The organism is Lentzea sp. (assembly GCF_035525475.1).
In the GTDB taxonomy this organism is placed as follows: Bacteria; Actinomycetota; Actinomycetes; order Mycobacteriales; family Pseudonocardiaceae; genus Lentzea.
Genome location: NZ_DATLEC010000084.1, coordinates 1 through 56113 on the forward strand (window position 1 = coordinate 1; position 56113 = coordinate 56113).

Sequence of the window (56113 nt, forward strand, 5' to 3'; positions counted from 1 at the left end):
GGTCGTGGCGGCGCAGCTCGAAGCGGGCCCGCTGGCCGGTTTCGAGCCGGCGCACCAGCCGGGCCCGCGCCAACGCCGTCAGCACGTCGTAGAGCGCCTGCGTGGACACGGATCCGAGCTCCTCGCGGACGATCCGCCCCACCTGGTCGACGTCGGCGTGCGGGTGCAGCTCCAGGGCCGCCAGCACGGCGACCCGCTGCTTGGTGACCCTCAGCGAGGCGCCGCGCAGGGCGGCGACCGCGTCGTCGGCGGGCAAGTGGGCCTCCGGGGAGCTTCGGGATCAGATAGTTAGGACTCCTAGCTAGACTGTGACATGCTGGGCGCGCTCAGGGCAAGTAGTCCGGACCGGTTCAAGAAAACGAGGTCTCTCCGTGCGCTCGGTGGTCGTCCAGCACGTTCCGTTCGAAGGGCCGGGGCTCATCGCCCCGGCGTTGTTCGCCGTGGGGAGCACGGTGTCCGTGGTCCGCGCCGACCTCGGAGACGCGCTGCCCACCGCCTCGCAGCTCGACGTGCTCGTCGTGATGGGCGGGCCGATGGGGGCGCTCGACGACCACGAGCACCCGCACCTGGCGCAGGTGCGGAGCCTGATCGCGGACTGCGTCCTGCTCGGCAAACCGGTCCTCGGCGTCTGCCTCGGCGCGCAGCTGCTCGCCGCCGCGCTGGGAGCGACCGTGCGCCGCGGCCCGGTCGCGGAGATCGGCGCCGGCGTGGTGGAGATCGCCTCGGCCGACGACCCGGTCCTCTCACCTTCGGGATCGCGGATTCCCGTGGTGCACTGGCACGAGGACACGTTCGACCTGCCGGAGGGGGCGGAGCTGCTCGCGCGCTCCGGCCTCTACGCGCACCAGGCGTTCCGGGTGGGAACGGCGTACGGGCTGCAGTTCCACGTCGAGATCGGCTCCCAGGAGCTGTGGGAGATCACGCCGCACCTGCCCGCCGACAAGAAGATCGCGCTCGCCGAGATCGACGTGGTCGAGTCCGTGGGCGTGCGGGTGCTCGAACGGTGGGCGGCTTTCGCCGCCGCCGTGGTGAAGGAGGCTCGATGAGCGACGCGCGCGTGGTCACCGTGTCCACCGGTGCCGTGCGACAGCTTCCGTGGCGTGGGCGCGCGGTGTCCACGGCGATCGCGAAGACGCCCGTGCTGGGACGCGTGGACGTCGGGGTGCTCGGGCTGGCCGGGGACGAGCGGGGCGACCGCGTGCACCACGGCGGTCCGGACAAGGCGGTCCTGCTCTACCCTGGCGAGCACTACGCGGCCTGGGCGCAGGAGGTCGGTGAGCTCGCCACGCCCGCGTTCGGCGAGAACCTCACCACGTCGGGGCTGCTGGAGAGCGATGTCCTGATCGGCGCCGTCTACGCCGTGGGAACGGTGCTGCTGCAGGTGAGCCAGCCGCGCCGGCCCTGCTTCAAGCTCGCCGCCCACCACGACGTCGAGGACATGGCCGTGCGGGCCCAGCGGACCGGCCGCACGGGGATCTACTGCCGCGTGCTGAAACCGGGACGCCTCGGTGCGGGCGACCCGCTCGTCCTCGCCCGCAAGCCCCTGCACGGGATCACCGCGGCCGAGGTGCACCGGGTCGTGAACATCGACCGCGACGACACCGCCGCCGCACGGCACCTGGTGCGGCACGCGGACGTGCTTCCCGAGTCGTGGGTGAAGCTGCTGCGCCGCCGCTCCGACGGGCATCTCGAGGACCAGGCCGCACGCCTGCGCGGCTGAGCGGCCTCACACGGCGGGCGTGCGCTTCCGCCTGCCCGCCGGCGCGTCCGCCGGTTCGTGCTCGGGGCAGTCGGTCCTCAGGCCCGCCAACGGCAACGGCGTGCGCAGCAGGTGGCAGTGGTGCGGCACCGCCGGGTCGGGGTGCTCGTCGCGGCCGAAGAAGCGGCACGTCGTGCACATGTGGGTCACGCTCACGACGCCCGAGCGGTGCAGGTCCGCGATCACCCGCAGGAGGGTGTGCAGCGTCGTCGCGCGGTCGGTCTCGGAGATCCCGGCGAGCGCGGTCGTCAGCGGATCGTCCCACGAGGACAGTCCACGTGCGACTTCTGCTCCCGTGACGGTCAGCGACAGCACTCGCCGACGGCCGTCCGTGCCGGGGGAGCGCGTCACGAGTCCTTTGCGCTCCAACGCCGTCACGGCGTCGGACATCGTCGGCGTGGTCACGTCGAACTCCGCGGCGAGCGCCGCCACCTCGTGGCGGGCCTGCGGGTGCTGCGCCAGGGCCAGCACCGCCTGCTGCTGCAACGGCGACAGCCCGTGCTCCCGCGCTGTGCGCTGTGCCAGCGACCGCATGCCGTGCCCGAGCCGCTCGAGCGCGTCGGCCAGCCGCCGGTCGAGACCGGCCGTGCCGTCGGTGTCAGTCATGCGATCCGCCTCGCCAGTAAGGACTTCCCACGGTGATGGTACGTGCTTCCGCGGCTGAGACGTGGGTCACCCGGAGTAAAAGTTGGTAGGAGTCCTACCTGGTTTGTGGCAGACTGGTGCTCACCTCGCCGAGGAGATCCACCGGCGGCCCGACAGTCCTCTCCGATCGCGAAAGAAGCGACATGACGTCTCCCGAACAGCCACCACCCGGCTACACCCACGACGACCCGGACCTCGCGCCGTCCCCGGTCACCCGCGACGACCTCGACGGACTGCTGGCGAGCGTCCTCTTCGGACCGGCGGACCAGGAGGCGTTGCGCGCGGCCGGTGAGGTCCTGAATGGACAGATCGACCAGATCCTCGACGTCTGGTACGGCTTCGTCGGCTCGCACCCGCACCTCGTGGCCTACTTCTCCACCCCGGACGGCCAGCCGATCGGCGACTACCTCGCACGGGTCCGCGCCCGCTTCGGCCGGTGGATCGTCGACACGTGCACCCGCCCGTACGACGAGCGCTGGCTGGCCTACCAGCACGAGATCGCACTGCGGCACACCGAGCCGAAGAAGAACCAGACCGACCACGCCGACTCGGTGCCGCACATCCCGTTGCGCCACATCATCGCGTTCATCTACCCGATCACCGCGACGATCCGCCCGTTCCTGGCCGCGGGAGGGCACGACGAGGAGCAGGTCGACGCCATGCACCAGGCCTGGTTCAAGGCGGTCACCCTCCAGGTCGCGCTGTGGTCGCAGCCCTACGCCGGACGGGCGTGGTGACGTCGTGACCCTGCTCATGTCCCCGTCGAGCGGGCTGCTGTCGCCCGCTATGCCCTGGGAGACAACGGCCTGGTTCAACAGCGACCCGCTGAACCTGGCCCAGCTGCACGGCCGCGTGGTGGTGCTGGAGGCGTTCCAGATGCTGTGCCCCAGCTGCGTGAGCCACGCCCTGCCGCAGGCCGTGCGCCTGTCCCAGACCTTCGGCGACGAGCTCGCCGTCGTCGGCCTCCACACGGTCTTCGAGCACCACAAGGCGATGACCCCGGTGAGCCTCAAGGCGTTCCTGCACGAGTACCGCATCACCTTCCCGGTCGGCGTCGACGCGGTGCGCAGCGCGCACCCGGCCCCGGTCACGTTCAGCCGCTACCGCATGCAGGGCACGCCCACCACGGTGCTCATCGACCGCGACGGCATGCTGCGCGCCCAGAAGCTCGGCCCCGTCGACGACATGACGCTGGCCTCGGCCGTGACGAAGCTGCTCGACGGCGCGGTGCCGCCGTCCGTCTGCGCGATCGACGGCACCTGCACCTGATCCACGCACCATCGCGCGGCCACTCGCCGCCGCCGGCCGCCGAGGCGGTCGGCATCCCCTGATCCGACACACCCATCACCATCAAGGAGCAGAACAGCCATGTCCCGCATCGAGCTCACCAACCCCGACCAGATCACCGACGAGCGCGCCGAGACCCTCGCGCAGATCAAGGGCGCCTTCGGCCTGGTGCCGAACATGTTCAAGGCCGTCGCCCACTCGCCGGCCGCGCTGAAGAGCATGTGGGCGCAGTTCGGCGCGCTCGGCGACGGCACGCTCGGCGCCAGGACCGGTGAGATGATCGCGGTGGCCGTCGCCGACCGGAACCGGTGCGACTACTGCCTCTCCGCGCACACCATGCTCGGCAAGAAGGCCGGTGCCACGGCCGAGGAGATGAGCGACGCGCAGAGCGGCAAGTCGGACGACCCGCGCACGGCCGCCGTGCTGACGTTCGCCACCGCCCTGATCGAGAAGCGCGGTCAGATCGCCGACTCCGACCTGCAGGCCGCGCGCGACGCCGGGCTGACGCAGGAGGAGATCGTCGAGACGGTCGCGCACGTCGCGTTGAACGTGTTCACCAACTACATCAACGTGGCGCTCGACGTGCCGGTCGACTTCACCCGCGTGTCGCTCACCCGGTGAGCCGTCCGGACGAGGGGCCCGGCATGCTGGCGGTCGGACGCCACCGCCGCAACCGGGCTCTCGTCCGAAAGTACGAGATGCGCTCGAAGGCTTTCCCACCTGCTCTGACCAGGGCCTACGGTCGTGATCATGACTACAGCAACGGGTAGGACCTTGCCGCCGAGCACTGTGAACGCCGCGTTCGCGGGGTTCCTCGTGTCGTGCGTCTTCGCGGTGACGTCCATCGGTGTCCTGGTGGGCACGCACGACGACCTGGTGAACGCGTTGAGGGCGTCGGGCACGCAGATGACCGAGGAGCAGCTGCAGAGCGCCGCCACCTTCACCCAGGTGACGTTCGCGAGCATCGCGCTGGTGATCGCGCTGGTGCAGCTGTGGCTCGCGTTCAAGCTCCGGTCGGGGCGCAACTGGGCCAGGATCCTGCTGACCGTGTTCACCGTGGTCCAGGTGGCGAGCCTGTTCATCGGTGAGGGAACGGCGACGCTGCCCGCGTACGGCGGCGCCCTGGTGGCCGCGCTGGCGGTGGTGGCGAGCTGGCTCCCGGCCTCCAACGCGTACTTCGAGACCGTCAAGCAGGCGCGGTAGCGGAGAATGCCGGCATGACCGCAGGAGGAACGCCGGCGCGCCGCAGCGTGTTCGTGGCCGAGATCGCCGTCCTCCTCGTGGCGATCGCGGTGGACGCGGTGCTCGCCACCCGCGCGGAGCGCCCGCAGGGCGTGCTGACGCCGTTGCTCACGATGGTCGTGCCGTACTCGGGCGAGGCGGCGGCGGTGCTCGCGGTGCTGCGCCGCAGGTTCCCCCGCCGGATCGAGCTGCTCGGCGGCGCGGTCATCACCCTGTCCCTGCTCGGCACGGCCGCCGCCGGGCTCGTGGACAGGGTGCCCGCGCAACCGCCGGTGACGGAGGTGCTGGCGGCGCTGCTGGTGGCCGCCGCGGGATGCCGCCGGCTCCCTCCGGCGCGGGCGGCGGTGCTCGCCATCGCCGCCTGCGTCACCGTCGTGCTCGCGCCGATCGTGCGGTACGGGCTGGAGCTCCCGGCCGCGTTGTTCCCCGTGGCCGCCGCGCTGGCGTGGGGTGCGGCGGTGGCCCTGGGCCTGATCCTGCGCGACGCGGACGCCCGGCACCGGCGCGAGCTGGAACGCATCCGCACCGAGGACAGGCTGCAGCTCGCACGGGACCTGCACGACCTGGTGGCGCACCACGTCACCGGGATCGTGGTGCGGACCCGCGCTGCCCAGGCGCTGGCCGGGAACCCCGCGGCACCGCCCCAGGACCCCCTCGACTTCTACGACCAGATCGAACAGGCGGCGGCGGAGGCCCTGACGGCCACCCGTGGACTCGTCGGCGTGCTGCGCAGCGACGACCCCCTGCCGTCACCGAGCCTCGTCCTGGGCGACGTGGTGCGCGCGGCGGTGGGGGACCAGGCGTCGGTGCGGATGACCGACGACGTCGACGACCTCCTGCTACCGGCGCAGGTTTCCGTTGCGCTGCACCGGGTTCTGCTGGAGGCCCTGACCAACACCCGCCGTCACGCGCAGGCCACCGACGTGCGCGTCACGGCCCGGTCCGACGGGGACGAGCTCGTTCTGGAGATCGACAACGACGGTGTGCCGGCCGGCACACCGCCGGAAGGCGGGCACGGCATCATCGGCATGACGGAGCGGATGGACGCGTTGGGTGGAGAGCTGACCGCCGGACCGCACGGGAAAGACGGCTGGCGCGTCACCGCGAGGCTGCCGCTGGACTTCGACGCACTGCCGAGAGGGATCTGATGACGATCCGCGTGCTGATCGCCGACGACCAGACCCTCGTCCGCACCGGCTTCCGGCTGATCCTCGACGCCGAACCGGGCATCACGGTGATCAGCGAGGCCGCGGACGGGGAGTCGGCCGTGCGCCTGGCCCGGCAGCTGCGCCCCGACGTGACGCTGATGGACATCCGCATGCCGAAGCTCGACGGCCTGCGGGCGACCGAGATGCTGGCCGGGCCGGGCGTCGAGGACCCGTTGCGGGTGCTCGTGGTCACCACCTACGACGTCGACGAGAACGTCTACGCCGCGCTGCTCGCCGGTGCGTGCGGGTTCCTGCTCAAGGACGCCCGGCCGAGGTTGCTGGTGGAGGCGGTGCACGCGGCGGTCAGGGGAGAGGCGCTGGTCTCGCCCGCCGTCACGGTGCGGCTGCTCGCGCACTTCACCGGCGGCAACGGGCGCGAGCAGCCGGACAGCCCGCTGACCGGCCGCGAGCTCGACGTGGTGCTGGCGGTGGGACGCGGCTGGACCAACGCGGAGATCGCCGACCGCCTGCGCGTCTCGTTGTCGACGGTGAAGTCGCACTTGGCGCACGTGCAGGAGAAGATCGGCGCGCGCAACCGCACCGAGACCGCGATCTGGGCGTGGCGCAACGGTCTGCTCAGGTGACGCGCCGCACGACCACGGTGCCGGCGACCATGTCCCCGAGCCGCTGGTTGCGCGGCGTCACGGCGATCAGCACGGCGCCGACCAGTCCCAGCAGCAGCCCGTCCACGACCATCAGCAGCCAGCGCACGAAGTAGGCGCGCAACGACGGCTCCCCGCCGCGCAGCGTGGTGATGCGGATGCCCAGCCACCGCATCGCCGGTGTCGAGCCGCCGTGCCGGTACGGGTACCAGATCTCGATCCACAGCACTCCCAGCACCGCCACCACCGGCATCCCGCTGGCGGCCACGATCGCGAAGTGCTCCGGCGGCATGCCGAGCTTGACGAGCAGCAACGACACCAGCAGGCCGGGGACCAGGCCGAGCGTGGTGGCGACCACCAGCAGTGCGGACTCGATGACGTGCTGCGAATAACGGCGGAGAACGATCGACCGGGTGTCGGCGTCATGGGCCACACGCACATCCTGGTGGTGCATCCATCGGATTGTCCAATGGGCGGTTCGGCGGGCGTTCAGGTGAAACTCCATTCGGAACCGATGTGGAATCGCTTCCGGGCTCACCTGTTCCGCCCTGCCGGATTGGTCTGATGCGGCAGACCTCGTGTGCACGCGGGTGAGGGGGCGTGCCGCTTTCTGGCGGCATATCTAACGTCGACGCTCTGTTCCCGAACCCCACCACCGAAGGGACCCGATCATGCGAAGACGCTTGCCGGCAATGGCGCTGGCGGCCGTGCTCGCGGGCAGCGCACTCACCGCTGCCCCCGTGGCCGCCCAGCCACCCGTTTCCACTCTCACCAAGTCCGTGCAGGGCGTGTCCGACCCCGCCTCCCACGGAGACACGGCCACCTGGGTCGTGTCGTACTCCAGCGGTGTCGACGGCGCCGCCACCATCACCGACACCGTCGGCGCGGGCCAGGCGCTGGTGCCCGGTTCGCTGCAGGTGCCACCGGGCTGGACCGGCACCGAGGGCCCGACGCTCACCGCGACGAACCCGAACGTGAGCAACGGCGGCACCGCCCGCGCCAACCTGCTCACCCCTCCCGTCCAGGCCAGCGCGAGCTCCACCGGAGGTGACGGCTTCACCCCGGTCCTGCACCGCACGCCGGACGGGCGCCTGCAGTCGTGGAACGTCTACCACCACGCGACCGCCGCGGCCGCGAAGCTGGTGTGCACCGACGTCACGTCGAACTCGCTGTGCGCGGGCGGCCCGTGGCCGAAACCGCTCAACACGACCCCCGGCCCGTTCGGCACGGGCAACACCGGCGACATCGCGAGCCCGCTCGAACCGCAGTACGTCCGCGACGCGGCGAACCCGGCCCGCGTCTACTACTCGGCGACCACCGCGACGTCGATCGGCGTCGGCTGCCTCGACCTCGCCGCCCCCGGCAACTGCGGCTACTGGCCGCTGATGAACCGCACCGCGCAGACGTTCGAGATGGCCGGGCTCGTCCAGATCGGCGACAACGTCTACGGCGTCGCGACTTCCGGCCACGTGCTGTGCTGGACGCCCTCCACGCAGAGCGCGTGCGCGAACCAGCCCTACGCGCCGATCGTGCCGCTCACCAACAACGGCGGCTACTACCTCGGCGCGCTGACCGTCGCCGCGGGCAAGCTGTTCGCGTCGTCGTCCATGCCCGGTGGCAGCGTTCCGGTCCTCGGCTGCTTCGACCCCGCCACCGCGAGCGCGTGCGCCGGCTGGGCCACCGCCAAGCCCGTCGGACCGCTCGGCAACTACACCTACAACGCCTACACCGCTTACGGCACAACGGGTGCGGAGACCGGCGCGTGCGTCAGCACGACCGGCGGCATGAACGTCACCACCTGCTTCGCGCCCGACGGCTCGTCCCTGCCCACCCCGTCGTCCCCGGCCGGGCTGGAGGGCGGTGTCCTGGTGTTCACCCCGGAGGTGGTCCGCACCGGCGACCGCGTCCGCAGCTACTTCGCGATCTGGGGCGGCCCGTACGCGGGCGCGGCGGTGTGCCACGACTGGAGCACCGGGGCGTCGTGCGCCGGCCTGCCGTCGCGCGTCACGCACCCGAACGTCAACAACGGCGCGACACGGGACTACGGTTACGCCTACGACCCGCCCACCGGCTGCCTGATCGGACTGGGCGACGCCGGCGTGCTGTTCTCGATGGATCCTGACACGGGGGCGTCGCCGTGCGTACGCGGCGGCGCCTCCGTGTCGCTCACCCCCGCGCAGTTCTACTGCGACGGCAAACCGCACGCCGTCACGTACGACAAGGCGCGCCTCACGGGTTTGACAATGGCGAACGTGAACCTCGGCGCGTCGACCGTCTCGGTCGTCGACCAGGGCGGAAACCCCGTCGCCACACCGGGTTTCGCCCCTGACGGCACGGTCGACCTGAGCGGAGCCTCGTCCGCGTCGCTGACCGTGACGGCTACGCTCGTGCTGAACAACGCGTCCGACTTCGGCGGCGGCAACCAGCCGTCGCTGGTCGTGGAGTTCAACGGCGACGCACCGCAGATGTGCTTCCGCACCACGATCTCCGCGGACTGCCAGGTCAGCTCGATCGCCAACACCGCGGGCGCGACGGACCCGACGGGCACCATCACGTCCAACACCGTGACGCGACAGGTGGCGCCGGGCTCGGCCTGCCTGCCGAACGTGGTGGTGAACAAGGAGATCTGCGGCTCGCACACACCGTCGCACTGCAAGGCTGGTGGCGCCGGACCGTGGGTGAAGCAGGCCCCCGTGGGCGTCCTGGGCCTGCTGAACGCGACGGCGTACTGGCGCGTCACCGTCACCAACAACGGCCCGATCGCGATCACGGACGCGTACGTGGTCGACGACGTCGAACCGGCCTGCCAGACCGGGCCGTTCACGTTGCAGCCCGGTGAGTCGAAGGTGGTGCACTGCTCGACGTACGCGTTGCTGGCGCTCTTCCCCTTGACCAACAAGGCGAAGGCGAAGTACACGCCGGTGGGCGCCAGCCGGATGTACACCGACTGGTCGTCCGCGAAGGCCTGTTCACTGCTCTGCGTGCTGAACTGACCCGAACGCGGCTGGGCCGGCACACCCCGGCTCAGCCGCGTTCTTCCCTGTTGCTTCAGTGTTGGGTAAAAGCTGTCCCCGGCGGAATCCGCCGCCTGCGTGATCACAGGACACCTACGCTGAGAAGGTGGGGGACACCGACGATCGCAGCACGTCCGATCGCGACTTCGGCCGCTACCTGAACGCGAGGGTGCTGTCCGTCCTCGGCGCGGTGGTGTCCGCGGTGACGCTGCCCGTCCTCGTCTACCAGCTGACAGGGTCGGCGGGGTGGACGGCGGCCGTGACGGCGGCGGAAGCGTTGCCCTACCTGGTGTTCGGTCTGCTGGCGGGCGCGCTGGCCGACCGGCTCGACCGCCAGAGGATGATGGTCGCCCTGGACCTCGCCGTCGCCGCCGTGTTGGCGACCGTGCCACTGACGTGGCTGGCGGGCGCGTTGACGGCACCGCACGTCGTGGTGGTGGCGTTCGTGACGCAGACGGCGTTCGTCTTCTTCGACGCCGCCAACTTCGGTGCGTTGCCCACGCTGGTCGGCAAAGAACGGCTGACCGTTGCCTACGCGGCGCTCTACGGGCGTACGACCGTGGTCGAGCTAGTCGTGCCCGGCCTCACGGGACTGCTCGTGGCGATCGTCTCCCCGGCGGCGTTGCTGGCGGTGAACGCGCTGACCGGTGTGGGGTCGGCGTTGTTGTTGCGCGCGATCACGAGCAGCCTGGCGAACCCGCGGCCGATGCGAGGAGCCGGCGAGCTCGTCGCGGACGTGCGGGAAGGCCTGCGGTTCCTGTGGGGCGAGCCGGTGATCCGCACGTTGACGCTCGTCGGCGCGACGCACTCGGTGGCGAGCGGGGCGTGGGTGGCGGTGCTGGTGCCGTTCGCCGACGAGGTGCTGGGGATCGCGCCGCGCGGGGACGTCCGGCTGGCCGCGCTCTTCAGCTGCTGGGGTGTGGGCGCGATCATCGCGTCCAGGGTGCTGCCGCGGCTGACCCAGCGGTGGGGCAACGCTCGGGTGGCGCTGCGGGCGTTGCCGTTGTCGCTGCTCGGCGTCGTGCTGGTGCTGGTGGGCGAGCACTGGCTGCTGGTGTGCGCGGCGGCGGTGTTCTGGGGTGTCGCCGGTGCGGTCGTGGTCATCAACGGCATCTCCTACCGCCAGCAGGTCTGTCCCGAGGAGCTGCAGTCGCGGGTGAACACGACGGGCAGGATGGTGGCCTGGGGTCTCGGTCAGCCGCTGGGCGCGGCGCTCGCGGGGGCGGTGTCGGTGTGGGCCGGTGATCCGCGGGCCGGGCTCGCCGCCGGTGTGGTGGTGCTGTTCTCCGGCGTGGTGATGGCGTGGGTGTCGCCCGTTTTGCGCGAGGCGGCCGGACGGCACGGGTAGCCCGGCTGTCACGAAAAGACCCGCGGGCTCGTCCACGGGGCATGAAACTGCTTCTGGACCGGATCAGCCTCGTCGTCATCGGGTTGACGTCGGTGTACGTGGGGGTCTTCGCCTACTTCGCCACCGAGGCCTGGTACGCGACCTTCCCGGGGTTCGGGTTGCGGTGGCTGCCGCAGCTCGGCCCCTACAACGAGCACCTGGCCAAGGACGCCGGTGCCGCCTACCTGTCGTTCGCCGTGCTGAGCCTGGTCGCGCTGGCGTATGTGCGCAGCCAGGTGGTGGTGCGGCTGGTGGGTGCGGCGCTGCTGACGTTCAACCTCCTGCACTTCGTCTACCACCTGACGATGCTGCACATGTACGAGCCGCGTGACCAGGTGCTGAACGTGCTGGTGCTGGGGCTGACCGTCGTGCTGTCGGTCGTGCTGGTGGTCCCGTCGCGGCAGGCGGCGGGCTGAGCGCGGCCCCGCACCGCCCCGATCGCGCGGCGACCTACGCTGGCACCCGTCGCAACGCTCGATGGGACTTGGGGAAGTACTGGTGGAACAAGGTTTTCACGCCTCGGCGGAAAGTCCGTTGCGAGTGCGGGTCGTGGTGTTCGACGGGGTCGAGGAACTGGACTTCGTCGCACCCGTCGAGGTGCTGGGGCAGGCGGGAAGGGCGTCCGGCGGCGCCATCGAGACCACGGTGGTGACGACCGGTGAGCCGGGCAGGATCCGGTGCGCCTTCGGCACGGAGCTGGACGTCGCGCACGGCTGGTCCCCGCACGGCGCCGACGTCGTCGTGATGCCCGGCGGCGGCTACAACCGCGGTGGCGGGTCCGGCGTGCGGAAGGTGATGGAGGACGCGGACTTCCTGGCCGGGCTGGCCGCCGCGGAGGCGCTGCCCGTCGGCATCTGCACCGGGACGATGGCGTTGTCCGCCGCGGGGATCACGAAGGGCCGCAACGCGACCACGCACCACGCCGCGAAGGCCGATCTCGCCGCGCAGGGTGCGACGGTGGTCGACGCGCGCGTGGTCGACGACGGCGATCTGATCACCGGTGGCGGGATCACGTCCGGGCTGGACGTCGCGTTGTGGCTCGTCGAGCGGTTCATCGGGGTCGAGATCGCCCACCGGGTCGAGTCGCAGATGGAGTACGAGCGCCGCGGAACCGTGTGGCGCAGGTGATGGGCTGAGTGGCCGGGGGACGGCTGTACCGCGCTGCGTAGTACAGTCGCGCTCGTCCGGTCGGACGAGTGGCCTGCTCCATCTGCTGGTCTCCACTCCGGCGTCATCCCTGCTCGCTGCTGCGGACGGGTGAACTGTGCTCCAGTCGGCCTGCGCGTCTCATATGGTCGTTTGACCATTGACGGTGTTGTAGCAACACAGACCGTGCGCGGGGGCACATTTCCGGTCGGGGGCGACTGGAGAGGAGACAGGCCGTCGATGGAGCGGCTCGACGACGTGCAGGCCAGGGATCTGACGCTGGCCGCGATAGGCGCCGTGAACCGGCGCGACCACCCGTGGGCCGCCGGGGCCGCGCGGAGGCTCGCCTCGGACGAGCAGGCGCGGATGGTCGCGATCGACACGTGCGCGGCGATCCTGCTGCGGGGCATTCCCTGCGGCTCGCTCGACCCGTCCGTGCGCATCCCGGTGACCGTCGCGGACACGCCGCCCGACGAGCGCGCGGCCGCCGCGGCCTCGGAGCTGCTGAGCGGCATGGCCTGCGCCGACAACCTGCGGGTCGCGTCCGTGCTGAAGGCGCTGGCGCTGGGGCAGGCGTTCGACGTGCTGCACGTGCTGGTGCGCGCCGCGGCGGCGTGGGTCGACGCGTTCGTGGGCATCGACGGCGACACCGTCGACTCCTACTACGCGATCTCGAAGGGGGAGGTCGTCTGATGGTGACCTCGTGATCCACGGTGGCAGTCCTGCCGGGGTCTCGGGGAACCCGCTCGCCGTCGTGCGAACTCGCCGCGCCGCCCCTACGGTCCTTCCGGGAGGTCGGTGACGCGAAGCCGGTGGTAGAGGAGATCCGTTCTTCGTCGCCATCCCGATCTGCGCGGTGCTGACGTAGGAGGATGGCGTGTTGTCGCTGTGGGAACGGGGAAGGCTCGCACGTGAACAAGCTTGAGGTACCGGGGAAGTTCGACAGGGCCGCCCGCGGCTACGACTTCCTCGTCGGGCTCAACCCCGGCTACCACCAGGCGTTGCGCCGCTCGGCAGGGGCGTTGCGCCTCCAGCCCGGCATGCGGGTGCTCGACCTGGGGTGTGGCACGGGAGCGTCCACCGCGGCGCTGGTCGCGGCCGCGCCCGGTGTGGAGATCGTCGCCGTCGACGCCTCGGAGGGCATGCTCGCCAGGGCGCGGCAGAAGCGGTGGCCCCCTGGCGTGAGGTTCGTGCACAGCCGTGCCGAGGACGTGGACGAGGGGCGGTTCGACGCGGTGTTCGCCGCCTACCTGGTGCGCAACCTGCCCGATCCGGACCCGACCCTCAGCAGGGTCCGGGACTTCCTCAGGCCCGGCGGCAGGCTGGTGCTGCACGAGTACTCGGTGCGCGACTCGCTCGTGAGCACGGCGGTGTGGACGGCGCTGTGCGGGTTCATCGTGCCGGCGGGGTGGCTGGCGACGGGTGACCGGTCGCTCTACACCTACCTGTGGCGCAGCGTGATGGACTTCGACGGCGCGACGGCCCTGCGCGACCGGTTGCGGCGCAACGGTTTCGTCGGTGTGCGCAGCGCCCCGGTGCCGGGTCTGCAGCTCGGGGTCGTGCACACCTTCCTCGGTCACGCGCCGGAGGAGCAGCGGTGAGGGATCGCAAGGCCGTGCGGATCCCGGCTCCGGCCGGGCGTGCGCACTTCGACCGGGACGCGCCGGTGGTCGCCGTGGTCGGCGGTGGCATCGCCGGACTCTCCGCGGCGACGCTGCTCGCCGAGCGCGGGGCGCGGGTCGTGCTGTGCGAGCGGGAGAAGTACCTCGGCGGCCGGGTCGGCGGCTGGAGCACCCGGCTCGCCGACGGCAGCGAGGCCACGATGACCCGCGGCTTCCACGCGTTCTTCCGGCAGTACTACAACCTGCGGTCGTTGCTGAAGCGCGTCGACCCCGCGGGCCGCGCCCTGGTCGCGCTGCCGGACTACCCGCTGCAGCACGCCTCCGGCCACCGCGACAGCTTCGCCGGGCTGCCGACGGCCGTGCCGTGGAACGCGCTCGCGTTCCTGCGCGGCAGCCCGACGTTCCGGTGGCGCGACCTGCCGGAGATCAACGCACGCGCCGCGCTGTCGTTGCTCGACGTGTCGGTGCCGCGGGTGTACGACGAGCTCGACGGCATCGACGCGGCGTCCTACCTGGAACGGATCCGCTTCCCGAAGGCCGCGCACGCCCTCGCGTTCGAGGTGTTCTCCCGCAGCTTCTTCGCCCATCCCACGCGGATGTCGGCCGCGGAGCTCGCGGTGATGTTCCACATCTACTTCCTCGGCTCCGACGAGGGACTGCTGTTCGACGTGGCAGCGGACCCCTTCCCGCACGGCCTGTGGGAGCCGCTCGGCCGCCACCTCGCCTCGCTGGGAGTGACGGTGTGCACGGGCGTCGAGGTGAAGTCCGTGCTGGCGGGGGAGGAGAAGCGCTTCTCCGTCACCATCGGCGAGGGCGCGATCGAGGCGGACGCCGTCGTGCTCGCCGCCGACGTCCCCGGCCTGCGGGCGCTCGTCGGCGCCTCGCCGTCGCTCGCGGACGCCGCGTGGCGCGAGCGGGTGGACGGGCTGAGGACGGCGCCGCGGTTCCTGGTGTCGAGGTACTGGCTGGACACCCCGGTGGACCCGGACCGGCCCGGCTTCCTGGGCACGGGCGGGCACGACCTGCTCGACAACATCAGCGTCCTGAACCACTACGAGCACGAGGCACGGGCCTGGGCCGCGCGCACCGGCGGTTCCGTGGTGGAGCTGCACGGGTACGCGCTGCCGTCCGATGTGGACGAACAGTCGGCGCGGGCGCGGCTGTGGCAGCAGCTCACCGAGGTCTACCCGGAGACCAAGCGGGCGGGGGTGGTCGACGAACGCCACGAGCTGCGCGAGGACTGCCCGCTGTTCCCGGCGGGCGGCTACGCGGGCAGGCCGGGCGTGACCACACCCGACGAGTTCCTGGTGGTGGCGGGGGACCTGGTGCGCATCGACCTGCCGGTGGCGCTGATGGAACGCGCGGCCACCACGGGTTTCGCCGCCGCCAACCACCTGCTGGGCCGCTGGGGCGTCGCGGGTACCGACCTGTGGAGCGTGCCGACGGAAGGCCGCGTGCCACTGCTGCGTTCCGCCGCCCGCCGCTGGAGGAGCGTCTAGAGCCGGACGCGGTCCAGCACCAGCTCGACCGCGTCCGCCAGACTGGCCGGCCGGCGCACGCCCGGCGGCAGCGGCAACCCGATCCATCCCGGACCCGCGACCGCGAGCAGCGAGCCCGGCAGCGCACCCAGTTCGTCCAGCGGCACCAGTTCGGCGAGATCGGCCCGGTGCGCCCAGACCAGCACGACGGACGGCCGCAACCGGGTCACCGCGTCGCACAACGCCTCGGCGGGCACCCGCGCCCCGAGGCTGCGCCACTGGCACCCCTCCTCGGACAGCGCGGCGCCCAAGGCCTCCAACGCCAGCACGTGCTGCTCCTCGGGCGCACACGACAACAGAGCGGCGAGCACGCCAGGCCCGACGGCACGCGGAACGTCACGCAGCGCCTGCAGAACGCTGCCGCTCGCGAGGTGCTCGATCTCCACGCCCAGTCCGCGCACGGCGGTGAGCTCACCGAGTTCCACCAGGCACGGCACGAACACCGACTCCCACACGGACACGACACCGTGGTCGGTGAGAAGCTTTGCGGCCAGTCCGAGCATCAGAGGTTCGTCGAGACGTTTCGCCGCGGCCAGAAAACCCCGCCGGGCTTGGATCGCTTCCGCGGCGCTGATCGGGGAGTGCGCACGCGCTGGAGGTTCCTGGCGCGCGAGCACAGCGGCAGACGCAGCCGCCACACCCTGCCCGGTCAGCGCGACCATCCGGCGCAGCACCTCGACGTCCGCCTCGTCGTAACGGCGGTGGCCGCCCTCGGTGCGCTTCGAGGGACCGAGCCCGTAGCGCTGGTCCCACGTCCGCAACGTGGTGGGGGCGATGCCGAGCATTCCCGCGACCGCGCGCGGCGTGTAGGTCACGACCTGCGGGCGCGCTTCGCGAGAATCGCCCTCAGCTCGCTCTCACCGAGCCCTCCCCAGATGCCGAAGGTCTCGTGGACCTCCAGCGCGTGCGAGCGGCACCGCTCCATGACCGGGCAGCGCTGGCAGATCGCCTTCGCCGCGGCTTCGCGCTGCTCACGGGCAGAACCGCGTTCGTTGGGCGTGTGGAAGAAGTAGGTGCTGTCCATGCCTCGGCACAGGCCGGACAGCTGCCAGTCCCACTCTTCCGCGACCGGTTGGGGCAGACGGGACAACTCGGGCATGACGCACGTCCTCTGCTGAGACGACCTCGATGGGAGACCCATCGTAAAATCGACTCAGAAACGACGCAACTCGGGGTGTCGCGCGTTCGAGTTGTCGGAATGTCAACATTCGAACAAGCCTGTTGTCGGAATGTTAACATTCCGACAAGTGTGAGGACCCCGCCGCCATGACGGGACAGCGCGTGCGGCACGTCGGTGCCGAAGGCAGCGGTACGGAGACGAGTGCGCGCCCGATCTCCGCATCGCCGCCGACAAACCCGTGTCAGCCGCGCGATCCCGAACACCTGCGCCGCCGCAAGATCCGGACGACCTCGAACGGATCAACCGGCCCGCTTCCCGCCAGGCCGCGTCCGACAAGACCACCATTCAGCTGAAGGGCGACCGAACCCGGTCTAATCCGGGAACCGCCCAGCCTGACGCAACGCGTACCGGCGCTCCGCGTAGTCGAGGTCGTCGCGCCACAACCGCGCCGCCGCCCACTTCATGACCGGCCGCAACGCCCCCGCCGCGGGCTTGGCCAGCGCGAACCCCGGCCGGTTCGAGTGCGCGATGGTCGCCTCGACGACGGCGGTCCTGCCGTCGCGGATCGGGGTCGCGTGCGTCTCGACCACGCTGCCCTCGCCCTCGCCCTCGACGATGTGCATGACGATCGTGCGCGGCTCGGGGCAGCTGAACGCCGCGACGACCGGCACGCCGACGCGTCCGGCCAGGCGGAAGGTGACCTCGACCAGGAAGCGGTCGTCCGTCTCGGCCGGGGTTTCCAGGACGTGCAGGTTCGCGAACGAGTAGGGGTGGAACCACGCGCCGTGCCACGGGTCGAGGCGGTTCGCGACGACGTCCTCCGGGTCGCAGCGGCCGATGAGCGTCGCCACGGCGTCGATCGATCCGGCCGGTGGTCGTTCCGGCAGGATCGGGGCCGGCAGTGGTTCCTCGCCGCCTGCCTTGTCCAGGCGGACCCACACGAGCACGCCGTCGTCGTGCGCTGGGTAGGGCGTCCACGCGCCGAACCGCGTGCCGTCGAGTGCGAGGCCGTGCCAGCGGCAGATCAGCTTTCCCTCTGCCACGGCGCCGTCGCACAGTGGAGCCCCTAGGTGGGGACACGCGCCGGAGCCCGCCATCAGCGCGCCGTGGGGGCCGCGCCAGAGCACGACCTCCTGGCCCGCGATGGTGCGCCCGCACGGCTTGCCCTTCACGACGTCCCTGCTCGCGCCCGCGACGAACCAGTTGCCGGACGGGCGCGCCGTCGCGCGCTTCAAAGCCGCCTCGATCAGCGCGGGCTTCGCGTCCTGCCAGGTCGGTCGCTGTTCGCGCCACGGCGGGCTCGAGTAGATCCGCAGCGGAATTCGGTCGCGCAGGGAAATCTTCTTCTCAGGCCGCACGGGCGAACACCGCCCTCGCCAGCGCCGGCAGTGCGACGGCGAGCCGCCTGCCGTTGGACACGACGACGCGGCGCGACAGCACGTCGCAGTCCGCGTTTTCTACCAGGTCGAGAATGCGTCCGTAGAGCCGATAGGCGGTCATCACGCACGGGCGTGACCGTGGTGCGAGCATGCCGATGCCCGGCCACGCCTTCGTGTACATGTCCCGCGCGCGCCGGAGCTGGTCGCGCAGCGCGGCTCGGATCTGCGGGTCGGCTTGGCCTCGCGTCCGTGCGTGCATCAGCCGTTCGCGGTCGACGCCGAACACCGCGAGCTCGTCGGCGGGCAGGTAGACCCGGCCGCGGTCGAGGTCCTCCCCGACGTCGCGGATGAAGTTGGTGAGCTGGAAGGCGATGCCGAGCGCCGCGGCGGCGGGCTCCGCCTCCTCCCTGGGCACGCTGGTCCCGAGCACCGGGAGCACCTGCAGGCCGATCACCGCGGCGGACCCGTGGACGTACCGTTCAAGATCGGCGTAGGTGGGGTAGTCGGTGACGGTGAGGTCCATCCGCATCGAATCCATGAAGTCCTGGAAGTGCCGGACGGGGATGTCGTAGCGGTGCACGGTGTCGACCAGCGCCGCCAGCACCGGGTCGTCGGTCGACTCCGCCCGCAGCGCGGCCTGGACGCGGGCGTCGATGGCGAGCAGCGCCGCGGACCTGTCGTCCGGTCCACTGTGGACGTCGTCGACCACGTCGTCCACCCACCTCGCGAACCCGTACAGGGCGTGCACGGCGGGCCGTTGCTCCGCGCTGAGCAACCTCGTTGCCAGGTAGTAGGTACGGCCGTGCAGCGCGTTGAGCTCACGGCAGCGCCGGTACGCGTCGCGCAGCGCCGGTGCGGTGACACCCGCGGCGTCCAGTTCGCGCTCAGCCGACATCAGCGGTCCTTTCACGGGGCAGGTCCCCCCCAACGCTAAGTCCACGCGTTTAACTCCGCACAACGGCGGCATTCATCATGCGGACCTCCTACCCCGCTGCTTAGCTCGACCCACCCCACTCACGCCGACTCCCGAGGGAACGCCGATGTCGCTGTTGACCAGCGTGGACGCTCGCACGTCGCACGTGGACGACTTCAGGGTCCTCCTCGACGACGCGCTGCACGACTTCCTGCGAGCCAGGCAGGACCTGGCGCCGGAGCTCGCCGCGGAGCTGCGCGGGCTGATCCTGGCCGGGGGCAAGAGGATCAGGCCGACCTTCGCGTGGTGGGGATGGCGTGCCGCACGCGGTTCGACGCGCGCGGACGCCGTCGTGCGGGCCATGGTGGCCCTGGAAATGCTGCAGTGCTGCGCCCTTGTGCACGACGACGTGATGGACCGTTCGGCGACCAGGCGCGGCAAGCCCTCGGTGCACGAGTCGTTCGCGGCCCGGCACCGGCACCGGCGGTGGACCGGCAGCGCGCGCCAGTACGGCGACTCGGCCGCGATCCTGGTCGGCGACCTCGCGCTGGCGTGGGCCGACGACGCGCTCGTGACCGCCGGCCTGCCCGCCGAGGCGCTGAGCCGCGCATGGGGACCGTGGCAGGCCATGCGCACCGAGATGATCATGGGGCAGCACCTCGACCTCCTGGCCGTCGCCCGCCGCGAGGAGTCGCTGGAGCACGCCGTGCGCGTGGCGGCGTTGAAGACCGCGGCCTACACCGTCGAACGGCCGCTGCACCTCGGGGCGGCGCTCGCGGGTGCGGACGACGACGTCCTGGACTGCCTGCGCGCCTACGGCCACGACATCGGCATCGCGTTCCAGTTGCGCGACGACCTGATCGGTGTCTTCGGGGACTCGTCGGTCACCGGCAAGCCGGTCGGCGAGGACCTCAGGGAGGGCAAGCGCACCCCGTTGATGTCGATCGCCCTCTCCCGCGCGCAGGACCGGCCCTCGGCGCAACGGGTGCTGCGCCGGTGCCTGGAGACCGGGGCCGTCAGCGACCGCACGGTGGACGAGGTGCGATCGTTGCTGGTGGAGCTCGGGGCCGTCGCCGCCGTGGAGGAGCACATCGACCAGCTGTCGGGCTCCGGCTTGGCGGCACTGGACCGAGCCGTGATCGACGACGAGGCACGCCACGAACTGGTGCGCCTCGCGAACCGCGCCGTGGCGCGAACGACCTGACCGGGAGATATCTCAGTGGTGCACGTGGTGAAGGGCCGCACGGACCGTGTGGTGGTGGTCGGAGCGGGCCTGTCGGGGCTGTCGGCGGCGCTGCACCTGCGCGGCGCCGGGCACGAGGTGACCGTCCTGGAACGACAGCCGCATCCCGGTGGCCTCGCCGGACGCCTGGACGTCGACGGCCACCGCATCGACACCGGCCCGACCGTGCTGACCATGCCGGAACTGCTGGACGACGCGTTCGCCGCCGTCGGCGCACGCAGGGAGGACCACCTGGAACTCCTGCCGCTGCACCCGGCCTACCGCGCGTCGTTCGCCGACGGCAGCGCGTTGGACGTGCACACCGACGCGGACCGCATGGAGCAGGCCGTCCACGACTTCGCGGGCGCCAGGGAGGCCCAGGGCTACCGCGACCTGCGGGCGTGGCTCACGAAGCTCTACGAGGTGGAGCGCGACAGGTTCATCGGCGCGAGCTTCGACTCGCCGCTGGACCTCGTCGGCGCCGACCTGGTGAAGCTCACCCGGCTCGGCGGCTTCGGTTCGCTGGACCGTGCTGTCGGCAAGTTCCTGCACGACGAACGGCTGCGGCGCGTCTTCACCTTTCAGGCCTTGTACGCCGGCGTCGCCCCTCGCGACGCCCTCGCCGCGTACGCCGTCATCGCCTACATGGACACCATCGCGGGCGTGTGGTTCCCACGCGGCGGTATGCGCGCCGTCCCACAGTCGTTGGCGGACGCTGCCGCTGCCGCCGGGGTGGAGTTCGTCTACGGCGCCGAGGTCTCGTCGCTCGAACGCGTCGGCAACCGGGTCAACGCGGTCCACACTTCTTCCGGCCGATTCCCCTGCGACGCCGTGGTTCTGGCCACCGGTCCTGCCCAGAGCACCCGTCTGCTGCGCGGCAAGCCGCGGCGTGTGATGCCGTTGCGCTGGTCGCCGTCGGCGGTCGTCGTGCACCTGAGCTCGAGGCGAGTGGCGGACGACCTGGCGCACCACACGATCTCGTTCGGCGACAAGTGGGACGGCACGTTCGACGAGATCATCCGTCAGGGCCGGCTGATGAGCGATCCGTCGTTGCTGCTCACCACGCCGTCGCTGACCGATCCCGCGCTGGCGCCGGAGGGCAGGCACCTGCAGTACCTGCTGGCGCCGTGCCCGAACCTCGACGCCGCGCCGCTGCGGTGGGACGCGATGGCGCACCGGTACGCCGAGGAGCTGATCGAGGAGATGTCGGCCCGCAAGCTGCTGGTCGACGCCGAACCGCTCGCGGTGGTGACGCCGGACGACTGGGCGAGGGACGGGCAGGCCGCCGGGACGCCGTTCTCCGCGGCGCACACGTTCTCGCAGACCGGGCCGTTCCGGCCGGGCAACCTGCCGTTCCGCGACGGCAACGTGGTGCTGGCGGGCAGCGGGACGACGCCCGGCGTGGGCATCCCGCCGGTGCTGATCTCGGGCCGGCTGGCGGCGGAACGGTTGCGGGGGTAGCGGGAGCCCGACGCGGCCGGATGGGCGCCGCGGTGCGGGCCGACCGGTTGCGGATGTGGTCAGCGGCCGCGTTGTGTTGCCCGGCAGGCCTCGGTTCCGAGGGCTACTCGCCCGGCGCCGTGGCCGCGGCGATCAGCGCGATCAGCTGCCGGCGGAAGTGCTCGTAGTCGTCCACCGCGCCGAGCAGCGCGTCCGACTCGCGTTCCTCGCGGCGGGCCGCGGCCAGGGCCCGGCGGCCCGGCGGGGTGATCTTCACCGATGTCCGCCTGCGGTCCTTCGTGTCCTGGCTGCGCACCACGTGGCCGCCGCGGTCCAGGTGCTCGATGGTGCGGCTCATGGTCTGGTCCGTCACCCGGCACAGCAGGGCCAGCTCCCGCTGGGAGCGCGGGCCGTCGGCCAGGTGGTGCAGCGTGATCATGCCCGCGTGGGTCAGGCCGCGGCCCGCCAGGAAGTCCTCGAAGCGCTTCTCCACCACGCGGGCCGCGACCGACAGGAGCCTGCCGGTCGGCCAGGAGGCGACGTCCGCGCCCACCTGGTCGGGGCGGTGCGCCACCGCCAGCTCGTCTCCCTCGGCCACGGTCCCATCATCCCAGACCTGCCCGATCACCCCACGTCGGTCCCGAACGGCATGCCGGTGACGGTGCCGCCGTTCGCGAGTGCCGCCGCGATCGCCGCTGCCGCAGGGGGATAGGCGAGCTCGCCCAAGCCGCCCAGCGGGGCGTTCGACTGCACGATCGTGACGTCGACGTCCGGGACCTGGCCGATCCGCGCCCACCGGTAGTCGCCGAACGACGACTCCGCGACCCGTCCCTCCCGGACGGTGATCTGCGCACCGAGCACAGTGGACAGCGCGTCGACCACACCACCCTCCACCTGCGCGCGCACGCCGGACGGGTGCAGTGCCACACCGACGTCCACGGCCGCGTGCACGCGCAGCACCCGGCGTGACGCCGGATCGGCGGAGGCGATCACCGCGATGGCGGACCCGTAGTCCTCGTGGCACGCCACGCCTCGCGCGGTGCCGCGCATGTCGTTCCACGCTCCGGAGACGGTGTCGAGCAGCCGGTGCAGCCGTGAAGAAGCGGGCAGCAACGACTTGCGCAGCGCGATCTGGTCGAGGCCGGCCCGCGTGCCGATCTCGCTGAGGAAGCACTCCTCGGCATAGAGGAACTGGCCCGCGTAGACGGCACGCCAAAAGCCCGTCCGCAGCGGTGCGGGCCGCACGGTGACCGTGACGTCGCCGGGCACGCTGTAGGGGAAGTGGTCGCCGCTCGCCTTGATCAGCGCCGGGTTGCCGAAGAAGGGCAGCACGGTCAGCGGCCAGGTGACGACCTCGTGCGCCCGCCGGACGGGCAGGCCGTCCGCGCCGATCTCCGCGCTCAGCCGATGAACGGACATGGGGCGGTACGAGTCGTTGCGCGTGTCGTCGGCGCGTGTCCACAACACCTGTACAGGCGCGCCCACCTTCCGTGAGCACGCCACCGCCTCAAGCACGGGGTCGGGCTCGACGCGTCGACCGAACGCACCGCCGGACGCCGCTGTCTCCACCCGCACGGCCGTGGCAGGCACACCGAGCTGACGGGCCAACTGCGTGCGCAACCCACCGGGATCCTGGGTGGGCGCCCACACCGTGACGCCGTCGGGACGCACGTGCGCGGTGGCGTTCATCGGTTCCATCGGCGCGTGCGCGAGCAACGGCATCTGGTAGACCCGCTGAAGACCGTCGATCGGCCCCTGGGCGGGCAATGCCGCGTTCAGGTCGGCGAGCCACGCGCGGCTGTCCGCGCCGGGCGTGCCACCACTCCACGTGATCCGCAACGCGTCGCGCCCCTTCATCGCCTGGTGCGTCGACCGCGCGATCACCGCCACACCGCCCTGGCCCTCGGCCGGGGCGGTGAGCCGCAGGACGTCGACCACTCCGGGCAGGCCGCGCGTCGCCGTGTCGTCGATGGCCGAGGGCACCGCACCGATCCACGGCGGACGAGCCACGACAGCGACGAGACCACCGGCCGGCCGCGAGTCGATGCCGTACCGCGTGCGCCCGGTGACGATGTCCCGCGCGTCGACCCGCCCGTCCCGCGTCTTGCCCAGCAACCGCCACTTCTCCGGTGGCGTGAGCTCGACGGGCACGGTGGCGGGGTCGAGCGCCGCGGCATCCCGCACGAGCGCCCGGTACGGCAGTCTGCCCCGGCGCGGATGGCACACCGCGCCGTCCTTCGCGGTGCACTCGGCGACCGGCACGCCCCAGCGTTGGGCAGCAGCGGCGACGAGCAGGCAACGCGCGGTCGCGGCGGCCGTGCGGATCGGGGTGGCGAGCTGTCGCACGGACGACGAGTTGTTGACCGTCTGGGGGCCGAACCGCTCGGTGTCGCCGGGAGCCTGCTCCAGCGCCACGGCGGAGGTCTCGACCGCCAGTTCCTCGGCGACCATCAGTGCCACCACCGTGCGCACGCCCTGGCCGGTGTCGGGACGGGGAACCGTCGCGGTGATGCGGCCCTTGTCGTCCAGCCGCACGAAGACGTTCGGCGTGAAGCCCTCCGCGGCGAGAGCGGGCACCGGGACCGCGACGACGAGGGCGCCGATCCCGGCGCCGCGCAACAACGTCCGGCGGCTGATCACCGCTCCTCCCGCATGATCCGGCTGGCCCGGCGCACCGCGGCACGGATGCGGGGGTATGAGCCGCACCGGCAGACGTTGTCCCGCAACGCCTCCTCGATCGCCGCGTCGTCCGGGTCGGGGTCACGCGCGAGCAACGCGGCCGCCGCCATCACCTGACCCGGCTGGCAGTACCCGCACTGCGCCACGTCGAGTTCCCGCCACGCCCGCTGCACCGGGTGGTCCCCGTCGCGCGACAGCCCCTCGATCGTCGTGATCCGCGTCCGGACGCTGTCCGCCGTCGTGCGCACGCAGGGCCGCGCCGCCGAACCGTCCACATGGGACGTGCAGGCCCCGCACAGGCCGACGCCGCACCCGTACTTGACACCTGTCAGGCCGAGCTCGTCGCGCAACACCCACAGCAGGGGAGTGTCGCCCTCGACGTCCACCTCGTGTCGTTCACCGTTGACGCGCAACAGATATCGGGCCACCGCGGGGACCTCCTGAATCGTTCAGTCAACTGAACGTAGCGGCGGGCGCGACACCGGGCAAGGTTTGTTCAGCGAGCTGAACATCTGCATAATGCTCAGCGTGCTGAACGATGTGCGGCGGTCGGGGAACGCGGTCCTGCTGTGGGGAGTGGCGGCGAGTGCGCTGCTCACGGGCCTGGTGTGGCTGCTGGGGCAACGGCTGGGCGTCAGCCTGCTGCCCGACCGGGGCGCGTCCTGGTACTACTGGAAGCTGCCGGACCCGACCTTCTGGACCAGGGCGTCCGCCTGGCTGGGCTACGCGGCGCACCAGCTCGTGTCGTGGGGCCTGATCCACTACGCGCAGAAGCACGTCCGCCGGTACACCACCGGCTTGCGCCGCCTCAACGTCGTCGCGCTCGCTGCGAACGCCGCCTTCATCGGGTTGCACGCGCTGCAGACCCGGGTGTTCTACGACGGCCTGGCCCAGGACGTCTCCATCTTCAGCTCGCAGGGGTCCGTCGTCCTGCTGCTCGTGGTGGTCCTCCTGATGGAGAACCGCCGCCGCGGCCTGGTCCTCACGTGGTCAGCGCCGATCTCCGCGCAGGTGACCGGGTTCGCCCGCCGCTACCACGGCCACCTGTTCAGCTGGGCCGCGATCTACACCTTCTGGTACCACCCGATGGAGTCGACCAGCGGGCACCTCATCGGGTTCTTCTACATGTTCCTGCTGCTGGTGCAGAGCAGCCTGATGTTCACCACCGCGCACACGAACCGCTGGTGGACGCTGACGCTCGAACTGCTGGTGGCCGTGCACGGAACGCTCGTCGCCGTCATGAACTCCGGCCCGAACGGCATCTGGCCGATGTTCCTGTTCGGGTTCGTGTCGATCTTCGTGCTCACCCAGATGCACGGCGTAGGGCTCAGCACGACGGCCAGGTGGTGGATCGGCGTCACGTTCGTGGTCGCGGCGCTCGGCGTCTACTCGTGGCGCGGGTTCGGCAGGATCGACGAGGTCGTGCGCATCCCGGTGATCGAGTACCTGCTGGTCGCGGTGCTCGCTCTGCTGATCTGGGCCGGCGTCAGGGTCGCGCACCTGGTCCGCTCGTGAGGCGAGTCCCGGCGGCGGTGTGCGTCCTGGTCCCGATCGTGCTGCTCGTCGCGGGCTGGGGACCGCTGACCCACGGCCATCCCGCACACCTCGTGCTGCTCGGCGTGGTCGTCCTCGCGGGGATCGCGGCGTTCCGCGCACCGGTGTGGCTCGCGGCGGTCCTGGCCGTCGTCCTCACGGCACCGTTGCTGTACCTGCAGCCGTTCGCGGCCACCGAGCCGGGAAGTGGCGCGACGGTCCTGAGGCCGGAGGGGCAGCCCCGCGCCGGACTGGTGTTCCACCCCGGAGCCCGCGTCGACCACCGCGCGTACCTCGAGCTGCTCGACCGCGTCGCACGGCAGGGGTTCCTGGTCGTCGTGGTGAAGGAACCGCTCGACATCGCGCTGCTGAACACGGGAACGGCCGACCTGCGCGCCGACCACCCCGACGTGGAGGCCTGGGCGGTCGGCGGCCACTCGCTCGGAGGTGTCGCCGCCGCGAAGGAAGCGTTGACCGACAACGGAGTCCGGGGCCTCGTGCTGTGGGCGTCCTACCCGGTCGACGACCTGTCCGGCCGCGAAGGTCTCACCGCGTGGTCCATCCACGGCGAGAAGGACGGCTTCACCACACCGCAGGACGTCGAGGAATCCAAGAAGCTGTTGCCGGCCCGCACCAGGTTCGAGCAGGTTCCCGGTGCGGTGCACGCGTTCTTCGGCGACTACGGCGACCAGCCGGGCGACGGTGAGCCCGCCACCGGCCGCGCCGAGGCGCAGGACAGGATCGTCGCGCTCACCGTCGAGGCGCTGAGCGCGCTCAGCCCTCCATCCCGCTGACCTTCGTCACCGACGTCAGCCCCGACACCTCGATGATCGGCGCGAGCAGCGGTGTCACCACGAGCTCCGCCCGGCCGGCGTGGGTGAACAGCACGCTCATCCCGGCGCTGTCGATGTAGAGCACCTCGGTGAGGTCGACGACGATCGGTCCCGTCGTGTCCTCGAGGGCGGAGGCGAACGCCCCGGTGTTGCTGAGGTCGATCTCACCCGCCACCTTGACCACCGGCCTGCCCTGCGCGTCGGTGGTCCTGGTCAGTGTCAACGGCGTCGTCATCGGAAATCATCACCTGCATCGTCACGGTCGTACCGGTCGGGTCGGGGAGGATGGCGACTTCGTCCATCATCGTCAGCATGATCGTCGTGCCGCGGCCTCGCTGTGCGGCCGGGTCGTCGACGGGGAGCTTCCAGGTGCCGGTGTCGGCCACGGTGGCGAGCAGCCCGGCGTCGCCCGCCGTCTCCAGCCGGATGCGGACGTCCTGGCGCGTGGCGTCGCGGTAGGCGTGCTCGATGGCGTTCGCGCACGCCTCGCCGATGGCCAGCAGGACGCTCTGGGCGCGTTCCGCCGAGAACCCGCACTGGCGCAGCCAGCTCCGCACCGTGCGGCGGGCGCCCTGCAGCTGGCCGGGCTCCGCGGGGAAGGTCATGTCCAGCGGCGCCGGGTGCCGGTACATCAGCAGGGCGACGTCGTCGTCGTAGCCACCGGAAGGGGCCAGGGTGGACATGATCTGGCCGGCGAGCTCCTCGAGCCCGTTCGCCCTGCCCTCCTGGACGGCGGTCGCGGCCTTCTCGATGCCCTCGGTCAACGACCTGCGGCGGCGTTCGACGAGCCCGTCGGTGTAGGTGAGCAGCGTGGAGCGCGGCGGCAGCGTGCACTCCGCCTCCGTGCGCTGCACGCCCAGCTTGACCGCGAGCGGGATGGACCGCCCGCCTTCGAGCAGCCGGGTGGTGCCGTCGGCCATGGCCAGGATCGCGGGCGGGTGCCCTGCGCTCGAGTAGACGAGGTGCCCGGTCTGGGGGTCGAGGATCCCGCAGAAGACCGTGGTGCACAGGGCACCGGGAACGCCGGCGGCGAACTGGTCGAGCGTCATGAGGGCGTGGGCGGGACCGATCTCCTGCAGCAGCAACGCACGGCACGCACTGCGCAGCTGGCCCATCACGGCGGCGGCGCTGAGCCCGCGGCCCACGCAGTCGCCCACGACGATGCCGATCCGCCCGTCGGGCAGGGGGAACGTGTCGTACCAGTCGCCCCCGACCTCCAACGGCCGCGCCGCCGGTTCGTAGCGCACCGCGAACCCGCCCGGCAGGTTCGACGGGCCGAGGATGGCCCGCTGCAACGCCAGTGCCGTCTCCCGTTGCTGGTCGATCTGGCGCGCCCGGGACAGGCCCTGCGCGAGGTGACCGGCCAGCAACGACAGCAGCAGCTCGTCCTGCTCGGTGAACTGGTGGAGCGCGTCGAGGCGCAGCCAGAGCACCATCGGCCCGTCCGGGTGCTCGACCGTGACGGCCGCGCTCCCGTCGCCGACGTGGACGGGGATGAGAGCGGGGTGGTCCCTCAGCGCCGTGAGCGTCGTCTGCTGGTCCGCGGACAGTTCGTCCCACGCGAGGTCCGCGGTGGCGCTGCTCACGCTCGGTGCCTCGTGCTGGCTGAAGACGACGGCCAGGACCTCGGCGCGCCACAGGTTCTGCAGCTGGTCCAGCGCCTCCGCCAGGGACTCGGACGTACTGGTCGCCCGCGACAGCCGCACGCTCATCTCCGCGAGCGCCGTCTCCCGCCTGCGGGCGTGGTGGTCGGCCGTGACGTCGCGGAACGTGCCCACCGTCATCGTCCGGCCGCTGTCCGGGTCGCGCGCCGGGTTCAGGAGGGCGCTGACCCACAACCTCCTGCCGTCCCGGTGCGTGACGGGGACGGTCCGGCCGTGCTGGTCCCGTCCCGACCGCGCATCGAACGCGTCCGCGAACTGCTTGCGCGCCTCGGGATCGGTCTGCGCGTCCGGCCACCACGGGTGCGGCACGGGGTAGGGCAGGCCCTCCGGCCCGTAGCCGAGGATGTCGGTGAACGTCGCGTTGATCTCGACGACCGTGCCGTCGTCGTCGCAGACGAAGAACGCCTCCTGCAACGAGTCGATGAGCGCGTCGCGCCAGCGGGCGTGCTGCCCGCGCAGGCGGAACAGGTCCACGTTCGCCCGCACCCTGGCGAGCAGGTCCGCGGCGGCGAACGGCTTGACGAGGTAGTCGTCCGCGCCCGCCCGCAGCCCCTCGCCGGACGCCTCCTGCCCCGCGCGAGCGGACAGCAGCAGCACGGGCACCGCCATCGTGCGCGGATCGGCGCGCAACGCGGTGACCAGCGACAGGCCGTCCATGCGCGGCATCATCACGTCGCTGACCACCAGGTCCGGTGGTTGGGCGCGAGCCGACTCCAGCGCCGCCACGCCGTCGGTGACCGCGCGGACCTCGTACCCGGCCCTGACCAGCAGCCGGGTCAGGTACTCCCGCATGTCGGCGTTGTCGTCGGCGACCAGCACGGTGGCCGTCACCTCCGGCGCCGTGCCCGCGGCCGTGCTGAGCATCAGGTCCTCGACGGTGAGGCCGGGGTCCGGCAGCCACCGCAGCGCCTCCTGCACGTAGGGCGCGGCGATGTCCGACTCGACGGGGAGCACGGGCTCCTGCGACACGGCGTCGGCGGGCAGGTGTTCCGTGCCGTACGGCAGCTCGATCGTGAAGGTGGTGCCCTCGCCGTGGGTGCTCTCGGCCTGGATGCCGCCGCCGTGCAGGCCCACGAGCTCCTGCACGAGCGCGAGCCCGATGCCGCTGCCCTCCTTCGACCGCGACCAGGTGTGCTCGATGCGGTGGAAGCGCTCGAACAGCCGGGGAATCTCGTGCTCCGGCACGCCGACGCCGGTGTCGGTGACGGTGATGACCGCGCTGCGCTCGCCGGCCCGCACCGAGACGCCGACCGATCCCTCGACCGTGAACTTGAGCGCGTTGCTCAGCAGGTTGAGCACGACCTTCTCCCACAGGCCGAGGTCGACGTACACCGGTTCGGGCAGCGGTGAGCAGTCGATCTCGAAGCGCAGCCCCGCCTTCTCCACCGCCGAGCGGAAGACGCTGGCGAGCTCGGCGGTCACCGAGGCCAGCTCGACGGGCTGGTAGTTCGCCTGCATGCGGCCGGCCTCGAGCCGCGAGAAGTCGAGCAGGGTGTTGACGAGCTTGCCGAGCCGCAGGCCGTTGCGGTGGATGACCTCGAGTTCCTGCCCGGCCAGCGGGTCGGACTGCCCCAGGCCGTCCCGCAGGTCCTGCAACGGGCCCATGATGAGCGTGAGCGGCGTGCGGAACTCGTGGCTGATGTTGGAGAAGAACGCGGTCTTGGCGCGGTCGAGCTCGGCGAGCTCTTCTGCACGGCGCTGCTGGGCGCGGTAGCCGCGCGCTCCCGCGATGCCGGAGGCGATGTTGCCCGCGACGAGCTCGACGAACCCGCGGTAGCCGTCGTCGAGCGGGCGGTGCCTGTTCAGGCCCGCCACCAGGAACCCGTACGGCGTGCCGCCGGGCCGTTGCAGGGGAGCCACGAGGGCGCTGACCGGAGGCCTGCTCCACGCGCCGGTGGGCAGCTCGCCGATCCCGCTGAGGCCGACCAGGACGGACTCGCCGCGTTTCGCGGCCTCCACCGGCCACAACGGCGACTCGTCGCCGGGCGGGACGGCCGCGGGCGCGATCGGGTGACCGTGCTCGATCCCCGAGACCTCCGCCAGCCGCGCGTGACCGTCCGCGAAGAGGTAGGTGAGGGTGAACGGGAGGTCCCGCTGGTTGCGCTGGAGCTGCTCGGAGGCGAACGCCAGCACCTCCCGCTCCTCGCGCGCCACGCTGGGGTCCGAGCCGAGGTCGCGCAGCGTCGCCATGCGCCGTTCGCCGACCACGCGGTCGGTCTCCTCGCTGACCACGCACAGCATCCCCGCCACGGCGCCGCTCTCGTCGCGCAGCGGGCTGTAGGAGAAGGTGTGGTACGACTCCTCGGAGTAGCCGGACCTCTCCAGGAACAGCAGCAGCGCCTCGTCCCAGGTCGCCTGCCCGGTCGTGAGCACGCTGTCGACCCTGGGCCCGATGTCCTCCCAGATCTCCGCCCACACCTCGGCGGCGGGACGGCCCAGCGCCCACGGGTACTTGCGGCCCAGCGTGTTGAGCCGATAGGCGTTGTTGCAGAAGAACGTCAGCTCCGGACCCCACGCCATCCACATCGAGAACCGCGACGACAGCAGGATGCTCACGGCGGTCTGGAGGCTCTGCGGCCAGCCCTCGGGCGGACCGAGCGGTGTGGAGGCCCAGTCCACACCGGCCAGATCACGTCCGACCTGCGGGTCCTCGGCGAAGACCTCGGCGAGCGCGGGCCCGCCCGGTCTGCTGCCGGTGCTGTCGGTGCTGTTCTCGGAGCGCGTCACCGACCGTTCCTCCACACCCTCGACGATGTTGACCAGTCCAGGGTGCCCAACTTCGGAGGCTGTCGCACAACCAGTTCGAGCGGTGTGCGCAGCGCCACCGTCCACCCTCCGAGATCAGGGTGAGCCGAACCGCATCCGCAGGTCCGTGACCGCCAGGTGCAGGCGCGGCCTGGTCGTGGTGAGCCAGGTGAGGGGGCCGCCGGGGGTGACGCGCCAGCGCAGGCGGGTCAGGCGGACGCGGGCGGCGGTGCGCAGCGGGGTGCGGACCGCGGTGCCGGCCAGGGACTGCCAGACCGAGGTGGTGAGGCGGACGGGGAGGGCAGGGGAGCGGCGCGGCTGTTCCGCGGCTGTGGCGATGCTCCCCGCGGTGGCCTCGAAGCGAGAGCCAGCGGTGAGCGTGAACTCCGCCAGCTGCTTCGGGATCCCCCACATCGCCCGTGCGCCGCGCTGGGACGTCTCGTCGTCGACCCAGATGTCCGTGATGGACAGCCCCGGCCGAAACCCCTTGCGCACCACCACGGCCACCATCAGCTCGTGGTAGGCGAGCAGCCCGGTCGAGTCGTAGTCGACGAACGCCGACACCACGAGAACCCGGCCGAACAGGGACAGCGGCACCACGCCCGGCGCGTGCGGGGAGATCGCCGGGCGCGGTGCCGTGGACACCGTGAGCCACCCTCTGCCGCAGAGGTCCCACGGTGCCGGAGGGAAGTCAGTGGACATCGGTCGCCTCGTGTCGCAGGGCTGCCGGCGCGGTCGCCGGAACAGCGGGACGGTGCGGGGCCACGGCGCGCAGCCGCGCGTAGGGCGCGCCGAGCGGTGGACGTGGATCGGGCTCGCCCTTGCTGGGCCACAACGACATCGCGCGCTCGGCGAGCGCGGTGATCGTCAGCGCCGGGTTGACGCCGAGGTTGGCGGGGATCGCCGAGCCGTCGACGACGTGCAGGCCGGGGTGACCGTGGACGCGGTGGTAGGGGTCGACCACGCCGGTCGCGGGGGAGTCGCCGATCACGCAGCCGCCGATGAGGTGCCCGGTCAGCGGGATGTCCGCGAGGTCGTTCCACGCGCCCCTGGCGACGCCGCCCGCGCGGCGTGCGAGGGCTCTGGCCACCTCGTGCCCCGCGGGGATCCAGGACGGGTTCGGCGCTCCCTCGCCCTGGCGCGTGGTCAGGCGCCCGTTCCTGGTCGAGGTGGTGAGCGAGTTGTCGAGGCTCTGCATCACCAGCAACGCGATCGTCTCCTCCGACCACCGGCGCGGGGTGTGCAGGCGCAGCGCCGTGCGGCGTTCGGCGAGGAGCTGCGCCAGACCGCGGCGGAACCGGCCGGGCCCGCCGTCCACCAGCGTGGTCATGAGCAGGCCGAGCAGGTTGCTGCCGCGGCCGTAGCGGACGACCTCGACGTGCGTGTCGGGGTCCGGGTGGATCGACGACGTGATCGCGAGCCCGCGCGTGTTGTCGATCTGCCCGCCCGGCACCCGCACCGCCACCACCGCCTCGGAGTTGGTGCGGCACAACGCCCCGATCCGCGGTGACAGCCCGCGCAGGCTGCCGAGGTCGCGGAGCCGGTGCAGCAGCCGCTGCGTGCCGAGCGACGCGGCCGCGAACACGACCTGGTCGCTGGTGAAGATCCGTTCCGCCCGCCCGCCGGTGCGCCGGGTGCGCACCGCGTACCCACCGCCGGCACGCGGTCGCACGTCGGTCACCGTCGTCAACGGCCACACCCGCGCACCGGCCCGTTCGGCGAGGTGCAGGTAGTTCTTCGGCAAGGTGTTCTTCGCGTTGTGCCGGCATCCGGTCATGCACGCGCCGCAGGCGATGCAGCCGTCGCGCTTCGGCCCGGCGCCGCCGAAGAACGGGTCCTCACCTCCCAGTCCGAAGTGGACACCGACGCGGGCGGGGCGGAACGTCGGCTCCACGCCGAGGTCGACGGCGACCTCGCGCAGCAACCCGTCCGCGTCGGTGCGGCACGGGTTCTCGACCACCCCGAGCATCCGGCTCGCCTGGTCGTAGTGCGGGGCGAGCTCGGCGCGCCAGTCCGTGATGTGGCTCCACCGCGGGTCGCGGAAGAACGACTCCGGCGGTTCGTACAGGGTGTTGGCGTAGACGAGGGAGCCGCCGCCGACACCGGCGCCGCTGAGGACCAGCACGTCGCGCAGCGGGGTGATCCGCTGGATGCCCGTGCACCCGATCCCCGGCGCGAACAGGTAGTCGCGCAGCTGCCACGACGTGCGCGGGAGCTCGTGGTCGGCGAACCGCCTGCCGGCCTCCAGCACCCCCACCCGGTAGCCCTTCTCGCTCAGCCGCAGCGCGGTCACCGCGCCGCCGAACCCCGAGCCGATCACCAGCACGTCGTAGTCCGCGGTCATCGGGCTTCCTCCACGAGGTGGTCGGCGAGCCGCGCGGTGCGGCGCAGGTACTCCCCGGTGCTGCCGGGCCAGTTGGTGGTGATGGACCCGTCGTCGGCGCGGTACCAGGACGAACAGCCGCTCCACACCCCGTCCGCGAGCCGGGAGCGCATCTCGGCGTCGAACTCCTCGGCGACCTCGTGCCGCACCTCGACGGGCTCACCGGTCTCGGCGAGGTGGCGCACGGCGGCGACGACGTAGCGGCACTGCGCCTCGATCATCGTGACGATCGAGCTGCCGCCGAGGTTGGTGTTCGGGCCGTAGACCAGGAAGAAGCCGGGGAAACCGGGCACGGTCAGGCCGAGGTGGGCCCGCGGCCGTCCGCCCCACACCTCGGCGAGGTCGCGGCCGTGCCTGCCGGTGACGCGCATCGGCAACCGGAAGCCGGCGACGTCGAACCCGGTGCCCCAGATCAGCACGTCCGCCCGGTGCTCGCGACCGTCGGCGGTGCGCAGGCCCTGCGCGGTGACCTCGGCGATCGCTTCGGTCACCACGTCGGCGTTCGGCGCGGCGAGGGCCGGGTACCAGTCGTTGCTGAACAGGACCCGCTTGCAGCCCACCCGCGTGCGTGGCCGCACCCGTTCGCGCAACGCCCGGTCTCGCACCCCGACCAGCCGATGAGCCGCGGCGAGACCCGCGACCAGCCCGCGGGAGAACCGCCCGGACGTGAGCAACCAGGTGAACGCCTCACAGGCCAGCCAGACTCCGCGCCGTGCGGCTTTCACCGCCAACGGACGCGCACGGCCGCTCAGCCGGGCGTCGGGCTTCGGCAGCACGTGCGGAGCCGACCGCTGGAACACCGTGAGGTGCTCGGCCACCGGCTGGATCTTCGGCACGAACTGCGCCGCGCTCGCTCCCGTGCCGACCACCGCGACCCGTTTGCCGCGCAGGTCGACGTCGTGCCGCCACCGTGCACTGTGGAACACGGGACCGCCGAACCGGTCGAGGCCGGGCAGGTCCGGGACCGCGGGCCGGTTCAGCTGCCCCACCGCCGACACCAGCACGTCCGCCTCGACGACACCGCCGCCGGCCAGGTCGACCCGCCACCGCCCACCGTCGAACGTCGCCGCCACGACCTCGGCGCCGAACCTGATCCGGTCGCGCACGGCATCGGCGTTGCGCCGCAGGTAGGCGAGGATGTCCGGCTGGGCCGCGTACCGGCGCGGCCACGAGAGGTTGGGGGAGAAGGAGTACGAGTAGAGCGACGACGGCACGTCGCACGCGGCGCCCGGATAGGTGTTGTCCCGCCACACCCCGCCGACGTCGTCCGCGCGCTCCAGCACGGTGAACCGCTCGAAACCGGCCCGGCGCAACGACAGGGCGACACCCAGGCCGCCGAACCCGGCGCCGATGACCACCACTTCGGGATTGGCTCGCACCTCACCGACGCTAGGAACAACCACCCGTTCGCACCAGGACAACAGCGGCCGGGCGATTGACAATCGCGGCCATGAGGACGTTGCCCCACCCCGTGGTCCGGCACTGGGACTTCCCCCGCGGCATCGCGAGCGTCGCACTCCTGCTGCGCTTCGGCGCCTCGCGCGGCCTGCGGCGCGACGCCCTGCTCGACGGCAGCGGCCTGACCGCAGGCCACCTGGCCGACCCCGCGGCGGAGATCAACGCCCAGCAGGAGCTCGCGGTGGTGCGCAACCTCGCCACCCACCTGCCGCACGCGGGCATCGCCGCAGGTCAGAACTACCACGCCACCACGTTCGGCGTCCTCGGCCACGCGTTCCTCAGCGCCGCGACCGTGCAGGACGCCGTCGGCGTGGCACTGCGCTACCTGGACCTCAGCTTCACCTTCACCGCCCCCACCGCCGAGCTGGACGGCGACCGGCTCGTCATCTCACTGCACCCCGCGGCGCTGCCGGACGACGTGAGGCCGTTCCTGGTCGACCGCGACCTGGCCGCCATCCACACGGTGATCGGCGAGCTGGTGACGGGCGAGGTGCCGGTCCTGTCGGTCGACCTGGCTCACCCCGCGCCACCGGACACCCGCTCCCACGAAGAGGTCTTCGGTGTCCGTCCCCGGTTCTCGGCCGGTCGCGACGAGTCCGTCGTGGACGCGTCGGTGCTCACCCGTGCCCTGCCGCTGGCCAGCCCCGAGGCCACCGCGCTGTGCGAACGGCAGTGCGAGGACCTCGCCACCCGCCGCCGCGGGAAGCCGGGCATCGCGGGCGAGGTCCGCCGCGTGCTGGAGCTGTCCGCGAGGTTCGAGGAGACCATGCCGGTGGTGGCCAGGGCCCTCGGCCTCAGCCCGCGGACCCTGCGCCGCCGCCTGACCGAGTCCGGCACGAGCTACCAGGCCCTGCTGGACGAGGTCAGGTCCGAACGCGCCGCCGCCCTGCTGCCCACCGCGTCGGTCGACCAGGTGGCGGCCCAGCTCGGCTTCGCCGAGGCCGCGAGCTTCATCCACGCGTTCCGCCGCTGGTACGGCACCACACCGGGCAACTACGCGCGCACGCGCGGGATCTCAGACGTCTGACCGCCTGGGCACCCACGCGAGGAGGTTCGCGAAGATCCGGCCGAGGACCACGAACCCCAGCACGCCCCGGCCAGGTCGTAGCGCATCGTCCCGCGCTCGCCGGGGTGCCGCGCCGGCCGCTCTCCGACAGGACCGCCACCTGCCTCGAGTCGTCCGGCAGCGGGTACTCGGCCTCGACCGAGGCGCTCTTGCCGACTTCAGCCTCTCCCGCACGGTCCCCTCGGAGCTGTCCCAGGATCTTTGCTCGGCGGCTGATGACCTGAGCACGAACACCAGGCCCGCTATCGCGGAGGTTGGCCGGGTTTGCCGCTTTCGCCAGGTGGCGGGCTATTCCGGCCGAGCCGTGTTGATCACGCCCTGTGTCATTGCGGTTTCGCAGTGTTACGAGTAGGCTAAATGACCTGGGAGCGCTCCCATTCCGCCGCTGCTGTTCGTTCAACGGAGAATGGAGGCACATTCATGCGCATGCGCAGCACCTTCGGGTCCCGGACCAGACGGCGTGGCGTGATCGCGGCGGTCATCACCGTGCTCGCCTGCACGTTCCTCTGGGTCCCGACGGCCTCGGCGCACGGCACGATCGTCGGCCCGGCCACCCGCGCCTACCAGTGCTGGCAGAAGTGGGGCAGTCAGCACACGAACCCGGCGATGCAGCAGCAGGACCCCATGTGCTACCAGGCCTTCCAGGCCAACGCCGACACCATGTGGAACTGGATGAGCGCGTTGCGGGACGGGCTCGGCGGCAACTTCCAGGGGTCCACTCCGGACGGGCAGCTGTGCAGCAACGCCCTGGCGCGCAACAACGCGCTGAACACGCCCGGCGCGTGGAAGACCACCAGTCTGGGTGCGAACTTCTCCGTGCACCTGTACGACCAGGCGAGTCACGGCGCTGACTACTTCCGCGTCTACGTCAGCAAGAACGGGTTCGACCCCACCACGCAGCGACTGGGCTGGGGCAACCTCGACTTCATCACGCAGACCGGCAGGTACGCCCCGGCCAAGGACATCACGTTCAACGTCTCCACGAACGGTTCCTACCGCGGGCACCACGTCGTGTTCACGATCTGGCAGGCCTCGCACCTCGACCAGACCTACATGTGGTGCAGTGACGTGAACTTCGGCTAGAGAACGATCCCGGGCTGGTTCCCCGGCCGGTGTGACGCCGGCCGGGGAACAGCCGTGTGTCCTTCCCCTTGTATCGCAAAGCCCATAGGCAATTGCCTAAAGGGTGTAGGCTCAGGGGTATGCGTCCCTCTCTCAACGCGGCCACTGTGGTGGCCGAAGCCGCCGCGTTCGCGGACGAGGCGGGGTTCGAGATGGTCACCCTGTCCGCGGTCGCGCGGCGCCTCGGCGTGCAGGCGCCCAGCCTGTACTCGCACGTCCGCGACCTGGAGGCGTTGCGGGACGGGGTGACGGCGCTCGCGCTCAGCGAGCTGGCGGACCGCGTCGGCGAGGCCATCGCCGGTCGTTCGGGTCTGACGGCTCTGCGGAGCTACGCGGCCGCTTACCGCGAGTACGCGCGCGAGTCGCCGGGGCGGTGGCAGTCGTTGCAGCGGCGCGCCGGCGAGGCCGTCGTGCGTTCGGACGCCGCCAGGAACATGGCCGCGCAAGCCGGTGCGGTGCTCCGCGGCTATTCGATGCCGCCGGAGGAGCACGTGCACGCCGTGAGGCTCCTGGGGAGCACGATCAACGGCTTCCTCGCCCTCGAGCGCAGCGGCAACTTCGACCACAGCTCACCGGCGCCCGAGGAGTCCTGGGACAGGACCGTCGTGGCGCTCGACTCACTCCTGCGGGCCTGGCCCGTGCGCGACTGACACGGGAAGAACGATGATCACCACACCACTGACCGACGCGCTCGTGCGCGGTGCCGCCGAGCTGGAGGCCACCGCGCGCGGCGTGCTGCCGCACCGCCTGCCCGCCTGGGTGCGCACCCGGTTTCCCGACCCGCAGCTGATGGGCGCGGAGAGCAGGCCCTCCGGCGTGCGGATCGTGATGGCGACGACGGCGAGCACGATCGAGCTGGTGGTCCACGCGACGTACGTGTCCTACCGCGGCATCGCCCGCCCGCGTGGCAACGTCGACCTCGTCGTCGACGGCGAGGATTACGCCAGCCGGCAGCTCGACGGCGGCGACCACGTCGAGACCGACATGCGAACCGGAACGGTCGAGGTCCACGAGGGCGGCGCGTGCACCGTGCGGTTCACGGGCCTCCCCGAGAACGACAAGCACGTCGAGATCTGGTTGCCCCACAACGAGACGGTGCACCTGGCCGCGTTGCGCACGGACGCGCCGGTGCGGCCCGTCGACTCGGACAGGCGTATCTGGCTGCACCACGGCAGCTCGATCAGCCACGGCTCGAACGCCACCACGCCGACCGGGATCTGGCCCGCCGTCGCGGCCCGGCGGGGTGGCGTCGAGCTGCACAGCCTCGGGTTCGGCGGCAGCGCGTTGGTCGACCCGTTCATGGCGCGCGTCCTGCGCGACCGGCCGGCGGACCTGATCAGCGTGAAGCTCGGCATCAACGTCGTGAACTTCGACCTGATGCGGCTGCGGGCGTTCGTGCCGGCGGTGCACGGGTTCCTCGACACGATCCGCGACGGGCACCCCGACACGCCGCTCGTGCTGATCTCGCCGATCTTCTGCGGCATCTACGAGGACACGCCGGGTCCGGGTGGCATGGACGTGGAGGCGCTGGCGGAGGGCAGGGTCGTCTTCACCGCGACCGGCCCGGACGGACAGGTGCCCCAGCTGACCCTGCGGATCATCCGCGACGCCCTGAAGTCGGTGGCGGAGAGCCGGGACGACGATGAGAACCTGCACCACCTGGACGGGACGACGCTCTACGGCGAGCAGGACGCGATCGCCCACCCGTTGCCCGACGCGTTGCACCCGGACACGGCTGCGCACGAAGTGATGGGCCGGCGTTTCGCCGAGTACGCGTTCGGGCCCGGTGGTCCGTTCAGCCCTCCCGCAACGCCCGCGTGAACGCGTCGGCGGCGGGGGAGCGGTTCTCGTCGGTGACGACGACGGTCCGGCGCCGTTCGACCAGGCCGGGATCGCGCACCGGCACCCAGGTGACACCGCGCGGGACGATGTCGGCGGCGAGTCCCGGCAGGACGGACGCGCCCAGCCCGGCCGCGACCATGCCGAGCCGCGTCTGCCACGTGCGGGCCTCGTGACCGATGACGGGATCGGACAGGGTGGGCCACGCGCCGAACTGCGGGTCGCCCTCCCTGCCCGCGCCCACGATCCACACCTGGCCGGCGAGGTCGCGCACGTCCACTTCGGACTGGGCGGCGAACGGGTGCCCGTTCGCGACGGCGATGCCGGGCCCGCGCCCACCGGGCACGGACTCGGTCCGCAACCCGTCGAGGTCGTAGTCGGGCAGACCGTCGCCGACGGCGATCACCGCGACCTCGATCCGTCCGGCGCGGAGCCGGCGCAGCAGCACGGGACTACCGGCCTCGCCGAGCCGGACGGCCAGCGCGGGATGCGCGGCCTTCACCCGCGCGATCGCCCGCGGCACGAAGCTCGCCGCCGCCGTGGGGTACGCGCCCACCGCCAGCCGGCCCGCGATCCTGTCGCGCAGCCCGGCGATCTCCAGCTCGGCGGCCTCCAGGTGCGCGACGACCTGCCGCGCGTGCCCGAGCAGCGCCTCGCAGGCGGGGGTGGGGCGGACGCCGCGGGCCCTCCGCTCGAACAGCGGGCTGCCGACGGCGGTCTCCATCGCGTTCACCTGCCGGGAGACGGCCGACTGGGTGTAGCCGAGCGCGTCGGCGGCCGCGGTGAACGAGCCGCGCCGCGCGACCTCCACGACGACGCGCAGCCCGACCAAGGTCATTCCCGACATGCGGGCCAGTATCCCGTTCAGGACACGTGGTCGGCGTCCGCGGCGCGCGCGGAGGCCTCCTGCGCCTCGAACCCCGCGAGCCGGTCGCGGACCGCGTTCGTGACCAGCTCGTAGGCGTCGGAGTTGAGCAGCAGCCGCGACGGCGGCGCGTCGGACAGCGCCGCCTCGACGATCGCGTGCGCCACGCCGGACTGGCTGCCCGGCATCTCCTCGACCGAGGGCGGTGACGTGTCCGCCGGGCCGCCCCGGTAGGGCTCGCTGACCGGGACGCGTTGCGCGGAGTCGTAGAAGCTCGTGCGGACCATGCCGGGCTCCACCAGCATCGTCCTGATCCCGAACGGCGCGACCTCGGCCGCCAGCGTCTCGAAGTAGCCCTCCACGCCCCACTTGGTGGCGTGGTAGATCGCGAAACCGGGGAACGTGATGTGGCCGCCCATGCTGGACAGCTGCACGAACACCCCGCCGCCCTGCGCCCGCAGCAACGGCACGGCCCTGCGCGCGACCTGGATCGACGCGGTCAGGTTCGTGGCGATGGAGTCCTCGACCTGCTGGTCGCTCAGGTCCTCCGCCGCGCCGAAGACACCGCTGCCCGCGTTGGAGACCACGACGTCGATCCGGTCGTGCTCGGCGAACGCCTCCCCGAGCACCTGCTCGACCTGTGCGGTGTCGGTGACGTCGAGACCGCGCAGCCACAGCCGGTCGCCGTACCGCTCGGCCAGGTCGTCCAGCTTCCGCGGGTCGCGCAGCGTCGCGGCGACACGGTCTCCGCGCGCCAGGACCTGCTCGACGAGCTCGCGTCCGATTCCCCTCGACGCTCCTGTGATGAACCACGTTGACATGAATCCCACGGTAGGCAGGTCCAGGCATGTCCACCAGCGATGGTTTCGCATCTCAGCCATGCGAAACGCGCATGACTGAGCTCCCGGCGCCCGCCGACGTATAGTTGAATTGTGAAGAAGATTGGCTTCCTGTCGTTCGGCCACTGGTCGGACAGCCCGCACTCGCAGACGAGGTCGGCGGCGGACACGTTGCTGCAGTCGATCGACCTGGCCGTGGCCGCCGAGGAGCTGGGCGCGGACGGCGCCTACTTCCGCGTGCACCACTTCGCCCGGCAGCTCGCCTCGCCGTTCCCGCTGCTCGCCGCGATCGGCGCGAAGACCGAGCGCATCGAGATCGGCACCGGTGTCATCGACATGCGGTACGAGAACCCGATGTACATGGTCGAGGACGCCGGGTCGGCCGACCTCATCGCCGGCGGCAGGCTGCAGCTCGGCATCTCCAGGGGATCGCCCGAGCAGGTGGTCGACGGGTGGCGCCACTTCGGCTACCAGCCCGCCGAGGGCCAGACCGAAGCCGACATGGCGCGGATGCACACCGAGCTGTTCCTGAAGGTGCTGGAGGGCGGCGGGTTCGCCCAGCCCCACCCGCGGCCGATGTTCCCCAACCCGCCCGGCCTGCTGCGCGTCGAACCGCACGCGCCCGGTCTGCGCGACCGCATCTGGTGGGGTGCCGCGTCCAACGCCACCGCCGTGTGGGCGGCGCAGCAGGGCATGAACCTGATGAGCTCGACCCTGAAGTACGACGAGGGCGGCGCGCCGTTCCACGTGCAGCAGGCCGAGCAGATCCGCGAGTTCCGCAAGGCGTGGACCGAGGCCGGCTGGGAGCACGAGCCGCGGACGTCGGTGTCGCGCAGCATCTTCGCGATCACCTCGGACCTCGACGACATGTACTTCGGCGGTGACGGCGAGAGCCGCGACCACGTCGGGTTCATCGACGGGCCGAACCAGGCGATCTTCGGCCGTTCCTACGCGGCAGAGCCGGACGTGCTCGTGAAGCAGCTGGCGGAGGACGAGGCGATCGCCGAGGCCGACACCCTGCTGCTCACGGTGCCGAACCAGCTCGGCGTCGAGTACAACGCGCACGTCCTCGAGAACATCCTCGTGCACGTCGCGCCCGCTCTCGGCTGGCGCTGACGTACGACGGTGGTGCCGTCCAGGCCAGGCCGCGGTGCAGCCGGGCCTGGACGATCCCGGAACTGACCGACGCCATGATGCGTGTTCTCAAACGCGCTGGTCGTCGGACGACGTGACGGTCAGCTTCGCCATGCGCACGACCATCTCCCGGATCGCCGTGTGCAGCGGCGGCAACGGGATCACGCCCTGCGTCTCGCGCAGCCCCGTGATCGCGGCGAGCGTGAGCGCGGTGTCCAGCCGTGTGTCGGTGCGACCTGGAGCTGAGGCGCCTGCCCGGCCTGCCGTACCGGTGGAGCGACGAGCACCGGCCGCGCATCGGCGTCATGCCCCGGCGCGGCCGCGGTGCCGACGTGCGGTGGTTCGACATCGAACCCGGTTACGCCTTCCACGTCGGCAACGCCTTCGAGGACGAGCAGGGCCGCGTGGTGATCGACGCGGTGGTGTATGGCGCGGCCGGCTTCGACCGGGTCTGGTCAGGCCTCGGCGGGCACGCGGACCTGTCGAGCGCGCTGGCGGACACCCCGACCCTCGGCGGCACCCTCTACCGCTGGACGCTCGACCTGCGGCACGGCACCGTGCGGGAGGGCGCCGCGGACGACCTGCCCGTGGAGTTCCCGACCGTCAACGACAGCCGCACCGGCCTCGGTCACCGCTTCGTCTACGCCGTCAGCGCGCCGTTGCTGCTCGACGACGTCCACCGGCCCTCGATCGTCAAGTACGACACCACCACCGGCGAGCGGCACGACCACGTGCTGGCCGGCCACTGGGTCCCCGGTGAGGTGGAGTTCGTGCCCGCCGCGGACGGCGACGGCGAGGACAGCGGCTGGCTGCTGTCCATCGTCAGCAGCGAGGACGCCGCGGAGCTGCTCGTGCTGGACGCCTCCGACGTGACGGCGGGGCCTGTCGCGTCCGTCCGGCTGCCGCGCCGCGTGCCGACGGGCTTCCACGGCGCGTGGATCGCGGATTAGCTCAGCGTCGACAAACCTGGGCCTGCCTCGGGCGTGACGTCGTGGGCGGACAGGCGGGTCCCGCAGGAGTCGCATTCCAGTGCCGCGTGCGCCTCGCCGCCGCAGTCGGTGTGCCGGTAGTGGACGGGCGGGCCGTCCGGTGCCATGTAGGTGTCGCCCCACTCCCGGATCGCCATCAGGATCGGGTAGATGTCGTGCCCCTTGCGGGTGAGGCGGTACTCGGGGTGCTCGCCGTCCTCCGCCGGCTGCCGCGCGAGGACGCCGTGCTCCACGAGGCGGGTGAGGCGGTCCTGCAGGCGGCTGCGCGGGATGCCGAGGTTGGCGCGGAACGCGTTGAACCTGCGGACGCCGGCGAAGGACTCCTTGAGGACCAGCAACGTCCAGCGGTCCCCGAGCAGCACGAGCGGGCGGGTGATCGAGCACGGCAGGTCGGCGAGCTGTTCGTACCGCATGCGGCCACCTTAGCCCTCGCTGGTCTCTTTTCGGGACCTCTGCTGCTAGCGTCTGGTCTTGAAAAGAGACCGGAGGTCACCGTGAGCACCACGACCAGTGCCACCTACGAGGCGCTGCACACGCTGCTGGCCGATCGCTGGACGTGCCGCCAGTTCCTGCCCGACCCCGTGCCCAGGGCCGTCCTGGAGAAGCTGCTGGACCTCGCCCAGCGCACGCCCTCCTGGTGCAACACCCAGCCCTGGCACGTCGAGCTCACCGAAGGAGCGGGCACGGAACGGCTGCGCTCGCGGCTGCTGGCGCACGTCCGCGAGAACGGCGGCGCTCCCGACTTCGCGTTCCCCACCCGGTACACCGGCGTCTACCAGCAGCGGCGCCGCGAGTGCGGCGTGCGGCTCTACCAGAGCGTCGGCATCGGGAAGGGCGACCACGAGGGCACGATGCGCCAGGCCCTGCGCAACTTCGAGCTGTTCGACGCGCCGCACGTCGCGATCATCACCACCGAGGCCGACCTGGGTGTGTACGGCGCGATCGACTGCGGTCTCTACCTGAACAGCTTCCTGCTCGCGGCGCAGAGCCTGGGACTCGGCGCCGCACCGCAGGCCGCCCTCGCCGCGTACCCGGACTTCTTCCGCGAGCACTTCGGACTCCCGGAGAACCGGCGGGTCGTGGCGGCGGTGTCGCTGGGGCGCCCGGATCTCGCGCACCCGGTCAACTCGTTCCGCACCAGCCGTGCCGACGCCCGGGAGGCCGTCACCTGGCACACGACGTGAGCCGGTCCGGTCACCCGTCCTGCTGCGCGGCTAAGCGCCAGCCCACCGGAGCACGTCGGCGACGGCCGCGTTCCCGCCGCACAGCACGAGTCCGAGCCGCGCACCGGGCCCGACGCGGTCGAGGACCGTGCGCGCCGCCGGCACGAGGCAGCCGGCGGCGGGCTCGGCCCACACCTTCTGGCTCTCGGCCAGCGTGAGCGACCCCCGCGCGGCCTCGGCGTCGGACACCAGCAGGACGTCCTCCAGCAGCGCGACGGCGTGGTCGTAGGTCAGCTGCGACACGTGAGGTGCCGCGAGGGTGGAGACGACGGACGTCGGTGTGAAGTCCACCGGTCCACCGGCGGCCAACGCGCGGCGCATCGCGTCGGCTCCCTCGACTTCCACGCCCCACACGCGGACGCCGGGCACGAGCGCGTGGAACGCGGTCGCGACGCCTGCGGCCAGCCCTCCGCCGCCGATGCTCACCAGCACGTCGGTGAGGTCGGGGGCGGCCTCCGCGAACTCCAGGCCCACGGTGCCCTGCGCGGCGGCCACGAGCTGGTCGTCGAAGGGGTGCACAGCGGTCGCGCCCGCCTCGACCAGGTCGTTCATCAGGGCGAACGCCGCCGGCAGGCCGTCGGTCAGCCGCACGTCCGCACCGGAGGCCCTGGCGAGCCCCACCGACCGGGCGGGCGCGGTCGACGGCATCACGACGGTGGCGGCGACCCCGAGCTCGCTCGCGGCGTCGGCCAGCGCGATCCCGTGGTTGCCGCCGCTCACCCCGACCACGCCCGCCGCCCGCGCCTCGCCGGACAGCGACAGGATCTTCGCGAACGCGCCACGGGTCTTGAAGGAACCGCTGCGCTGCAACAGTTCCAGCTTCACCGTCGTCGGGACGCCCAGCAACGCGGACAGGCCGGGGGAGGGGAGGGTGGGCGTGCGCAGCACCCACCGGTCGATCAACCCGGCCGCGGCCCGGACGTCGTCGAGGTTCAGCAGCTCCGCCATACCGCAACCGTAGGCCCTGTCCCGCAGGTCTCGACCGTGACTCCCATCGAACGGGACCTGCGGGACAGGGCCTGAATCACCAGGGGACGACGCCCCCGTCGTCGAAGAAGCCGCCGCGCGGTCCGTCGTCGGGCAGCGTGGCGAGTGTGATGGCGATGGCGGCGCCCTGCTCGGGCGTGCGCGGGGAGTTGAAGCCGGTGAAGTCGGTGGCGACGTAGCCGGGGCAGGCGGCGTTGACGATGACGTTCGTGCCGGCGAGCTCGCGGGCGTACTGGGCGGTGATGCTGTTGAGCATCGACTTGGACGTCGCGTACGCGGCGAGCTGCGGGCCGGTCTGCAGGGTCAGCGAGCCCATGTTGCTCGAGATGTTGACAATGCGCGGCGACTCGGCCCGGCGCAGCAGCGGGAGCATCGCGTTGGTCACGCGGACGACGCCGAACACGTTGGTGTCCAGAACGGTGCGGACGACGTCGAGGTCCAACGTGGACGGGTTCTGCGCGCCGCCGTCGCTGGAGCCCGCGATGCCCGCGTTGTTCACGAGCACGTCGAGCCGTCCCGCTGTCTGCTCGACGGTCTTGGCCGCCACGGCGACGCTGTCGTCGGAGGTGACGTCGAGGGCGACCCCGAACGCGTCGATGCCGTCGGCGCGCAGGCGGTCCACGGCCTCGTCGCGCCTGGCGGTGTCGCGGGCGCCCACCGCCACGGTGAAGCCGATCGCTCCGAGACCTCGTGCGATGGCGAAGCCGATTCCCTTGTTCGCGCCGGTGACCAGCGCGGTCTTCTTGTCGTTCACGTCGTCCATGCTCGGCCGGGAGGCACCCGCGCGTCCAAGATCGTCTCGGTACGCTGTGATACCTGGCGGGTATTAGGCTGAGGTCGTGGCCGACCTCGAGACGCGCGAACTCCGGTACTTCGTCGCCGTGGCGGAGGAGCTCCACTTCGGACGCGCCGCCGACCGGCTCGGGATCGCCCAGCCGCCGCTGTCCCGCGCGATCCGCCAGCTGGAGCACCGGCTCGGCGTGCGGCTGCTCGACCGCGACCGGCGGGGCGTGGCGCTCACCGAGGCGGGCCGGGTGCTCCTGCGCGAGGCGAAACCGGCGCTCGCCGCGGTCACCGCCGCCGCGCGACGGACGCGGCGCGCCGGGGACAGCAGGCGGCCGTTGGTGCTCGTGACCAAGGCCGGGGCGTCCCACGAACTGCTGCAACGACTTCTCGGCGCGGTGGCGGGTGAACCCGGCGCGGTGCCCGTCGAGGTCCTGCTGTGCGAGGTGGGGGAGCAGGCCGGGTTGCTGCGGGACGGCAGCGCGGACGTGGCGATCATGCACCGGCCGTACGACGACCTCGCCGGCTTCGACACCGAGGACCTCTTCGTCGAGGGCCAAGTGGCGATCCTGCCCGGGGCGCACCCGCTCGCGTCGCGCGACCGGCTCGTGCTCGCGGACGTCCAGGACGTGCCGGACCTGCCGATCGCCCGCTGGCCGCGGCTCGACGGGTCCTATCCGGACGGTCCGGGCCCCGAGGTGCGCACCCAGTCGAAGCTCGCCCAGCTCGTGGCGCTCGGCAAGGCGCTGCTCGTCATCCCCGCCTCCAGCCGCGCCTGGCAGTGGCCGCAGCACGTCGCGGTCCCGGTCGTCGACGCTCCCGACGTCACCACGGTGATCGCGTGGCAGCCGGGTAACCGATCCCCGGCGGTCGCCTCGCTCGTGCGCACGGCGGCGCGGCTCCGCGAGTCCTGAGAGGATCCGATGCGGAAGATCACCGAAAGCGCGCACCACGCGTCGTTCGAGCTCGGCGGCCTGACCGTCGTCGCCCTGCTGGACGGCCACCTCGACCTGCCGCCGTCCCGGCTGCTCGACGAGGACGGCCGCGCCGCGCTCGTCGACGGGCGACTCCGGTTGTCCGTCAACGCCTTCCTCGTCGACGACGGCGAGCGGCGGGTGCTGGTGGACACGGGCGCGTCGAACAGCTGGGGCCCCACGATGGGCCGCTTGCCGGAGAGCATGGCCGCGGCCGGAGCCGACCGGGAGAGCATCACGGACGTCGCGATCACGCACGCGCATCTGGACCACCTCAACGGGCTCATCGCCCCTGACGGCTCGGACGCCTTCCCCGCGCTGGAGCGGGTTTTCATCGGGTCGGGCGACGAAGGACGTCTGTCGGGCGACCTCGCACGGTTCCGGGATCGCGCGGTCATCGTCACCGGCCCGCTGCCGGTGACGCCGTGGATGACCGCACTGCCCGCTCGGGGACACACGCCCGGCCACACCGTCTACGACGTGCACTCGGGCGCGAGTCATCTGCTCATCTGGGGCGACACGGTGCACGTGCCGTCAGTGCAGTTCGAGCATCCCGAGGTGGCGTGGGAGCTGGACGCCGACCGGGAGCTCGCCCGCGCGGAGAGGGCGGCGCTCCTCGAACGGCTGGTCGCGCCGGGGTACTTCGTCGCCGGTGCCCACCTGGACTGGCCGGGGATCGGCCGGGTCGTGCGGGACGGCTCTGGCTACGCGCTGGTCACCGACCTGGGCTGATCCCCGCCACCGCCACCGCCAGCAGCCGCTCGGCCGCGGCGGCCGGGTCGCGGTGGTGCTCGGTCGCCATCGCGATGCCGACGACCAACGTCACCAGTTCGGCGACCGCGACGTCCTCCGCGACCGCCCCGTCCGCGATCGCCCCGCGCAGCAACGGTTCCGCCGCCTCGCTGATCGCCGCCGCGCACGAGTTGCCGTGCACGGGGTCGGCCTCGTAGGACAGGGCGGTCGCCAGCCCGCGCGCGGTGACGCAGTACGCCACGAGATCGGCCAGCCACGTCAGCAGCGCGCCCCTGCTGTCGCCGGAGCCGGCCAGGTCGCGGGCGCGCTCGCTCAACGCCTCGACCCGTTGCTGCGACACGGCTTCCAGCAACGCCTGCCGGGTGGGGAAGTGGCGGCGCACGGTCGCCGAGCCGACCCCGGCGACGCGGGCGATCTGCTCGAGCGACGCGCCCGCGCCGTGCTCGGCCACCTCCCGCTCGGCCACGGCGAGGATCCGCCCGTGGTTGCGCCGGGCGTCAGCACGCTGGCTCTCGGTCATGACAACCTCGTGGTTGATAAACGGCGGGGTCCGCCATATCGTAGCGGACACAGAAACGGCGGCCCCCGCCGTTTTGCTGTCGGAGTTACAGGGAGAACCATGTCCGTGCTAGTCACAGGAGCCACCGGCAAGCAGGGCGGCGCCGTCGTCCGCGCACTCGCCGAGGCAGGTGTTCCGGTGCGCGCCCTCGTCCGCGACCCCGAGTCCGAGCGCGCGAAGGCGCTGGGGGTCGAGCTCGTCGCCGGCGACCTGAACGACCGCGAGTCGCTGGTCCGCGCGACCAAGGGCGCTCAGGCGGTGTTCTCGGTGCAGATGGCGCCGTTCACCGGCGACGGGTTCGACTTCGCGGCCGAGCTGGCCCAGGCGGGCAACCTGGTCGACGCCGCGCGCGAGTCCGGTGTCCCGCAGTTCATCCAGACCACCGTGGACGGCGCGGGAGAACGCATCCGCGACGAGCGCTTCCCGATCAGGGAGGCCTCGCTGAACACCAAGGCCGCCGTCCAGGACCGGGTCCGCGAGGCCGGCTTCGAGCGGTGGACGCTGCTCAAGCCGGGCTTCTTCATGGAGAACCTCCTGCCGTCGTCGGCGTACCTGTTCCCCCGCGGCGTGGAGGGCGGCCTGGTGAGCCTGCTCAAGCCCACGACCCGGCTGTCCCTGTTCGCCGTGCGCGACATGGGCCCGGCGGTGGCCGCCATCGTCGCGGACCCGGAGCGGTTCCACCGCGTGGAGCTGGAGTTCGCGAGCGACTACCTGTCGATGGCGGAGATCGCCGAGGTGCTCTCCCGCGCACTCGGAACCGAACTGACCGCGCCGGACATGACGCTGGAGGAGGCGCGTGCCGCCGGGATGCCCGAGATGGGCGCGGGACACGACCGGTTGAACGAGACGGGCATGGCGGGCCGCCCGGAGTACGCGAGGGCCCTGGGCCTGCCGCTGACCAGCTTCGCGGAGTGGGCCCAGGAGCACCTGGGGTGACCGCTCAGCCGCACGGCCAGGGCACGTCGACGTCCCCGAGGTAGCGCTGCCGTTCGCCGGCGGACAGACCGCCGCTGACCATCGGGCACAGCGCGCGGACCCAGGCGCCGGGGTCCGCCTCCCACACGGCCAGCGCACCGTCCTCCTTCGCTGTCAGGAGACCGCCGGTCCCCGTCGCGGCGAACCCGGCGACGGGTCCGGGGTCCTGCCAGGTCCCGACCTGACTGCCGTCGGCGGTGTTCCAGAACAGGAGCTCGCCGGTCTCCGGCCGCAGCTGGACGACATGACCGGCCGCGAAGGCGACGGACGTCGCCGGGTCTTCGAACCCCAGCCCGAACACCGCGGAACGCCCACCACCGTCGAACAACACACGCCCGTCGGCATCCACCGCGGCCACCTGCCCACCGTCATCACTCACCGCGAAATCCCGCACATCCGCGGGAAAGTTCATCTCGCGAACCTCGTCCAGCGCGCCGTTCTCCCAGCGCCACAGAGCGATGTCGGTCCCCCCGGCCCCGGCCACACGCGCCTTGGTCACGACGGCGACGACGTCACCGCGCAGGTTGGTAGCGATCCGCTGGTCGTCCTGGGCAGGACCGGCGGCGTCCTGGACCACGGGCGTCCCGTCAGAACCGGCCACGACCACGTGAAGGCCGTCACCGAGGAAGTCACGGCCGGTCGAGACCCGTTGCCCGTCAGGGCTGATCCGCACGGCCCGGCCCGCCGGGGGAAGGGTGGCCTTCTCGGCCAGCGTGCTCACCTCCCGCAGGACCACGCCGCCCATTCCGGAAATCGCCGCCGTACCACTCGCGCTGACCGCCGCCCCCTGAACCCCCGACGGCCCCCGCAGCCGAGCCCGAAGCCGGTTGTCCTGATCCGGTGAGGTCAGCACGAGGGTGCCGTTCTCCGACATGGAGGCGACGACCTTCCCGTCCCCGCTGATCCTCAGGTCGTGAATCCGAGCCGGGTGCTGGAAGAGCTGCGCGGTAAGGGCGAGCGTCTCGTCGAACAGCAGCACGGCACCCTGCTCGGTACCCACCACGACACGCCGTCCATCAGCGGACATGCTGACACAGCAAGCATCTTTCCCGACCTCAACAGTCCGGACCACGGTCCGCGAGCCGACGTCCCACAGCTCCAGCACGGAACCGTTGAGCAACGCCAGCGAAGACGTCCCGACAGCCAACCCGCGCGCCCGGACCCTGGCCGCGCCAAACGCGGAAAACGTGCCGTCAGCCGGATCGAACGCAGTGACCTTCGCCCCAGGCGAGCGCCCTTCGACGGTGTGAAGCAGGTCTCCGCGGAACTCCAGCGGACCACCCGGCGCGTCAGCGTCCTCGACGTTGATCACCGGTCGCCCCGTCTCCACGTCCCACACCCCGAACTTGGGCGTGAACCCACCGCTCTTGCCGGCGGACGCGGCGACCCACCGCCCGTTCGAGGACAGCGCCACGCGCTCCACCGCACCGCCGAACGGAATCTCCCGCACCAGCGACCCGTCACCGACGTTCCACACCTTCACCGCCAGGTCGCCGCCGTTGACGAGCAGGCGACCGTCACCGCTCAACCCCAGTGAGAACGACGAGTCCGGCAGGTCGACACCGGTGGCCCGCCGGGACTTGCCGTCCCACAAGGACACCCGCCCGTCACCGTAGGCGTGGGCCAGCACCGAACCGTCGGCACTGACAGCCACGTTCGCGCGCGTACCCATGTCCGCAGGCCGGTTGGGAGTGATCGTGTCGGTCCCGGATGAAACGACCGACACCACGTACCGAGCCCGGTCGAGCATGCTCATCAACGCGGACTTGGCCTGCACGGACTGGTTGGCCCCCCACGAAGCCAGCGCAAGCCGAATCGCCAACTGCGGATCAGCAGACAGCAAACGCTGCGCATCGACAGCAAGCGCCCGAGACAACGCAAGCCGAGCCTGCTCAGTAGCCCGATCCCTCTCGGCAACAGCAACCCGCTGCTGCCACACAGCGACACCACCGGCAACAAGCGCCAACGACAACAACCCCGCCAGCACCGCGACAAGCCGCCGCTGCTGCCGGGAGTCCTCACTGATCAACTCGTCCTTGGCAACCCCGTGAATCCCCGCGGCCACCGTAGCGGCAGCAGCGCGAAACCCAGCACCACCAAGCCGTTCCGGCTCCCGCAGGTCGACCCACAACGGCTCCGCCGAGAACCACCCGGCCAAAGACCGAGGAAGCGCCGTGGTCCGCTCCCAGTCGAAGTCACCGGCAGCCTCGTCCCACACCAGCTCCCCACCGGTGAGGACGATCAGGAACGTCTCCCGGGACTTCCGCTCCCGCCACAGGGCAACCTCACGCCCAACCCACACAGAAGCAGCCGACTCAGGACAGGCAAGAAGCGTGAAGGTGCGGGAGGCCAGCAACGCGTCCTGGATCGACGCCCACAGATCAGGGCTGGCAGCAAGGCTGACATCGTCACGAAACACCCGCAAAGCCCGAGGCTTGTACCAGACCCGCCCGATCCGGTGCAGGCTCCGCTGCACCTTCCTGGCGAGCGGCCGATCAGCCGCATGGCTGTAGGAGATGAACCCGTCGTACACCCGTGACCCCCTTAGGTGGCAGCGGACACTACAGAGACGACCGTGCAACGTCAGCCGTTCAAGCCAGATCGGCGGGGGTTAGAGGCAGCGCCCCTGAGGGGAAGCACGCAGCAGGATTGCCGACGCACGGACAGGGCAACCCGTGCAGGCGTCGATCGATCGCGGACACGACGTGACGCACCAGACACGAACCCGATCGCCCCCAGACGCGAACGTCAGAGGAGAGAACGGAGGCCAGGTTGTGAGCTCGCCCAGACGCGAGAACCCCGTGCTGATCACCTCTGCCGCGCCGTCGTACCAGGACCAGCTCAAAGCAAGGCGACGCAGGTACGCCATCATGATGGGCCTGCGAATCCCGTGCATAGTGCTGGCGGTCGTGTTCGCACACATCTGGTGGCTGGCGCTGGCCCTGATCCTGCTGTCAGTCCCGCTGCCGTGGATGGCCGTCCTGATCGCCAACGACCGACCACCGCGCAAATCCGAAACGCCCCAGAACATGCAACGGTCGCAAAAAGCGCTGACGAAGAAGAAGCCGCAGTAAACGGGCCTACCGTAGTAGTGGGGTACGGAGACGCAGCCCTCGACGTACCGCGGCACATCCCGTCCCACGTGCCAACCGTGCCAAGGCACGGTTGGCGGCATGAAACCCGCTCATCCCGTGCACCCCGGCACCAGGTGGCGTGGCCGCAGAGCACAGTAGACGCCGGGAAGCCCGGTGTCGTAGGGATGCGGCGTAAGACGAGGCCGGAACAGCAACTGGAACGGATCGTTGGCGCCGGTCAAGATATTGCCACCCACAAAATTCTCGTTGCCCCGCGCCAGATCGGCGGGAGAACGAGCGGACAGCGCCACGACCCGGTCCGCGAAGCCGGGAGCGAAGCGCTCGATCTGCCCGATGACCGCGGCGGTGGCATCGCCGCGGTACCCGTGCGGCACGTGCGCGTAGGACCACACGGGGTGGACATCGCCCGCGGACCGGCCGGGATCGGCGAGGTACTGCTGCCCGACCAGGACGAACGGTGCGGACGGCATCCTGCCCCGGTGCACGTCACGAGCCGTGCGGAGCACCTCGTCCGGCCCGCCGCCCAGGTGCACGGTCCCGGCGGCGCCGCAGGCCGGGGAACGCCACGGGACACCGCCGCGCACGGCGAAGTCCACCTTGAACGCCGCCGGACCGTGCCGCCACCGCCGGTAGGCCCGGTCGACCCGCGCGGGCAGCCCGAAGATCCGTGCCGCCGTCCGGGGAGAGGTGTCGAGCAGCACGACGTCCGCCTCCGGGAGGTCCGCGGCCGACTCGACCCGCCTGCCCGTCAGGGTCCTGCCGCCAAGATCACGAAGCAGGCCGGTCAGCGCGTCGGTGATCGCCTGCGAGCCCCCTTCCGCGACCGGCCACCCGAAGCGGTGCCCCGCCGCGATCAGCATCGCCGCGACCGAGGACGTCATCGGTGCCCGCAGGTCGTGCATGACGTGCGCGGCGACGCCGAGGAACAGGCTCTGCGCGGCAGGGGAGCGCCACCACCGCCGCATCAGCGCCGCGGGCGGCACCGCGCGCAGGCCGAACCGGGCCAGGTGAACGGGGTGGGCCGGCCACCGGAGCAACGGGCCGAGCAGGTCCTCCGCGGTCGCGTCGACGTGCGCGGCGAGCGGGCCGAACACTCGCGCCCACCGCTTCCCGTCACCACCGGGGAGGCCCGCGGCGGTCTCCTCCACCGACCTGCGCAGCACCGCGCACGTGCCGTCGTCCAACGGGTGGGCGAGCATCACCGCGGGATGCCGCCAGCGCAACCCGTACCGCTCCAGGCCCAGCGTGCGCAGGTACGGCGAGAGGACGGCGGTCGGGTGCACGGCCGAGCACTCGTCGTGCAAGGTCCCGGCGACGAGCTTCTCCGTCGTCCTCGCACCGCCGCCGAGGCGGTCGGCGGCTTCGAGGACCGTCACCTCCACGCCGTGCTGTGCCAGCCGCACCGCCGCCGCCAGGCCGTTCGGGCCCGAGCCCACCACGACCGCCTTCGGCACCTCAGCGCTCCACCGACGGGTCGGCGAACACGTCGCGCAGCCTGGCGCGGTCGTGCAGGACGAGCACTCCACAGAGGACGGTGTAGAGAGCGGCCATGTACTTGACGAACGGGTAGCCGAAGGCGAAGTCCATCACCGTGATGTTCAGGCCGACGACGAAGAGGGCCGCCGCGCCGGCGAACGTGGTGCGGCGGAACAACAGCATGACGGCCGGAACCAGCTCGAACAGGCCGGTCACCCGTCCGTAGAAGGGCGAGTAGCCGTAGAAAAGCCACACCAGCGAGGTGCCGTCCACCGTCGACTTGGAGAGGTCCTCCCAGTCGCCGTAGTAGAACTGGCCGCCGAACAGCTTGACGCCCCCGTACATGGCGAAGACCGCCGCCATCAACAGCCTGATGACGAGGATCGTCTTCGACCGCGCCCTGAACCAGATCATGCCCCGATCGTCGCCACCGCCGGGTGCCGGCACATCCTGCGCGGAGCCCGTTCTCGCGGCCGGGGGGAGGAGTCGTCTCCTACCGCGGTAGGAGGTGGCGGGCACGCGGCCCACCTACGATCGGGGTCGTGACTTCGTGGAACAGCGGGTGGGTGCCGAGGTTCGCGCCGCTGGCCCTGGTGGTCGCCTCGACGCTGTGGCTCGCCGTTCCCGCGCCGGACCTGAGCCTCGGGGCCTGGGCGGTCCCGGTGACGGCGGCGCTGCTGGTCGTGCCGGGCCGGTGGTTCCCGCTCCCGGTGTCGCTCGCGCAGAACCTGCTGGTGCTGACCGCGTTCCTGCTGAGCGCCCCCGGTCTCGGCGCGGCGCAGGCCTGCGCCACGCTGTCGCTGGCCGAGCTCGCGATGCGGCGGTCGTGGCGCCCGCGGTTGGTGATCGGGTGCGCGGCCGCCCTGGCGGTGAACGCGGTCTACCTCCTCGGGCAGCAGGACGACCGGCCGGCGGTCGTGGCGTTGAGGGTGGCGCTCGTCGTCGGGGTGCCCGTGCTGGCGGGGAGGCACCTCAGGTCGACGCGGCAGCTCGCCGCACGGCAGCGCGAGGAGAAGGCGCTGGTCCTGCGCGTGCGGGACGCGGAGATCGAGGCCGCGCGGGAGGCCGACCGGGTCGCTGTCGCACGGGAGCTGCACGACCTCGTCGCCCACCACGTGTCGTCGATGGTGTTGCGGTCGGCCGTGGCGCGTCACTCGGCGACGAGCGCCGAGCAGTTCAGGGAGGTGCTCGACGACGTGCACGCCAGCGGATCGGCCGCGCTGGAGGACCTGAGGGAGCTGGTCAGCGAACTGCGCGACCCGTCGGTGCCCCCGTCTCTCGGCACGAGCCCCGCCTGTCTCACCACGGCGTTGCGGCAGGCGGCCGAGAGGTGCGAACGCGCGGGCTTCCGCGTGCGCACCGACATCAGCGACAGCGCCGAACACCTCGACGCGTCACGTCGGCTCGTGGTGCTGCGGGTCGTGCAGGAGTCGCTCACCAACGTGATGCGGCACGCCCGTTCCGGCACCTCCGTGCTCCTCGGCGTGCGGGAGTCGGCCGCCGGGATCGACGTCGAGGTCAGCGACGACGGGGGAGCGCCACCGCGCCGGGTTCCGGACGGGCACGGCCTCACAGGCATGGCGGAGCGGGTCGCACGGCTCGGCGGGTCGTTCCACGCGGGCCCTTCCGGCGGCGGCTGGGCCGTGCGCGCCAGCGTGCCGCGGCAGGAGCAGCCTGCGTGATCCGCCTCCTGATCGTCGACGACCAGCAGCTCGTGCGCGCCGGCCTGCGGATGCTCTGCGAGAGCGCACCGGACCTCGAGATCGCCGGCGAAGCGGCCGACGGGGCCCAAGCGGTGCGTGAGGCGGCGCGGTGCCGTCCCGACGTGATCCTGATGGACCTGCGCATGCCCGTCGTCGACGGCATCGCGGCGACCAGGAAGATCCTCGCCGACGACCCGGACGCACGCGTCGTCGCGTTGACCACGTTCGACGACGACGATCACCTCTATCCCGCTCTGGCCGCGGGCGCGCACGGGTTCCTGGTCAAGGACTCCGCGCCGGAGGAACTGCTGGCGGCGGTCCGGCGCGCGGCCGGCGGCGAGCAGCCGTTCAGCCCCGGCGTGCTGCGGCGGCTGGTGAGCCGGGTCGTCCGGGAGGAGCGCGGCTCCGAGCCGCCGGGCGGCCTGACGCCGCGGGAGCTCGACGTGCTCGTGCTGCTCGCGGAAGGACTCGGCAACCAGGACATCGCCGACCGGCTGCACATCGGTGTGACGACGGTGAAGACGCACGTGACCGCGCTGATGACGAAGACGGGAGCCGACAACCGCGTCCGGCTCGCCGTTCTCGCCCACTCGTCGGGGCTGCTGTGAGCCGGTCGGTCAGCCGCAGTGCGAAGGACCTGAGTACCAGGCGTTCCACACGCCGCTGATCGTCACACCGCCGCCCCAGTCGATGCACCGGCCGGCAGCGGACACCTTCACCGGGCCGGCGTAGGTCGTGTACTTGTCGTCGTCGTTCACGTAGTCGCGGAAACCTCCGTCCGACTCCTGTCTCGCGATGGCCGCCAGCAGGCGGATGGCGGTGCCGGGGTTCGTCCGCCACGTCACCACGCAGTTGGTGCTGCCGTTGTAGAGCAGGTGGATGGTGGCGACGCTGCCCAGCCTGTGGCTGTCG

57 protein-coding genes (1 of these 57 cut by a window edge) are annotated in these 56113 nt (G+C 71.7%); 32 read left to right on the plus strand and 25 right to left on the minus strand.

Translation table 11 applies throughout. The annotated features are described in order from the left end of the window. Positions 1-256: Fur family transcriptional regulator (locus VM306_RS14965; RefSeq protein WP_325515444.1), on the minus strand; the 256-nt coding region annotated here is incomplete at its 3' end. Between the two features lie 115 nt (positions 257-371). Here VM306_RS14965 and VM306_RS14970 point away from each other — a divergent pair. Continuing rightward, entirely contained in the window at positions 372-1046 is a 675-nt protein-coding gene (locus VM306_RS14970) for a type 1 glutamine amidotransferase (protein ID WP_325515446.1), read from the plus strand. After that, positions 1043-1720: an MOSC domain-containing protein gene (locus tag VM306_RS14975; protein ID WP_325515448.1), complete on the plus strand. Its 678-nt coding sequence runs from the start codon at positions 1043-1045 to the stop codon at positions 1718-1720. Before VM306_RS14970 ends, VM306_RS14975 begins: the two co-directional genes overlap by 4 nt. Before the next feature lie 6 nt (positions 1721-1726). Here the strand turns inward: VM306_RS14975 and VM306_RS14980 are convergent, their stop codons facing one another. Continuing rightward, on the minus strand, positions 1727-2365 hold the full coding sequence (locus VM306_RS14980) for a MarR family winged helix-turn-helix transcriptional regulator (RefSeq protein WP_325515450.1): 639 nt from the start codon (positions 2363-2365) through the stop codon (positions 1727-1729). A 182-nt stretch (positions 2366-2547) separates the two neighbouring features. Between VM306_RS14980 and VM306_RS14985 the strand changes: the two genes are divergently transcribed. The 6 genes from VM306_RS14985 to VM306_RS15010 all read left to right on the plus strand — a co-directional run bounded on the left by VM306_RS14985 (position 2548) and on the right by VM306_RS15010 (position 6725). Continuing rightward, a complete protein-coding gene (locus tag VM306_RS14985; protein ID WP_325515452.1) occupies positions 2548-3141 on the plus strand; it encodes a protoglobin domain-containing protein in 594 nt (197 codons plus the stop codon). 4 nt (positions 3142-3145) lie between these two features. Continuing rightward, positions 3146-3673 carry a redoxin domain-containing protein gene (locus VM306_RS14990; RefSeq protein ID WP_325515454.1) on the plus strand — a complete coding sequence of 176 codons (528 nt, stop codon included), beginning with the start codon at positions 3146-3148 and terminating at the stop codon, positions 3671-3673. 99 nt (positions 3674-3772) lie between these two features. Continuing rightward, on the plus strand, positions 3773-4312 hold the full coding sequence (locus VM306_RS14995) for a peroxidase-related enzyme (RefSeq protein WP_325515456.1): 540 nt from the start codon (positions 3773-3775) through the stop codon (positions 4310-4312). 129 nt (positions 4313-4441) lie between these two features. Continuing rightward, complete coding sequence (locus VM306_RS15000; RefSeq protein WP_325515458.1) at positions 4442-4894, plus strand: hypothetical protein; 453 nt, start codon at positions 4442-4444, stop codon at positions 4892-4894. A gap of 14 nt (positions 4895-4908) precedes the next feature. Next, on the plus strand, positions 4909-6081 hold the full coding sequence (locus VM306_RS15005) for a sensor histidine kinase (protein WP_325515460.1): 1173 nt from the start codon (positions 4909-4911) through the stop codon (positions 6079-6081). Further along, the gene (locus VM306_RS15010; RefSeq protein ID WP_325515462.1) at positions 6081-6725 is read left to right on the plus strand and encodes a response regulator transcription factor; all 645 of its coding nucleotides are present in this window, start codon (positions 6081-6083) and stop codon (positions 6723-6725) included. The genes VM306_RS15005 and VM306_RS15010 overlap by 1 nt, the downstream gene beginning before the upstream one ends. Here VM306_RS15010 and VM306_RS15015 read toward each other — a convergent pair. Next, a complete protein-coding gene (locus tag VM306_RS15015; protein ID WP_325515464.1) occupies positions 6718-7197 on the minus strand; it encodes an RDD family protein in 480 nt (159 codons plus the stop codon). The genes VM306_RS15010 and VM306_RS15015 overlap by 8 nt on opposite strands. A gap of 217 nt (positions 7198-7414) precedes the next feature. Here VM306_RS15015 and VM306_RS15020 point away from each other — a divergent pair, with 217 nt between their 5' ends. The 7 genes from VM306_RS15020 to VM306_RS15050 all read left to right on the plus strand — a co-directional run bounded on the left by VM306_RS15020 (position 7415) and on the right by VM306_RS15050 (position 15411). Further along, complete coding sequence (locus VM306_RS15020) at positions 7415-9736, plus strand: DUF7617 domain-containing protein (protein ID WP_325515466.1); 2322 nt, start codon at positions 7415-7417, stop codon at positions 9734-9736. Positions 9737-9863: 127 nt separating this feature from the next. After that, positions 9864-11105 carry an MFS transporter gene (locus tag VM306_RS15025; RefSeq protein WP_325515469.1) on the plus strand — a complete coding sequence of 414 codons (1242 nt, stop codon included), beginning with the start codon at positions 9864-9866 and terminating at the stop codon, positions 11103-11105. 41 nt (positions 11106-11146) lie between these two features. Beyond that, positions 11147-11560, plus strand: a complete 414-nt coding sequence (locus tag VM306_RS15030; RefSeq protein WP_325515471.1) for a hypothetical protein — start codon at positions 11147-11149, stop codon at positions 11558-11560. Between the two features lie 82 nt (positions 11561-11642). Beyond that, positions 11643-12272 carry a DJ-1/PfpI family protein gene (locus tag VM306_RS15035; RefSeq protein WP_325515473.1) on the plus strand — a complete coding sequence of 210 codons (630 nt, stop codon included), beginning with the start codon at positions 11643-11645 and terminating at the stop codon, positions 12270-12272. Between the two features lie 258 nt (positions 12273-12530). Continuing rightward, positions 12531-12983, plus strand: a complete 453-nt coding sequence (locus tag VM306_RS15040) for a hypothetical protein (RefSeq protein ID WP_325515475.1) — start codon at positions 12531-12533, stop codon at positions 12981-12983. Positions 12984-13162: 179 nt separating this feature from the next. Continuing rightward, positions 13163-13891: a class I SAM-dependent methyltransferase gene (locus VM306_RS15045; RefSeq protein WP_325515477.1), complete on the plus strand. Its 729-nt coding sequence runs from the start codon at positions 13163-13165 to the stop codon at positions 13889-13891. After that, positions 13888-15411 carry an FAD-dependent oxidoreductase gene (locus VM306_RS15050; RefSeq protein WP_325515480.1) on the plus strand — a complete coding sequence of 508 codons (1524 nt, stop codon included), beginning with the start codon at positions 13888-13890 and terminating at the stop codon, positions 15409-15411. Before VM306_RS15045 ends, VM306_RS15050 begins: the two co-directional genes overlap by 4 nt. Here VM306_RS15050 and VM306_RS15055 read toward each other — a convergent pair. From VM306_RS15055 to VM306_RS15070, 4 genes are all read right to left on the minus strand, one after another. Next, positions 15408-16265: a MerR family transcriptional regulator gene (locus VM306_RS15055; protein ID WP_325515482.1), complete on the minus strand. Its 858-nt coding sequence runs from the start codon at positions 16263-16265 to the stop codon at positions 15408-15410. The genes VM306_RS15050 and VM306_RS15055 overlap by 4 nt on opposite strands. Then, a complete protein-coding gene (locus tag VM306_RS15060) occupies positions 16262-16549 on the minus strand; it encodes a WhiB family transcriptional regulator (protein WP_325515485.1) in 288 nt (95 codons plus the stop codon). The genes VM306_RS15055 and VM306_RS15060 overlap by 4 nt, the downstream gene beginning before the upstream one ends. Before the next feature lie 392 nt (positions 16550-16941). Then, positions 16942-17928: a DUF5914 domain-containing protein gene (locus tag VM306_RS15065; RefSeq protein WP_325515487.1), complete on the minus strand. Its 987-nt coding sequence runs from the start codon at positions 17926-17928 to the stop codon at positions 16942-16944. Beyond that, entirely contained in the window at positions 17918-18844 is a 927-nt protein-coding gene (locus VM306_RS15070; RefSeq protein ID WP_325515489.1) for a phytoene/squalene synthase family protein, read from the minus strand. Before VM306_RS15070 ends, VM306_RS15065 begins: the two co-directional genes overlap by 11 nt. 145 nt (positions 18845-18989) lie before the next feature. On the opposite strand from VM306_RS15070, the gene VM306_RS15075 reads away from it, so the two are divergent. Both VM306_RS15075 and crtI read left to right on the plus strand, forming a co-directional pair. After that, positions 18990-20066: a polyprenyl synthetase family protein gene (locus VM306_RS15075; RefSeq protein ID WP_325515491.1), complete on the plus strand. Its 1077-nt coding sequence runs from the start codon at positions 18990-18992 to the stop codon at positions 20064-20066. Positions 20067-20084: 18 nt separating this feature from the next. Then, positions 20085-21545: a phytoene desaturase family protein gene (gene crtI / locus VM306_RS15080; RefSeq protein WP_325515619.1), complete on the plus strand. Its 1461-nt coding sequence runs from the start codon at positions 20085-20087 to the stop codon at positions 21543-21545. Between the two features lie 103 nt (positions 21546-21648). Here crtI and VM306_RS15085 read toward each other — a convergent pair whose 3' ends face one another. From VM306_RS15085 to VM306_RS15095, 3 genes are read right to left on the minus strand one after another with little or no spacing between them, the layout of a single operon-like run. Further along, positions 21649-22122 carry a MarR family winged helix-turn-helix transcriptional regulator gene (locus tag VM306_RS15085; RefSeq protein ID WP_325515493.1) on the minus strand — a complete coding sequence of 158 codons (474 nt, stop codon included), beginning with the start codon at positions 22120-22122 and terminating at the stop codon, positions 21649-21651. A 26-nt stretch (positions 22123-22148) separates the two neighbouring features. Further along, positions 22149-24164, minus strand: a complete 2016-nt coding sequence (locus tag VM306_RS15090; protein WP_325515495.1) for a xanthine dehydrogenase family protein molybdopterin-binding subunit — start codon at positions 24162-24164, stop codon at positions 22149-22151. Then, entirely contained in the window at positions 24161-24631 is a 471-nt protein-coding gene (locus VM306_RS15095) for a (2Fe-2S)-binding protein (protein ID WP_325515497.1), read from the minus strand. Before VM306_RS15095 ends, VM306_RS15090 begins: the two co-directional genes overlap by 4 nt. Positions 24632-24731: 100 nt before the next feature. On the opposite strand from VM306_RS15095, the gene VM306_RS15100 reads away from it, so the two are divergent. Then, positions 24732-25718: a hypothetical protein gene (locus VM306_RS15100; protein WP_325515499.1), complete on the plus strand. Its 987-nt coding sequence runs from the start codon at positions 24732-24734 to the stop codon at positions 25716-25718. Further along, positions 25715-26530, plus strand: a complete 816-nt coding sequence (locus VM306_RS15105) for an alpha/beta hydrolase (protein WP_325515501.1) — start codon at positions 25715-25717, stop codon at positions 26528-26530. Before VM306_RS15100 ends, VM306_RS15105 begins: the two co-directional genes overlap by 4 nt. On the opposite strand, the gene VM306_RS15110 is transcribed toward VM306_RS15105, so the two are convergent. The 5 genes from VM306_RS15110 to VM306_RS15130 form a co-directional block, all read right to left on the minus strand. Further along, positions 26511-26804, minus strand: coding sequence for an STAS domain-containing protein (locus VM306_RS15110; RefSeq protein ID WP_325515503.1), 294 nt, complete (start codon positions 26802-26804; stop codon positions 26511-26513). The two genes, VM306_RS15105 and VM306_RS15110, sit on opposite strands and share 20 nt — an antisense overlap. Further along, positions 26734-30960: a SpoIIE family protein phosphatase gene (locus VM306_RS15115; RefSeq protein WP_325515505.1), complete on the minus strand. Its 4227-nt coding sequence runs from the start codon at positions 30958-30960 to the stop codon at positions 26734-26736. Before VM306_RS15115 ends, VM306_RS15110 begins: the two co-directional genes overlap by 71 nt. Before the next feature lie 114 nt (positions 30961-31074). Next, positions 31075-31623: an acetoacetate decarboxylase family protein gene (locus VM306_RS15120; RefSeq protein ID WP_325515507.1), complete on the minus strand. Its 549-nt coding sequence runs from the start codon at positions 31621-31623 to the stop codon at positions 31075-31077. A gap of 46 nt (positions 31624-31669) precedes the next feature. Further along, positions 31670-33322 carry a GMC family oxidoreductase gene (locus VM306_RS15125; protein ID WP_325515509.1) on the minus strand — a complete coding sequence of 551 codons (1653 nt, stop codon included), beginning with the start codon at positions 33320-33322 and terminating at the stop codon, positions 31670-31672. Next, positions 33319-34740 (minus strand): NAD(P)/FAD-dependent oxidoreductase, encoded by a 1422-nt coding sequence (locus tag VM306_RS15130; RefSeq protein WP_325515511.1) that lies wholly within the window; start codon positions 34738-34740, stop codon positions 33319-33321. Before VM306_RS15130 ends, VM306_RS15125 begins: the two co-directional genes overlap by 4 nt. 71 nt (positions 34741-34811) lie before the next feature. Here VM306_RS15130 and VM306_RS15135 point away from each other — a divergent pair, with 71 nt between their 5' ends. The 4 genes from VM306_RS15135 to VM306_RS15150 all read left to right on the plus strand — a co-directional run bounded on the left by VM306_RS15135 (position 34812) and on the right by VM306_RS15150 (position 38828). After that, positions 34812-35846, plus strand: a complete 1035-nt coding sequence (locus tag VM306_RS15135; protein ID WP_325515513.1) for an AraC family transcriptional regulator — start codon at positions 34812-34814, stop codon at positions 35844-35846. Positions 35847-36305: 459 nt separating this feature from the next. Further along, positions 36306-36968 (plus strand): lytic polysaccharide monooxygenase, encoded by a 663-nt coding sequence (locus VM306_RS15140; RefSeq protein WP_325515514.1) that lies wholly within the window; start codon positions 36306-36308, stop codon positions 36966-36968. Positions 36969-37087: 119 nt separating this feature from the next. After that, entirely contained in the window at positions 37088-37657 is a 570-nt protein-coding gene (locus VM306_RS15145; protein ID WP_325515516.1) for a TetR/AcrR family transcriptional regulator, read from the plus strand. Positions 37658-37670: 13 nt separating this feature from the next. Continuing rightward, positions 37671-38828: a GDSL-type esterase/lipase family protein gene (locus VM306_RS15150; RefSeq protein WP_325515518.1), complete on the plus strand. Its 1158-nt coding sequence runs from the start codon at positions 37671-37673 to the stop codon at positions 38826-38828. Here the strand turns inward: VM306_RS15150 and VM306_RS15155 are convergent. Both VM306_RS15155 and VM306_RS15160 read right to left on the minus strand, forming a co-directional pair. After that, positions 38803-39693, minus strand: a complete 891-nt coding sequence (locus VM306_RS15155) for a LysR family transcriptional regulator (RefSeq protein ID WP_325515520.1) — start codon at positions 39691-39693, stop codon at positions 38803-38805. The two genes, VM306_RS15150 and VM306_RS15155, sit on opposite strands and share 26 nt — an antisense overlap. A gap of 17 nt (positions 39694-39710) precedes the next feature. Beyond that, positions 39711-40532 carry an SDR family oxidoreductase gene (locus VM306_RS15160; protein WP_325515522.1) on the minus strand — a complete coding sequence of 274 codons (822 nt, stop codon included), beginning with the start codon at positions 40530-40532 and terminating at the stop codon, positions 39711-39713. A gap of 111 nt (positions 40533-40643) precedes the next feature. Between VM306_RS15160 and VM306_RS15165 the strand changes: the two genes are divergently transcribed. Further along, positions 40644-41666 carry an LLM class flavin-dependent oxidoreductase gene (locus VM306_RS15165; protein ID WP_325515524.1) on the plus strand — a complete coding sequence of 341 codons (1023 nt, stop codon included), beginning with the start codon at positions 40644-40646 and terminating at the stop codon, positions 41664-41666. Positions 41667-41905: 239 nt separating this feature from the next. Then, positions 41906-42634 carry a carotenoid oxygenase family protein gene (locus VM306_RS15170; protein ID WP_325515526.1) on the plus strand — a complete coding sequence of 243 codons (729 nt, stop codon included), beginning with the start codon at positions 41906-41908 and terminating at the stop codon, positions 42632-42634. Here the strand turns inward: VM306_RS15170 and VM306_RS15175 are convergent. Next, a complete protein-coding gene (locus VM306_RS15175) occupies positions 42631-43086 on the minus strand; it encodes a helix-turn-helix domain-containing protein (RefSeq protein WP_325515528.1) in 456 nt (151 codons plus the stop codon). The genes VM306_RS15170 and VM306_RS15175 overlap by 4 nt on opposite strands. 81 nt (positions 43087-43167) lie before the next feature. Between VM306_RS15175 and VM306_RS15180 the strand changes: the two genes are divergently transcribed. Then, entirely contained in the window at positions 43168-43857 is a 690-nt protein-coding gene (locus VM306_RS15180; protein WP_325515530.1) for a nitroreductase, read from the plus strand. A gap of 30 nt (positions 43858-43887) precedes the next feature. Here the strand turns inward: VM306_RS15180 and VM306_RS15185 are convergent, their stop codons facing one another. After that, positions 43888-44844 carry a threonine ammonia-lyase gene (locus tag VM306_RS15185; RefSeq protein ID WP_325515532.1) on the minus strand — a complete coding sequence of 319 codons (957 nt, stop codon included), beginning with the start codon at positions 44842-44844 and terminating at the stop codon, positions 43888-43890. 76 nt (positions 44845-44920) lie between these two features. Continuing rightward, complete coding sequence (locus tag VM306_RS15190; protein ID WP_325515533.1) at positions 44921-45646, minus strand: SDR family oxidoreductase; 726 nt, start codon at positions 45644-45646, stop codon at positions 44921-44923. A gap of 76 nt (positions 45647-45722) precedes the next feature. Between VM306_RS15190 and VM306_RS15195 the strand changes: the two genes are divergently transcribed. Continuing rightward, positions 45723-46580, plus strand: coding sequence for a LysR family transcriptional regulator (locus tag VM306_RS15195; protein ID WP_325515535.1), 858 nt, complete (start codon positions 45723-45725; stop codon positions 46578-46580). Positions 46581-46589: 9 nt separating this feature from the next. Then, positions 46590-47372 (plus strand): MBL fold metallo-hydrolase, encoded by a 783-nt coding sequence (locus VM306_RS15200; protein WP_325515537.1) that lies wholly within the window; start codon positions 46590-46592, stop codon positions 47370-47372. Here VM306_RS15200 and VM306_RS15205 read toward each other — a convergent pair. Further along, complete coding sequence (locus VM306_RS15205) at positions 47356-47913, minus strand: helix-turn-helix domain-containing protein (RefSeq protein ID WP_325515539.1); 558 nt, start codon at positions 47911-47913, stop codon at positions 47356-47358. The genes VM306_RS15200 and VM306_RS15205 overlap by 17 nt on opposite strands. Before the next feature lie 99 nt (positions 47914-48012). On the opposite strand from VM306_RS15205, the gene VM306_RS15210 reads away from it, so the two are divergent. Further along, positions 48013-48888 (plus strand): NmrA/HSCARG family protein, encoded by an 876-nt coding sequence (locus VM306_RS15210; protein WP_325515541.1) that lies wholly within the window; start codon positions 48013-48015, stop codon positions 48886-48888. A gap of 4 nt (positions 48889-48892) precedes the next feature. Here the strand turns inward: VM306_RS15210 and VM306_RS15215 are convergent, their stop codons facing one another. After that, entirely contained in the window at positions 48893-51508 is a 2616-nt protein-coding gene (locus tag VM306_RS15215; RefSeq protein ID WP_325515544.1) for a toll/interleukin-1 receptor domain-containing protein, read from the minus strand. A gap of 220 nt (positions 51509-51728) precedes the next feature. Between VM306_RS15215 and VM306_RS15220 the strand changes: the two genes are divergently transcribed. After that, positions 51729-52001, plus strand: a complete 273-nt coding sequence (locus tag VM306_RS15220) for a DUF3099 domain-containing protein (RefSeq protein ID WP_414672386.1) — start codon at positions 51729-51731, stop codon at positions 51999-52001. A 110-nt stretch (positions 52002-52111) separates the two neighbouring features. Here VM306_RS15220 and VM306_RS15225 read toward each other — a convergent pair whose 3' ends face one another. Next, entirely contained in the window at positions 52112-53476 is a 1365-nt protein-coding gene (locus VM306_RS15225) for an NAD(P)/FAD-dependent oxidoreductase (protein ID WP_325515549.1), read from the minus strand. 1 nt (position 53477) lies between these two features. Further along, positions 53478-53912 (minus strand): hypothetical protein, encoded by a 435-nt coding sequence (locus VM306_RS15230; RefSeq protein ID WP_325515551.1) that lies wholly within the window; start codon positions 53910-53912, stop codon positions 53478-53480. Between the two features lie 128 nt (positions 53913-54040). Here VM306_RS15230 and VM306_RS15235 point away from each other — a divergent pair, with 128 nt between their 5' ends. Then, the gene (locus tag VM306_RS15235; RefSeq protein ID WP_325515553.1) at positions 54041-55180 is read left to right on the plus strand and encodes a sensor histidine kinase; all 1140 of its coding nucleotides are present in this window, start codon (positions 54041-54043) and stop codon (positions 55178-55180) included. Next, a complete protein-coding gene (locus VM306_RS15240) occupies positions 55177-55809 on the plus strand; it encodes a response regulator transcription factor (RefSeq protein WP_325515556.1) in 633 nt (210 codons plus the stop codon). Before VM306_RS15235 ends, VM306_RS15240 begins: the two co-directional genes overlap by 4 nt. Positions 55810-55818: 9 nt before the next feature. Here the strand turns inward: VM306_RS15240 and VM306_RS15245 are convergent, their stop codons facing one another. Continuing rightward, positions 55819-56113, minus strand: the 3' portion of a protein-coding gene (locus tag VM306_RS15245; protein WP_325515558.1) for a hypothetical protein. Its footprint extends 131 nt past the window's final position; only the last 295 of its 426 coding nucleotides appear in the window; the start codon falls outside the window, past its right edge; the stop codon is at positions 55819-55821.

What these genes read in the sequence shown, in the direction of transcription:
- VM306_RS14975 (WP_325515448.1), top strand. Translation starts at nt 1,043, where the DNA reads ATGAGCGACGCGCGCGTGGTCACCGTGTCCACCGGTGCCGTGCGACAG.
- VM306_RS14980 (WP_325515450.1), bottom strand. Translation starts at nt 2,365, where the DNA reads ATGACTGACACCGACGGCACGGCCGGTCTCGACCGGCGGCTGGCCGAC.
- VM306_RS14985 (WP_325515452.1), top strand. Translation starts at nt 2,548, where the DNA reads ATGACGTCTCCCGAACAGCCACCACCCGGCTACACCCACGACGACCCG.
- VM306_RS14995 (WP_325515456.1), top strand. Translation starts at nt 3,773, where the DNA reads ATGTCCCGCATCGAGCTCACCAACCCCGACCAGATCACCGACGAGCGC.
- VM306_RS15000 (WP_325515458.1), top strand. Translation starts at nt 4,442, where the DNA reads ATGACTACAGCAACGGGTAGGACCTTGCCGCCGAGCACTGTGAACGCC.
- VM306_RS15005 (WP_325515460.1), top strand. Translation starts at nt 4,909, where the DNA reads ATGACCGCAGGAGGAACGCCGGCGCGCCGCAGCGTGTTCGTGGCCGAG.
- VM306_RS15010 (WP_325515462.1), top strand. Translation starts at nt 6,081, where the DNA reads ATGACGATCCGCGTGCTGATCGCCGACGACCAGACCCTCGTCCGCACC.
- VM306_RS15015 (WP_325515464.1), bottom strand. Translation starts at nt 7,197, where the DNA reads ATGCACCACCAGGATGTGCGTGTGGCCCATGACGCCGACACCCGGTCG.
- VM306_RS15020 (WP_325515466.1), top strand. Translation starts at nt 7,415, where the DNA reads ATGCGAAGACGCTTGCCGGCAATGGCGCTGGCGGCCGTGCTCGCGGGC.
- VM306_RS15030 (WP_325515471.1), top strand. Translation starts at nt 11,147, where the DNA reads ATGAAACTGCTTCTGGACCGGATCAGCCTCGTCGTCATCGGGTTGACG.
- VM306_RS15040 (WP_325515475.1), top strand. Translation starts at nt 12,531, where the DNA reads ATGGAGCGGCTCGACGACGTGCAGGCCAGGGATCTGACGCTGGCCGCG.
- VM306_RS15045 (WP_325515477.1), top strand. Translation starts at nt 13,163, where the DNA reads ATGGCGTGTTGTCGCTGTGGGAACGGGGAAGGCTCGCACGTGAACAAG.
- VM306_RS15060 (WP_325515485.1), bottom strand. Translation starts at nt 16,549, where the DNA reads ATGCCCGAGTTGTCCCGTCTGCCCCAACCGGTCGCGGAAGAGTGGGAC.
- VM306_RS15070 (WP_325515489.1), bottom strand. Translation starts at nt 18,844, where the DNA reads ATGTCGGCTGAGCGCGAACTGGACGCCGCGGGTGTCACCGCACCGGCG.
- VM306_RS15075 (WP_325515491.1), top strand. Translation starts at nt 18,990, where the DNA reads ATGTCGCTGTTGACCAGCGTGGACGCTCGCACGTCGCACGTGGACGAC.
- VM306_RS15110 (WP_325515503.1), bottom strand. Translation starts at nt 26,804, where the DNA reads ATGACGACGCCGTTGACACTGACCAGGACCACCGACGCGCAGGGCAGG.
- VM306_RS15125 (WP_325515509.1), bottom strand. Translation starts at nt 33,322, where the DNA reads ATGACCGCGGACTACGACGTGCTGGTGATCGGCTCGGGGTTCGGCGGC.
- VM306_RS15135 (WP_325515513.1), top strand. Translation starts at nt 34,812, where the DNA reads ATGAGGACGTTGCCCCACCCCGTGGTCCGGCACTGGGACTTCCCCCGC.
- VM306_RS15140 (WP_325515514.1), top strand. Translation starts at nt 36,306, where the DNA reads ATGCGCATGCGCAGCACCTTCGGGTCCCGGACCAGACGGCGTGGCGTG.
- VM306_RS15145 (WP_325515516.1), top strand. Translation starts at nt 37,088, where the DNA reads ATGCGTCCCTCTCTCAACGCGGCCACTGTGGTGGCCGAAGCCGCCGCG.
- VM306_RS15150 (WP_325515518.1), top strand. Translation starts at nt 37,671, where the DNA reads ATGATCACCACACCACTGACCGACGCGCTCGTGCGCGGTGCCGCCGAG.
- VM306_RS15155 (WP_325515520.1), bottom strand. Translation starts at nt 39,693, where the DNA reads ATGTCGGGAATGACCTTGGTCGGGCTGCGCGTCGTCGTGGAGGTCGCG.
- VM306_RS15160 (WP_325515522.1), bottom strand. Translation starts at nt 40,532, where the DNA reads ATGTCAACGTGGTTCATCACAGGAGCGTCGAGGGGAATCGGACGCGAG.
- VM306_RS15175 (WP_325515528.1), bottom strand. Translation starts at nt 43,086, where the DNA reads ATGCGGTACGAACAGCTCGCCGACCTGCCGTGCTCGATCACCCGCCCG.
- VM306_RS15185 (WP_325515532.1), bottom strand. Translation starts at nt 44,844, where the DNA reads ATGGCGGAGCTGCTGAACCTCGACGACGTCCGGGCCGCGGCCGGGTTG.
- VM306_RS15190 (WP_325515533.1), bottom strand. Translation starts at nt 45,646, where the DNA reads ATGGACGACGTGAACGACAAGAAGACCGCGCTGGTCACCGGCGCGAAC.
- VM306_RS15200 (WP_325515537.1), top strand. Translation starts at nt 46,590, where the DNA reads ATGCGGAAGATCACCGAAAGCGCGCACCACGCGTCGTTCGAGCTCGGC.
- VM306_RS15205 (WP_325515539.1), bottom strand. Translation starts at nt 47,913, where the DNA reads ATGACCGAGAGCCAGCGTGCTGACGCCCGGCGCAACCACGGGCGGATC.
- VM306_RS15210 (WP_325515541.1), top strand. Translation starts at nt 48,013, where the DNA reads ATGTCCGTGCTAGTCACAGGAGCCACCGGCAAGCAGGGCGGCGCCGTC.
- VM306_RS15230 (WP_325515551.1), bottom strand. Translation starts at nt 53,912, where the DNA reads ATGATCTGGTTCAGGGCGCGGTCGAAGACGATCCTCGTCATCAGGCTG.